This is a genomic window from Rothia sp. HMSC071C12 (assembly GCF_001813895.1).
Lineage (GTDB): Bacteria > Actinomycetota > Actinomycetes > Actinomycetales > Micrococcaceae > Rothia > Rothia mucilaginosa.
On record NZ_KV814368.1, the window covers coordinates 35298 to 92968 of the forward strand.

The window sequence follows — 57671 nt, forward strand, 5'->3', positions numbered from 1 at the left end:
GCCCTGAGCCTTCATCCACTCAATCTCCTTGTAGTAGGGGTGGTTGAGCGGAACATCCGAGAAGCTCGGGGTGGACGGTGCGGTGTACTGCGGCGAGCCGCTCATACGGTAGAAGTACGCAGCCATGGTTGCGCGGTCCATGTTGTTCAGCGGGCGGAAGGTGCCGTCCTGGTAGCCGCGGTCAATCTGACGGGCAGCAATCCACGTGATTTCACGGTAGAACTGGTTATCCGCCGGAACGTCGGTGAAACGTGCATCGTGGATGGTACGCGCCACCTTCACGATCTGCGCACGGTCGCCAGCGGCAACACCGTTAGCGGTCTTACGGCCGCTCAGGTCACCGGTCGCGTTGTGCATGTGCAGGAACAGAGCCTGACGCTCCTTGTTGTTGTTCTTGCGGTGAACGGTCAGCTGACCGCCGTCACGGTCCACGAACAGGCCGGGCACGCCCGACTCCTCACCGGTGAACCAAACACCGGGGTTGAAGGGGGAGTACTCGATAGCCGAGGTGGTGTCCACGTAGGGGTTGCCATCGTTGTACCAGGTGTCGGTCTGCACCGTGTACTTGATGCTCTGAGCCTTCTCAGCGGTCAGGCCCAGGTCCTTCAGCGGTACACCCAGAATCATGGTGTTGGTGTCCATGATGTTGGTGTCGGTGTCGCCCCAGGCGCTGTTCAGCGGGTAGCGAGCCACCACGGTGGATGCGTTACCGGAGATGGACCAGACCTTCACCAGCGGGTAGTCCAGACCCTTCTCGCGGGTCACCTCCAGAACGTAATCTGCGGTGGAGTCGTTGTTCGTATCAATCTGCACCTGTACCTGACGGCCCCAGTGCATGCTATCCCAGGTGCCCCAGGTCGAAATACCGAAGAACAGAGAACCATCGTTCGGGTTCTTGCCGGCAGCTTTCAACGCCGGAGCATCCGAAGCGGCACCCACATACTGCAGGTCAACAGCCTGGTTCGACGGCAGCTTCAGCTGACCGGACGGAATACGGTCACTGACCGCACCCAGCTCAAACGCACCCAGCAGCGAACGGTAACCGCCCTGGTTCAGGGTCGTACCGCGCAGAGTCACCGTGGACTCCTTATCGGCAATGCCCTTGTAATCAATACGGGACGCATCAACGCGCATCTTCGAGACGGGCTTCGGTGCTACGTGAATCGACTGGCGGATCGCCTCGCGACCATTCTCAGAGAAAATCAGGCGACCAGAAGCGCTCGCAATGTACTGGCGCTTACCAGCAGCCAGAGTCTTACCGGTCGTCCAATCCTGAGCAACCTGGTCGGCGCTCATCGCCGGGTCCATGGTCTTCTCCAGCTTGGACGGGTCAATACGCACGGTCACGGTCACGTTCTTACGCTCACCGGCACCCACGCTCACCTGCTGCGGGTAGGAGTACTCCACACCCGGGATGGTCGTGCTTGCCTCGTAGTTCAGAGTGTAGGTGTGAGCCTGCGAATCGGTGTTGTCCAGCACGATTTCACGCTGAACAGTCTGAATACCCGAATCGGGGGTGTACTCCAGCACACCAAACGCAGTCGAAACACGCTCGGGGGTCTTCGCATCGTACGCAATGACCTTCGCGTCCACGGCGGCGCGAGCATTCACCATGCCCGTACCCACACGATCCACCGCGTACTGCGCACCCTGCTCATTCTTGATCGGGGTGGACGCGCCGTTCATCAGCGCAGCCTTAATCATCTGCGGGTTGTAATCCTGATGCGCCTGCATCACCAGAGCGGCAACACCGGCAACATGCGGGGTCGCCATGGAGGTACCGGTGAAGGAAACACCCTTATTACCCGTGCCTACAGCGGCAGAGACAATCTCAGTACCCGGTGCCGCAAGGTCAGGCTTAATGAAGCCATCAGAACCGTGCTGACCGCGAGCGCTCGAGGAATTCAAATCAAAAGCGTGCGAGTGAGGACCGCGGCCCGAAGCCTTGTAGTCCAGGTTCATCTCAACGGTCACCGGACCGGCTGCCAGGGCCTTCTCCAGGTCCTTCGTCGAAGAAGCAGTCAGACGCAGACCCGGAATGGTCGCATTACCACCAATGCCAATCGTGTAGCGCTCAGCCTTACCGGCCATCACCACGCCAACACCGCCGGCAGCCTGAACGTTATCGAAACGAGTCTTCGAACCGCACGGGAACGTCAAATCGTCCTGATCCCACTCGAAGTAAACCCACTTACCCTTCAAAGCCTTCGCCTCTTCAGCAGTGAAAGCCTCGCAAGCGTAACGGTTACGCTTCGGTGCGGCAACAACCTCGCCGCGCAGCTGATCAGCGGATGCCTTCGAATAATCGAAGTTCACCGAATAATCACCCTGCAACCACTCCAAACCAGTCTTCGTGGTCGTGCGGACACGGTCAATCGGCTGAGTCGAACCGTAGGCGTTCGCCACCGACAGCGCCGCAGCCGCATTCGCCGGGCTACCCGAATCGGAGTAGGTGTCACCCACACCGTTGTAGTTATTGGCGTTACCGGCAGCAGCCACAGTGAACACACCCTGGCGCGCCATCGTATTAATCATGTACGACTCAGGGTCGTCAGCCGGGGCGAACTCGCCACCGAGCGACAGGTTCACAATATCGGCGCGGTCAGAGAAATCACCGTCACCATTCGGGTCCATCACGGTATCGAGCGCCTTCATCACAACACTCGAATTGCCGTAGCAACCGAACACACGAATCGCCAAAATCTGAGCGTCAGGAGCAGTACCTGGGCCAATAGACATGCCCTTCAGCTGCTCTTCCGTCAGGTTCTTGTAATCGCCACGGTAAGTCGTACCGTTCGCCGTCACACCATAACCGGCGGCAGTACCCGCCACGTGTGTGCCGTGACCGCCAGAACCGAAACCATCCGGGCGGCAATCCAGCGGGTTATTATCCGGCTGCGGAGTCGACTTCTCAGCCACCGACGCATTGTAGTCATCACCGACCAAGTCAATGCCGCCAATGAACTTATTACGATCAATCAGACCCGAATCAGCGGACGGAAGCTCCGTCATCGCCTTAGCCTTCAGGTACGAATCCACCGTACCGGGGCCACCAAAATCAGCGTGCGTATAGTCAACACCGGAGTCAACAACCGCAATCTTCACGCCCTTACCCGTGTACCCCGTATTCTCACGAGTCCACGTGGCAAGAGTCTTCGTATCAATCTCGCTACCGGAGTTCATACGCTCCTTCGCGATAATCGGCGAAATACGCTCCACATCCGGGCGCTCCGCCAACGCACGAATCTGCGCAGCATCACCAGTAATCGCCGCACCACGCATCGCATTATGCGTGGTGTACATCAGCTTCGCACCAGAAGCAGCCGCCACAGACTGAGCTTGCGACTGCACCTGAGCTGCAATAGCCTGCACCTGCGCCTGACGGTTCGCCGGCGCCTCCTTACGTGCCAGAACAGCCGCGGACTGGGTCTGCTCATACGCGCCCTTGCCCTTGAACTGCACATACACGGTGATTTGGCCTTCAGCCTTCTGCAGGCCCGGGCTGATACGCGAGGCAGCGTCACCGGATGCGCTCGCAGTGCTTCCTTCGACCTGCTGGGGGCTCTGAGCGTGAGCTGCAGAAAAAGTGGCGGGAACGCCGAGAGTAAGGGCAAGAGCCGCACTCAAACCGGTCGCACCGACAGCCTTCATTCTGCGGCGTGGCGCATGAGGCGTTGTCATGGAATCCTCCTTCGGATTTTCTATTTTTCGATGGTGCTGTGTGCTCTGTGGTTGTGTATCGGTGATACGCGGAGGCGGCCCCACCGGCAGACGACGAGTGAGTGCATCCGCCGGTGAAACCGCCACCAAAACTTAGAAAGGTTCCGGGGTTTTCAGGCCCCGAACCGTTTACTACCGGTTAGCTACCGTCTAGCGGCCGGCCTGGTTAGCAACCTTCTCGGTGTAGCGGTAGATGAACGCAGCCATTGCGTCGCGGGCAATGGGGGTCACCGGGCGGTAGGTGCCGTCCGGCCAGCCGGTGCTGATGCCCTTCGAAGCCAGCCACGTGATTTCACGGTAGAACTGGTTATCGGTGGAAACATCGCTGAAGTGGCTGGTTGCGGGCAGATCCACGTGCGGGGAACCCGCTGCACGGTAGAAGAACGCAGCCATGGCGTCACGGTTCACCGGTGCGGAGGGGCGGAACGTGCCGTCCGAGTAGCCGGTGGTGATGCCCTGAGCCTTCATCCACTCAATCTCCTTGTAGAAGGGGTGCGTGGTGGGCACATCCTTGAAGCTCGGAGTGGAGGGGGCAGTGAACTGCGGGGAACCCTGCATGCGGTAGAAGAACGCCGCCATTGCGCCACGTTCCACGGACTCCAGCGGGCGGTAGGTGCCGTCCGGGTAGCCGGTGGTGATGCCGCGCTGAGCCAACCAAGAGATCTCGGTGTAGAACTGGTCGGTGTTCTTCACATCGGTGAAGCGGGACGGAGTGATGTACTCGGTCTGCTGCTCCTTGATGTTCAGCACCTCGGCGCGGTTGCCCTTGGCGCCGTTGGTACCGGAGAGGTCGCCGGTGCCGTTGTGCAGGTGCAGCAGCAGCGCCTTGGCGGGGGTACCGGATTCGCCGAGCGCGGGGATTGCGTCAGCGGAGCGGTGCGCCGTCAGGGTGGTGGTGGAGGCATCCGGGTGAAGGCCAGCCACGGCGGAGGAGTCGCCGCTGAACCACAGCTTGGGGCTGAAGGGGCGGTACTTGATCCAGCCGGTTTCGCTGACGTTACCCCACTCGTACTGGGTGGTTGCGCTGACTCGGTACTGGATGTCCGGGTTGTTTGCGCTGGTCAGGCCCAGGTCCTTGAGGGGTGCACTCATGATGAGGGTGTTGGTGTCCATCATGTTGGTGTCCACATCACCCCAGGCGCCGTTGAGCGGGTAGTAGCCGAGCTCGACGAGGTTGCCGTTCTTGTAGCCGTAGAGGCGAACCAGCGGGTAGTCCAGGCCCTTAGCGCGGTCGGTGACCAGCTTGTAGTCGGCGCGGTTGTTGCCGTCAGTGTCGATTTCTACGGTAAAGGTGTTCTCGTAGGAGACAACATCCCAGTTCGCCCAGGTGGAGATACCGAAGCGCAGGGTGCCGTCATCGGCATTGCCGCCGGCTGCCTTCAGCGCGGGCGCATCCGAGGAAGCACCGACGTACTGCAGGTTCGCCTTAACGTTGCTGTTCAGCGACAGGGAGGTGGGAGCCACACGGTCCACGCTCGCACCGTACTCGAAAGCGCCGAGCAGGGAGCGGTAGCCGCCCTGGTTGACCTCGGTGCCGCGCAGCGAGATCTGGGACTTGGTCCAGCCAGTGTCTGCCTTCTGTGCCTCGTCGCTGGAGGGCTTTTGGGTGAAGGTGACGGTGTCTTCGGCAGCGTGCATGGTGCTCACGGGCTTGGGTGCCACGTGAACGGGCAGGCGCAGTGCCTTGGTGCCGTCTTCGGTGAGGACGAGTCGGCCGGATGCGCTGGCAATGTACTGACGGTACTGTTCGGGAACGGTTTCGTTGCCGGTGTAGTAGTCAGTTGCGTTCTGGGTGGTGTCCATTGCTGCGTCGCGGGTCTTCTCCAGCTTGGACGGGTCGATGCGCACGGTGACTTCGAACTTCTTAGTTTCACCGGGTGCGAGGGTGACCGCGGAGGGGAAGGAGTATTCCACGCCGGGAATATTAGTGCTTTCAGCGTAGGACAGGGCGTAGGTGTGCGCCACGGAGTCGGTGTTCTCAACCGTCACCTCGCGGGTGAGGGTCTGAACGCCAGCATCCGGTGCGTACTCGAGCACACCGAAGCTCAGGGACACGGTACCGCTCTTGTCAGCGTTGTAGACGAGGGACTTCGACTGCACGGCAGCGAGGGTGTCGACTCGTCCGGCGCCCACACGGTCCACCGCGTACGCGGCACCGGATTCGGTGCGCACATCGTGGGTCGCGGTGTTCATGAGGGCGGACTTGACCTGTGCGGGGGTGTAGGTCGGGTGGCTCTGCATGACCAGGGCGGCGGAGCCAGTCACGTAGGGTGCCGCCATGGAGGTGCCGCTGAAGGTCACGGAGTTGTTACCGGTCGCCACCGCCGCGGAGGTGATGTACGAGCCGGGTGCCGCAATGTCGGGCTTGGTGTAGCCGTAGCTGCCGTGGAAGCCGCGGGCACTCATGGGGTTCAGCTGATCCAGCTTATCGGTGTCCACGCGCAGGGAGGACTTCAGCTCGTTGCCGAGGCGCACGGTCAGGGGCTTACCTGCCGCTTCTGCTGCGGTGATCTGTGCACGCAGGTCCTTAGCGGCGGATGCTGCCAGGCGGAAGCCGGGCAGGGTATCGTTACCGGCAATACCCAGGCCGGGTTCTTCGTCGTGGCCTGCAAGCAGTACGCCCTTGGCGCCTGCCGCCTCCAGGTTGTCGAAGCGCACCTTGGAGCCGCAGGCGAGTTCACCGTCATCTTTAGCCCAGTCGATGAGCACCCACTTGCCCTTTACAGCTGCCGCTTCGTCGGCGCTGAGGGCGTTGCAGGCGTAGCGGTTGTTCTCGGAGATTGCGGTGAGTTCGCCGGTGAATTCCTTGCTACCTGCCTGTGCCCAGGGGTAGGAGACGCTGTAATCGCCGCGTACCTTGCGGGTGGTGCCGGTGGCGGGGTCGGTCAGCTCTGCCGCATCGACGGCGCGGGTGGAGCCGTAGGCGTTAGCTACGGTGATTGCGCTGGAGGCGGTGGCGGGGTGACCGGAGTTGGAGTAGGTGTCGCCGCGCAGGCTGTAGTCGTTGGCGTTACCCGCGGAGATCACGGAGAGCACGCCGGCGCGGGTAAGCGCGTCAACGGCGTAGGCTTCGGGGTCGTCCTGCGGGGAGAATTCGCCACCGAGGGACATGTTGACCACGTTCGCGCGGTCGGAGAAGTCGCCGTCACCGTTGGGGTCAAGAGTGCGGTCGAGCGCCTCGATAACGACGTTGGTGCTACCGCTGCAGCCGAAGACGCGGAAGGCGTAGATTTCAGCGTCGGGGGCGACGCCGGGGCCAATCTTCATGGTCTTGAGCTGCTCTGCGGTGAGCTTGCTGTAGTCGCCGGTGAAGGTGGTGCCATCGGCGTTCACGCCGTAGCCTGCCGCGGTGCCCGCCACGTGGGTGCCGTGGCCGCCGGTGGTGCAGTCGAGCGGGTTGCCGTCGGGAACAGCGGTGTTGCTGCCGTCGTAGGCGTCACCAACGAGGTCGTAGCCGCCAGCAACCTTGGTGCGGTTGATGAGCCCGGAGTCTGCGGAGGGCAGCTCGGTGAGTTTGGATGCCTTCTCGTAGTCTTCGAGCTTGCCGCTACCGCCGAAGTCGGTGTGGGTGTAGTCGATACCGGAGTCGATGACGGCGATCTTCACGCCCTTGCCGGTGTATCCGCCCGCGCCGGCGGGGTTGGTGGTGCCGGTCCAGGTGGCGAGAGAGCCTGCGTCAACGGCGGCGCCCGCGTTCTGGCGGTACTTGGGCAGGATGGGCGAGATCTTCTCTACGTCGGAGCGGTTGGCGAGTGCCTTGATGGACTCGGCGTCACCGCGCACTGCCACGCCGCGTACTGCGTTGTGGGTGGTGTAGAGGACCTGCGCGCCGGACTGGCTGCTGACTTGCTGTGCCTGGCTCTGCACCTGGGAGGCGATTGCCTGCACCTGCGAGCTGCGGTTGACGGGTGCCTGCGTGCCAGCGAGTACGCCTGCGGGCTGGGTCTGTTCAAAGGCGCCCTTACCCTTGAAGCGGACGAAGGCGGTGACGGTGCCGCTGGCGTTCTTCATGCTTTCGCTGAGTACCTGCTTGACGGCGTCGGGGTCTTCCGCGGCGTGGGCGGTGGTGCCCAGGGCTGCGAGGGGGCTCAGCGCCATGCTGAGGGTGAGTAGCCCGCTGCCGATTCGGCGTCGATGCGACCGGCCGCGGGGGTTTGGGGAGGCGGTGTGTGTCACGGTGCTCCTTTGCTTGGCTCCCGGGGTGTTTCTGGGAGGCTTGTGGTGTTGTTCTGGTGGGTTCCAGCTGAACTTGAACACACTAGATGTGAACTAGGATACACCTCAAAATGGCTTGTGAAGCGTTTATTACTCCTAAATGCATCAAATTGTGGACATGTTCGACCCTTTTCTTTTGCATGTTTTTCATTTGCATTCGGGTTCAGGTTCTTTTCAGGTTCGATTGTTACTGTAAAACCATCTATTGAACATCTATCAAAAATGATGGGATAGGGAGGGTCGAACCATGGTCAAGCGACGCGTTTCCACTGAGGATTCTGTTCTGCTGATGTCACCCCAGGTTATGCACGGCCGCCCCGGTCCACGGTTGGAACGCATCCATAGGGGAGAGGTGCAGGGTACCCTCACCGAGTACAGCTCATCCGCCTGGCAGATTGGCGATGTGGTAGGCTACGCCCCCATGGAAAAGCCCCGCGAAACCTTCAACGCGAAGGGCTTCTTCACCGATTGGAGCGGCTTCACCTGGTATGTCCTGGGGCCGCTGCTTCGGATGGTGTTCTGGTCATCTTTCTTTATCGTGCTGATGAGCCCGATACTTTTCAGCCTGGGTTTCAGGGGAGTGGGCGAGGAAATGGCGATGATACTTGTCATTTTTTTGATTCCGCTCTTTTATTTCCCTCCACTGATTTTGATTGTGGGCTTTGTCGGCCTCGTCGCAGAAATCTGGTTGCTGCTCCTCTGCGTAGGAAAGTTTCTGAATGCTGTTGGGGATGCCATCGAATCGACGCGCCTGCTCGTTAGACAGCACAAGATTCAGCAGGATTTTCAGTTCCGGCTGGTGTACGAGTGCACCCCGCTTGACGGTGGTTCAGCCACGGCGTTGCTGCACCGCATCCTTGAATCGCACCATCAGGAGGAATCATGACCGACGATAACAACCAGCCCATCGACGACCAACCCGTTTCCCCTCATCAGCGTGTTTTGAAGGTGGCACCCCAGGTGTATTACGGTCGCCCCAATCCGCAGCTGATGCGCATCCACGCGGATGATGTTCAGGGGACTCTCCCCCAAGGAGAATTGCCGGAGGAACACGGCGGCGAGCTGGTTGGTTACTGCCCTCTGCCGGTTCCTAACCGCAAGCCCCACACTGGTAGACGCGTGGTGGAGGTGCTGGTGTACCTAGCGTTGGCTATCGCGGCGAATCCTTTCGTATATTTCTTGTTGCCTTCTTATACCCTGAGCGAAGAAACTCTAGGTTCTCTTTACCTGGCAGGCATAGGATTTTCGGTGCTGAGCATCGGTATTCTTCCGCTAACGCTGTTCTTTTTCTCTCTGTGGGCTCTCATCAATTTCTTAGGTGTGATGGTGCGGCTCATCTGGAGGCGTAAGGCCGGGGAGAAACTTACGTTCCGGCTGGTGTATGACTGCGCCCCGCCCTCTAAAACAAACCAGGAGCGCTACGCTTCGCGGCATCGTAGTGGCATTACTCAGCCGGTGACGAGTTTTGGCGGTTCGTCTGATTCATCTCAGAAGGGGGAGGCGAAGCTTCTGTTCTTTGCCGTTTCCGTACTGAATCCTTATATTGCGGCGGGGATTCTCTCCATTACGGGCCTGTTCGGGGCGGGGCCACTCGTCGCAGCTCTCTTTATGATGGTGAATCAGGTGAGCGCAGGGCTCATGGGGATTCCCGGCATCATCTGGTTTGTGGCGTGGATTCTGAGCATCGTGCGGCTTAACGAAGCGGCCGAGGCTTAAGCAGACTAGCCACTGGCTCAAAGAACAGCTACGGGATTGAGCCCCCGCGCACCGAACACACAATGTAGACAACACAACAGACACTAACAAGCAGACAAGCATTGGAGGAGGTTACCGTGGCGGAGCATAGCGAAGCACCGAAAAACCCTCAGAACCCAACCGAGAAGAGCGATAGCAGGTATCAGCCCCTGTGGGATATGGGGCAGCCCGCCCCCGATTATTCGGCTTTGCTTCTTCACGGAACGCCGGTTGCCGCGCCGACCGGGGAGATTCCCGAGCCGGTGAAGGAGGTCATGGAGATACAGAAGGCTCGTTCTGCATCCGCGTCTGCTCACCCCGTGGTTCCTGCAGCACCTGATTCTGCGGAGCCCAACCCTGCAGCGCCCAATTCTGCGGCGTCTACTTTGTCGGTTTCTGCTCCTGCGCCGTCTGCGCAGGCGGCGAATTTTTTCCCCTCGGCGACGGGTCACCCGGTGCTGAACCGACCGCTGTACGGTCGCCCGGGCCCTACGATGCGCCGCATGTCCCCCATGGGCACGGATGCTGGCGCATCTGCACACCGGCAGGTGCCGACCGCTTTTCCTGCCTGGATGGATGAGAAAGTAGTCGGTACTCCGCGACCTATCGGGTATATCTCAGCAACCCCACTTGCGGGCAAGGTGCGCGGATCAGACCTGTGGAAGAAGGCCTGGCCTGAGCTCATTGCCCTCTTCTTCGTGGGTGTGGTGTTTAATCCCCTGACTTATCTTCTGCTGGCTACCGTTACAGAGGACCCTCGCTTCGGCGGGTTTGTTTACTATTTCTTCCTGATATTTTCTCTGGCGACATTTGGTCTTCCCCTGTTCTTGTGGGCTGGTGCGCTGATTTTTGCGCTACTCCGAGTGAGCCGAAAGTATCGGGCGCTGAAGTGGAAGGCCATGCCTCTCGGGTCGTTCTGGTTCTACCTGGTGTATGACCGCCTGCCTAGGGACTCCGAGGAAATGCAGGGAATCCTGGGTGCAGCGTCTTCGATGTCTTCGGTGGCGTCAGCCCCTCAGCCGCTGAGTGCCCCGAGCCCTACCTCAAGCTCTGATCCAAACTCAGCGGATGTATCGTAGTCGACTTCCCGTGAGCCCCTGGACTCTGGTAGCGCTGAACCCCCGGCAGTGTTAACACGTGTGTGTTGGCGCTTGTCGGGGGCTTTTTCTCAGCTTTTATCAGGCAGGTTTCAAGGGACTATCCAGCGCCTGCTGGTACGGTGGTGCCGCTAGGAGTATGTCTGGTAAGCGAAGGAGACGACCATGGCAGACCGACTCACTGAAAAGAAGGAAGCTGCAAAGAAGGACGAGGCGTACCAGCCCCTCTGGGACACCGACCAGTCCATCCCGGAATACATGGCGCTACTCATGGGCGAGCAGACGCAGAAAAATGAAGACGTTGAGCTGCACGAAGCCTCCGACAGCGAAGACTCCGACGGTAGCAACGAACCGGAAGACACCTCAGAAGACACCCCGGAAGATACTCACGAATCTCGCAAGGACGACGAGGCGAACCACCCGGTAGCGCTCGCCTCCACTGAACAGGCTCAGCAAGAGCAGGCTCAGGCAACGCACGCCTACGGCGAGTACGTTCGGCTGGAACACCTCGGTCTGCAACCGGGCGCTATTCTGCCGGTTATTCCTGAGCCGTTCTTCGGCATCCCCGACTCGGAACTTATCGAAATGCGCCTGCTGGACCGCTCGCTTGAATCCTCCGCACCCATGCAGGCGTGCGCCGCCCACCTGAACCCGGTCAAGGCTGAGGAGAACCCCATATCGCGGGCGGCCGAGCTGCAACCGGTGGGCTACGTTCCCATCAATAATCCGTTGGCTGGCTCCAACATTGAAGAGATCGAGGGTCAGCGCACCTTCTGGAAAGCCGTGCTTATTGTCCTACTGATACTGAACCCGTTTGTGCTGGTTCCTTTGGTGAGCATGTTCGATAATAATGCCGGCATGTCGATGCTGTTCTTCTTCATCATTATCGGTCTGGGATCATTTTTTGTGGTGCCGATCCTGTGGATTGTGGGTATTGTTCAGGCTGTGAAGCATAAGAACCGGCTGAGGGAACTCATCCAGAAAACAAAGACGGTACATGCCGAGTTCTGGTACTACCTGGTGTACAACCGCCTGCCGGACGACTACACGGGCATCAACGGATACACGAAGAAACATGGTTTTTTCGATGAGTATGAGGCGCTGAAAAGGCGGGAACGTGTAAAGCTACGCGAGTCTGCGGCACCGCGCGAGGCCGCCGCACAGCGCGAGCCTGCCGCACTACATAAGCCCGCCGCGCATCCTGGCTCACCCGATGTAGAGATACAAGACTAACCTCAAGCCAATCCACACCGTATAACGACCTGCCCCTCCACGTACGTAACACCGCGTGGAGGGGCAGAGGCGTCTTTTTTATGTCATATTCGGGTTTCTTCGTCTGTTGTCCGGCGAGGGTTAATATTCCATTTACTTTGCCTTGATAGGGTGAAACCATCACGAGCGTTGCGACCAAGCCGAGCGAGGCGGGCACCCGCCGAAAACGGCGAGTTAGCCTGCCGCCGCGCCTCAATGATTAGCCGCGCCTCAACGATTAGCTGTATCCACTCATCGATAGATTAAGGAAAAGAACGATGTCCCAGAACCCGAACCCTGAACAGTACAACCAGTACTCCCAGCAGGCACCCTCCTACTCGCAGGCGCCGGGTCAGCAGCCCAACGGTTACGTAGTCTCCTCCAAGGACGACCAGAACATGGCGATGCTCGCGCACCTGGCTTCTGCAATTCTGTCTCTGCTGTCCTTCGCATCCGCAAGTATTCTCGCGCCGCTGGTCATGTGGTTCATCTACAAGGACAAGCCCGGTTACTCCTTCACTAAGGAAGCATCCCGCCGCGCGTTCAACTTCAACTTCTCCCTGTGGGTCATCAGCATGGCTTCCTGGCTGCTGATTATTCTGACCTTCGGCATCCTGGGCATCATCCTGTGGGTTGTCCCGCTGGTTGTGGCTATCCTGATGGTTATCTTCCACAGCCTGGCTGCTATGGCCGCAAACCGCGGTGAGCAGTACACCTACCCGATGACCTTCATCGAGATCATCAAGTAGTCTTCATAAGCTCATGCCGGTAGCGCCCCCGTCCGAATATCGGATGGGGGCGTTGCCGTGCCCGGTGAGGCTCACCGGCACCGGATCTGGCACGCCTACCGCCCCGTCACACGGGACTTAAAGGGACGGGCACGGTATCATTAGAAGAGGTGTGCCTACCCGGATCATGAGGCGGTAGGTCGCCGCCGCGCCGTGAAATCCGGTGCGTATCTTCAAGGCTTTCAAGGAGCACAAAATGTCAGCTGTCGTGATTGTGGGCGCCCAGTGGGGCGATGAGGGTAAGGGTAAGGCAACCGACCTGCTCGGCCCCCGCGTAGACTACGTGGTCAAGCCCAACGGCGGTAACAACGCCGGTCACACCGTGGTGGTGAACGGCCAGAAGTTTGAGCTGAAGCTGCTGCCCGCGGGTATTCTGAGTGATAACGCCGTCCCCGTGATTGGTAACGGCGTGGTTGTTAACCCCGAGGCTCTTTTCGCTGAGATTGACGGCCTTGAGGCCCGCGGTGCTGACACCTCCCGCCTGAAGATTTCCGCTAACGCACACCTGGTCGCACCCTACCACCAGACCATGGACAAGGTGACCGAGCGTTTCCTCGGCAAGCGCGCTATCGGCACCACCGGCCGCGGTATCGGCCCCGCCTACATGGATAAGGTTGGCCGCCTCGGCGTGCGTGTTCAGGACATCCTGGACGAGTCGATCCTGCGTCAGAAGGTTGAAGGCGCACTGCGTCAGAAGAACGAACTGCTGGTGAAGGTCTACAACCGCCGCCACGTTGAGGTTGACGAGATTGTCGAGTACTTCATGTCTTACGCCGAGCGTCTGAAGCCGATGATTGTGGACACCACCCAGCTGCTGAACAAGGCACTGGACGAGGGTAAGACCCTGCTGATGGAGGGCGGCCAGGCAACCTTCCTGGACGTTGACCACGGCACCTACCCGTTCGTGACCTCTTCCAACCCGACCTCCGGCGGTGCGTGCGTCGGTTCGGGTGTGGGCCCGACCCGCATCTCCCGCGTAATCGGTATTCAGAAGGCGTACACCACCCGCGTGGGTGCTGGCCCCTTCCCGACCGAGCTGTTCGATGAGATGGGCGAGTTCCTGCGCACTACCGGCGGCGAGTTCGGCGTGAACACCGGCCGCCCGCGTCGTTGCGGCTGGTACGACGCCGTGCTGGCGCGTCAGGCTGTGCGCATCAACGGTTTCACCGACCTGTTCATCACCAAGCTGGACGTGCTGACCGGCCTGGATAAGATCCCGGTCTGCGTGGCTTACGATGTTGACGGTGTGCGCCACGACGAGATGCCGATGACTCAGACCGAGTTCCACCACGCTAAGCCGATTTTCGAGTACTACGACGGCTGGACCGAGAACATTTCGGATGCGAAGAGCCTGGATGAGCTGCCCGAGAATGCCCGCAAGTACGTGCTGAAGCTGGAAGAGATTTCTGGCTGCCGTATCTCTGCGATTGGTGTGGGCCCGGACCGTGACCAGACCATCGTGGTCCGCGACCTCATCAACGAAGACTAAGCGCAAAAGCTCAAGACGCGAAAGCCCCCGGAAGGTACCTGCACGGTACCTGCTGGGGGCTTTGTGCAGTCTGTGGTGATGTTTACGACGAGTATCGCAGAGAAAATCCAGAGAATTACCCATGGAAAGTTCACTTTGGCCCGTGGCGTGCAGGGTATATGGATGTCACGATTAATAACTTTGTTATGCGGTATGGAATGTATGACATTGAAGAAGAATCCAAGAAAAACCGGAAATATTTTGACAAAAATTCTAATTACAGTCGCGGTATTTATGAATCTAATTCTGTGGAATTTTAAATAAAAATTTGGGGCTCTATATCAATATCAGTATTGATATAGAGCCCCAAAATATTCTATAAGATTCCCATCAAATCCAATCTGTAGAGGGTATATAGAATATCTGAAAAAGTAACTTCATCATTATCGATATACCCACAGCTCATGTTTGGTGAACCATACCAGCTACGTGCCTTGTGCATGTCGCTATTTTCTTTAACGCAATGTGCGTATTCTTCGGGGATGGGGGTAAGGTTGACCGTCGGCTTACCGTGCATTCGATAAAGGAAAATGAGCGCAGTATCAATGTATGCGGTGGCGTCGTAATGGAACTTTCCGTCTCCCCATCCGCTGCTGATACCTTCACGAGTAGCCCAGATAGCAATAGGGTAGTGCGGGTCATTGACCGAGATATCGCTGTACGGTGAAGTAGCAGGAAGGTCCTTAACCACGGGCCTGCCCTTCACATGGTACAGAAACTCAAGAAGCTGCCCACGAGTCATCGCAGGCTGGGGAGCATTCTTATTCTTCTGAAGATAAAGACGGCGGCCGTGAGTAATAAGTCCAGTGCACTCCGCCCAAGCGATCACCTTATCCTGATAATCACCCGGGGTATTGTACTCAGACTCATTAATGCAGGTGACTTCCAGTTCATCACCCGGAAAAGGAGAAAAAGTCTTAGGGTGTAATTGCGCCGCAGAAGCAGGCGCCACCGCAGACAACAAGAGAGAGGCAGCGGCAAAAGTACACGCCGCCCCCTTCACAAACGGTTTCAACAGCATCGTTGACTCCTCAAAAGAAAATAGTGGTTGGTTCTAAGACAATCACAGTCTTATTAACTAGAAGTTTAGACTTTATTAGTTCTCAAGGGAAGGTTGAAACTCTATAACCCCCAGATATCTTAAAAAGAAAATCCAAGACTCACCACAACACCCCAGCCTCCAGCGCCTCCGAACCTGCACATGTGACCGGACGGGGCGTGTGCCGTATGCTGGAAAGAGCGCCCACACACGTGGCGCCAAAGCGTTCAGAGGAGGAGAACGATGACCTACATTACCGGAGCCATCTACCCCAGCGGCGACCGCATCCGCATAGGCGCACCCGAAGAAGAAACCCTCAACGCCTACCAGCAGCCCAACACCGCCGTAGCCCTCGGATACGCCAACCCCGACATCCACGAACTACACGCCCTGCAAAAAACCTTCAACCTGCACGAACTCGCCATCGAAGACGCCGGACGAGGCCACCAGCGCGCCAAACTAGAACGATACGGCGACTCCCTCTTCACCGTCATCCGCCCCGCCATCTACCTCGACAAAGAAGAAGAAGTGCGCCTCAGCGAACTGCACCTCTTCACCGGCCCCCGCTACACCCTCGCACTCGTTCGCGACGAACAACGCAGCAACCAGCGCATCAACGACCAGTTCAACCTGCTCTACGCCACCCCCGATGCATCCCCCGCCCGACTGCTGCACCGCATCCTCGACAGCACCGTCGACGGGTACGCACCCGTGCTCGATGGCCTCGAAAACGACAGCGACGAAATCGAAGACATCCTCTTCTCCCACAGCGAGCGGCGCGACGCCAACTCCCTCGCACGGCGCATCTACGAACTGCTCAACCAGGTCATCGACTTCCAGCGTGCCTGCCGACCCCTCGAATCCATGATCGGCCGCATCATCGAAGGGATGCGCACCGGCGCGCTCGACCCCTCACCCTACCCGGGCGTATCCGACGAAGAAAAGAACGAAGAAGCGGTCGAGCTCGCCCGGCAGTTCCGCAACGTGCTCGACCACGTAACCCAAACAAAAGAACGCCTCGAAGACCTTCGCAGCTCCCTCGAAAACGCACTGCGCGTGCACGACACCCTGCTCGGTCAGCAGCAGAACGACGACACCAAGAGAATCTCCGCCTACGCGGCGCTACTCATGGTGCCCACCATCGTTGGCTCCGTGTACGGCATGAACTTTGAGGTCATGCCTGAACTCAAATGGGAGTTCGGCTACCCCGCCGCGCTGCTACTCATGGTGGGTTCCTGCCTGCTTCTCTACTGGTTCTTCAAGAAGAACAAATGGCTCTGATATGCGCGTATGCCGCATAAGGCATACACGATATACCTTATGCGGCGCGGTCGTACTGGGCACGCATTGCTCGGCGGCAATCACGACGCTCACGCTTGAACTTCTTACACACAGCCTCCGAATCGGCAAACATGTAGAAGTCCTCCGGCTCAGCCGACAAACCCAAAGTCGACAGCTCAACCAGCGACAGCATCGCGTAGAACATCTCGCGGCGCAGCTCAAAATTGCAGGCACCCGGAGCGGACTCCACCGCAAACACGCCGCCGGTGCACTCCAGCGCACGCATCGCCCAGTGCTGAGTCCACAGGTCACCATTGACCGGGCTCACGCCCAGGCGAGTCAACGCCAGGCCGGTACCCTGCACACGCTCAAAGCGCAGGCACATCTCCAGGTCCTTCTCCAGGGGGAACACGAACAGCAGAGCGTTCTGTGCCGCCGCACGCAGCTCAGCCAGGTTCGCCTCGTAACCGGAAGCACCCTGAGTCAGGTGACGCATCACGCGGCCCATCGTCGAAGACGCCGGCGCGGTGCGGAAGCACGAACCGTCAGCCACCAGCTGCTCCAGAACGCCGCGGAGCTCCTCCACGTTGAAACGCTCCATACGGACGATGGTGCCCGCCTGCATTAGCAGGTTGAACTCTGCATCACGGCACAGCTGCTCATCTGCGGTGCAGGAAATCTCTGCGTTTGCGTACTGGCTCTCGTGAGTGGTGTTGTCCATGACCGTTCCTTCCGTAGATGCTGAATCAACCTAGCGGCAACACCGCAGGAGACGGCGTGCCCGGTCGGAAGGATCGTCCCTTCCAACACCTACACTCTATGAGCGACCCCTGACACGATAAGCAGTTTTTAATCTACCCCGGGGTAAAACTGGGAAAATTCTGAAAAATTCTGAAACCACCCGTGAAACCCAGTGAAACCGCTCATGAAACCTAGCGAAATAGAGAAAACCGGGTGCCCCCACAGTCGGGAACACCCGGTCACTCATACGGAATAGACGGCGCAACTAGCGCTGACGGTACAGCAACCACAGCATATACACGCCACCCAACGCGCCCGTCACCAGGCCCACCGGAATCTGGAACGGCGCCAACGCACGAGCCGACACAAAATCAGCCAGCACCAAAATTACCGAACCCAGCAACGCCGAATGCCACATCGCCATACCCGGAGTGTTCCACAGGCGGCGCGCAATCTGCGGGGCAACCAGCGCCAAGAAACCAATCGGGCCGGCAACAGAAATCGCCACAGCCACCAGGAGCACGGCAGCCGCCACCAGCATGTTTACGGTCCTCTTCACCGGCAAACCCAAACCTGCCGCCAAATCGTCGCCGAGCTCCAAGACGCGCAGGCGATGCGTCAGCATCAGCACCAGCGGAATCGCCACCAGCAGCAGCACCGCCTGCACCGACATCTGGTTCCACGACAGGGCATTTAGCGAACCGTGTTGCCAGGTCTTCGCCGCCTCCGCCTTCTCCAAATCACCGCGCGTAATCAGGTAATCGTTTACGGAACTGAGCATCGCACTCACCGCAATACCAATCAGCACCATCTTCTGACCCATCGTCGCGCCACCGCGCACACCCGCCAGAAGCATCACCACGGCCGCCGTCGCAAAACCGCCAATAATAGCGCCCATGCCCATACCCACGCCGGTAGAACTCAACGACCCAATCAGCACCACAGACAGGGCACCGGTCGCCGAACCCACCGTGAAACCGATAATATCCGGCGAACCCAGAGCATTACGGGAAACCGACTGAAAAATAGCGCCCGATAAGCCCAAAGCCGCACCCACCACCACGGCGGCAAGCATACGCGGCAGACGCTGATTCAACACCAGCTGACGCTCAATCTCCGTGCCCTCACCCTGAAAAATCAGGCGAAACACCTGATCAGGGCTCATCTGATAACTACCAAACACCAGGGAGGCGACCGCCGCCACCACAAGCACCGCCACCACCAGCAGGGTACGCGGAATAGGGGTGCGGTAACGCCCCGGGATACGCACAGACCCGGCTACAGAACGAGACACAACGCTCACAATAAAACCTCTCAGAAACCGGGACCTACGAACCAAACGCGCCAGATGAACCAGACGAACCACGCGCAACAGGGCGCTGAGCACGATGCGGACCGTGCTCCGACACATGAGCTGGACCCGATTCATCGTGCGCCTGCGCCTTCGCACCCATGCGGCCCTTCTTCGCACCGCGCGCACCCGTACTCAATCGCAGCACCAGAACCATTAGCACCGGGGCACCAATAAAGGCGGTCACAATACCCACCTCAAGCTCACTCGGCATCACCAGAACGCGACCCAAAATATCGGAGGCAAGTACCAACACCGGGCCGTACACCAGCGACAGCGGCAGCACACGCGCAATATCGGAACCCACCAGCAGACGCACCACATGCGGCACGACCAGGCCCACAAAACCAATCGGGCCCGCAACCGCAGTCGCCGCACCACACAGTGCCATGATCGCAATAATCGTCGCGCCACGCACCATTGTCACCGGCACACCCAGGCCGGCTGCCGCATCCTCTCCAAGTGCCAGGGCACGCAGAGGACCAATCAGCATGAACGACAGCACCAAACCCAACGCCACAAAGGGCAGCGCAGACAGCACCTGCTCAAAGGTGCGGTTCTCCAGCGAACCCACCACCCAGAAACGGTGCGAATCAAAAGCCTTCGAATTAAACATCGTGATAATGCCGGTAATCGTGCCCAGGCAAGCGTTCACCGCCACACCAGTCAGCACCAGACGCGCCGTCGAATCCAGGTTCGGTTTAGAATCCACCAGGCCCATGACGAACACCAGCGCCGCTGCCAGACCCGAACCCAGTAGAGCCAGCCACAGCTGAACGAACGGGGAGGACACCCCAAAAACGCCCACACCCACCACCACGGAGGCGGCAGCACCCGAGTTCACACCCAGCAGACCCGGCTCAGCCAGCGGGTTACGGCTCAACGCCTGCATGAGCACACCCGACACCGCCAACGCGGCACCCACCAGCAACGCCGCGGCGGTACGCGGGGCACGCTTCGCCCAAATCAGCTTCGACTCAATAGTGTTCGCCTCCGGGTGGAGGAAACCGTCAATGGAGCGATCCAGGGGGAACATGCGCGAACCCACCGCAAACGACAGGGCGCAAAGCAGCACCAGCAGAACGCCGCCAATAATGAGCGCAACCGCCAGACGCGAGATAGACTTGCCGCCCTGACCGCCCGAGGAGGCGCCAGATACGGCGTCCGAAGAAGCGGAGAGGGCACGAATTTTCGCCAGGGAGGCAGCGCTGACGGTGGAGCCTTCGCTGACGGCGGGTCCGGAAGGGGTGGTGGTCTGTGGGGTCATATGCCTTGGAGGTGGTGGGGGAGCGGTGCGCTCCCGTGCGGACGGAGGATGCTTAACGTATCAATAGATGAGTATTAAGTATCGCATATGCATATATGAGGTTATCCTAAAAAAATGGCAAATATGACGAATAAGATCACCCGCCGCTCCTTCGGCGCACTCGCACTCGGTTCCTTCGGTGCCCTCGCCCTGGCGGCATGCGGCTCCTCCAACACTTCCGGCTCTTCCTCCGCGTCTGCTTCTGCGACCGGTAAGAAGGTGGCACCCTCCGCCCTGCCCTCCGGCATGGGCACCACCACCGTTGACGGCGAATTCCCCCGCACCGTCAAGCACTTCCGCGGTGAAACCACCATCAAATCCGCACCCTCCAAGGTCGTGATTCTCTCCACCGGTCAGCTCGACGGCGTGCTCTCCCTGGGCATCGTACCCGTCGGCGCGGCAACTGCCGGTGACGCCGACCTGGTCCCCACCTACCTGAAGACCAAGTTCTCCGATAAGTCCGCAGAGCTCGACAAGATTGCCAAGGTCGGCAAGCGCACCGACCCGGACGTTGAGGCCATCGCAAACCTCAAGCCCGACCTGATCCTCATCAACAACACCAACAAGAAGGACGAGCTGTACGAGTCCCTCGCCAAGATCGCGCCGACCGTGGTCACCGAGGGTACCGGCATTAACTGGAAGCAGGACTTCCTGCTGATTGCCGCCGCGCTGGGTACCACCGAGAAGGCTGAGAAGCTTATGGAGGAGTACACCACCAAGGCGAAGTCGGTCGGTCAGAAGGCCGGCACCGAGAAGACCTTCTCCTTCCTGTACGCTTCCGCTGACCGCACCCGCATCTTCGCGAAGTCCTCGTTCGTGGGCTCCATCTGCCAGGATGCGTCCCTGGCACGCCCCGCAGCTGCGCAGGTTGAGAAGACTTCCATCGACCTGAGCTCCGAGCAGCTTGACCAGGCTGACGGCGATTACCTGTTCTACGGTGTGCAGGGCGGTGACGAGTCTAAGCTGACCGGTGAGGCGCTGTGGAGCACCCTCAAGGCTGTTACCGAGAAGCGCGCGCACAGCGTGGATTCTGATATGTTCTTCCTGAACGCTGGCCCGGCTGCCGCGCTTGGCGTTCTGGAGACCATTGAGAAGGCGCTCTAAAGGCTCTAGCCTCTCGTAGAGATTTGTAGAGAATCACTGAGTTCCACCAAGAATCACTGAAGCCCCGCATTCTTGCCTCTCATGCCCGTGCATGAGGGTGAGGAAGCGGGGCTTTCTGCACGCTGTGCACCTGTTTTTTGCCCGCCGGATGCACTTGTGACCGGATTCGGTGCGCGTCCGCCCGAAATAGGGTCTAATGGGGGTAGAAGGCGTAGCGGTACCGTTGCCCGCGCCTGACACACCGAACCTTCCACACCGATTAATTCACCGACGAAATGAGCACGTAATGCCGAAGAATAAGCCCTCCGAAGAGACCCTGGCGCAGGTACGCCGCGTCATCGACGCACTCAACGAGCGTGGCGCCCGCAAGCAGGCAATCCGCCTGAAGGTGACCCGCCCCGATGCACCGCTGCCGCAGACTGCTTCCAAGTTTGGTGGCCGCCCCTACCTGCCCGCCGGGGAGTCTGCGCCGACCAATGAGAAAGGTGAGCCGCTGGGCATGATCGCGCAGATTAACTGTGCCGACCTGCCCGAAAATGATATCTACCCAGCAACCGGTCTGCTGCAGTTCTGGATTAACCCCAACGACGAAAAGTGCTTGTGGGGTTACGACTACAAGAACCCGCTTTCGCAGAAAAACCACCGCGTGGTCTACTACGAGACGTTGGATGAGCCGAACCCGGATGCCCCCTTCCCGACCGTGAATTGGGATAAATACGATTGGCCTCTGGGCCCCGAGGGCGAGGACGTTTCTGAGGCGACCACCGAGTACGCACTTGCCTTCGAGACCTGGGAACAGAGCTTCCTGGACGGTGGCCTCGAAATCTACGACCAGTTCGCTGATGCCTGGGATGAAATGTACCCGGACCAGAAGCTTCCCGAGAACCCGAACGCACGCGATAACGCCTCCTACAACCTGCTGGAGCCCTTCGAATCGGAGGAGAGGGATTACTCGTATATTGGCGGCTACCCTTCGTTCGCGCAGGGTGACCCGCGCGATGAGTTTGAGGAGCTGCGCGGCCACTCGGTGAACCTGCTGACTATCGAGTCGGAGTGGGGCGAGGATGCTGAGGAGGACGTGTACGTGATATGGAGTGATGCCGGTGCAGCGAACTGGCTGATTACCCCGGAGGCACTTGCCGCCCGCGACTTCTCGCAGGTCGTCTTTGAGTGGGCTTGCAGCTAGACACCGTATTACTTTCACATCATCAATGAGGAGACTCTAAAATGCTCGACAACAAGCCGTTCAAGGACATCGAGAAGCAGGCGAAGCACGTTATCGACCTGCTCAACCAGGAGGGTGCCCGCAAGAAGGCTATCGCGCTGAAGCCCTTCGTTCCCGCCGATCCCTTGCCGCAGACTGCCTCCAAGTTTGGTGGCCGCCCCTACCTGCCCGCTGGCGAGTCCGCACCGACCAATGAGAAGGGTGAGCCGCTGGGTATGATTGCGCAGATTAACTGCGCTGACCTGCCCGAAAACGACCTGTACCCCGCCACCGGTCTGCTGCAGTTCTGGATGGACCCGAACGACGAAGAATGCCTGTGGGGTTACGACTACGAGAACCCGCTCTCTCAGAAGAATCACCGCGTCGTCTACTACGAGACGTTGGGCGAACCGAACCCGGACGCCCCGTTCCCGAACGTGGACTGGGACGAAGGCGGTTGGCCCATTGGCGGTTTCGACTGTGAGAGCGGCCCGCTCGAAATTGAGTACGGCATGACCTTTGAGGTGCGTGAGCAGGGTGTGACCGCATCCGGCTACGACTACTATGACCTCTTTGGCAAGAAATGGGATGAAACCTACCCGGATGAGTTGCTGCCCGAGGCGCACAAAAACCCGTATAAGAACCAGCCTCGCCGCGAAGCTATCTACGAGCTGACGGACCCCTTCGAGTCGGATGAAGAGTACTCCCACGTGGGCGGATACCCGTACTTCGTGCAGAATGACCCGCGTGACGAGTTCAAGGAGCTGCGCGGCCACACGGTGAACCTGCTGACTATCGTCTCCGAGTCGGAGAACGAGGAGAACGAAGACGAAGAAATCGAGATCATGTGGGGTGATGCCGGTGCGGCGAACTGGCTGATTACTCCGGAGACGCTTGCCGCCCGCGATTTCTCGCAGGTCGTCTTTGAGTGGGCCTGCGGCTAAGTAAGGTCTTGGCTGAGTAGCCGCAGGGGAGGGAAATAGAGAATAACCGCTCTATTTCCCTCCCCTTTTTGTGTACCTTTTATCGGGCACTTCTAAGCAGCGCGATACTTACGGTTCTTACTACGCGGCGGAGCCGTCGGGACAATCAGCTTCGCCTCCACAAGACTGCGCAGGTCATTCGTAATGGAGGTACGTGAAGCGCCCCGACCCCAATGTTCTTGGATATACGCCGTGGAAACAGCCTCGCCCTGTGCGCGCAGGCCGCGCACAATACCAGCCTGGCGTTCGCTGAGACCATCAAGCGACACGTCGACTCCCGTCGGTTCGACGGCGTCGGCTGAATCTTTGCCCGTGGAATGGGTTGCTTGCTGAGTCTTATCCTCAGGTGTGGTCTTCTGTTCCGTAGAAGACACATCCTGTGGGGGTTGCATCAGAGTGACCTGCACATAGAGTAGACGGTCAGCAAACTGGGGAGCGGGCAGACCCGCCTCCTTCAGCGCGCGCAGAACCGTGGGAATACCCGAAGCCCTGTTCTCCGCAATCAAACGCCCCGTCGCCGGGTCGGGCAGGTCAGTCAGAATGCTCGCCAGGTAGCTATTGCGGGTTGAAGAAACACCGGGCTGACCAAAATCTCGGATAGTCACGGCACCGTAAATACCACCCGGGCTACGCACCACCAGGCGGTTGGTGTAGAGCTCAACCTGCACCTGCGAGCCGCGCGCACCCGGCGAGTAGTCGCGGTGCATGAGGGCGTTAACCAGGAGCTCACGGATAGCCTCCAGCGGATACTCGTAGCGCTCAACCCGCCCGATACCGCTGCTGTTGAGACCCTCCATCGTGGACGTTTTGCGCATATTGCGAACCAAAACGCCCATCGCTTCATCCAGCATGGAGGGGATAGGCCCGGTACAGCTGTGATTGTCTAGGAAACGTCGACCGTCCTCGGTGACCTCACCGAGTTCTTCACCGGGAAGAACAACGACGCTCATCATCAGCTGCGGGAAGAACGCCTGCGGGTAGGAGCCCATGGCGAGAAGCGCCCCAAGAGTGGGCACTTCTCGACCCTCAGAATCGATGCGCAGAATGCGTGCCTGCAGAAGAACCTCACGGTCAGAAAGCGCCGCAAAAACGCGAGGCTGTTCTTCGCGGAGGCGGGCAACGTAGGCGCTGACGAGGGTGGGTGAGAGGTCCTTGAAGCTTGCCTCGCTGACGAGTTCCTCGTCGTAGCGGGGCTGACTGCGGTTCTCTAGGAGGCGGTCAATCTCGTACTTGGTGAGGCGAATATCGGCCTCGCCGACGCGCTGGTAGGAGCCGTTGTACATGCCGTGTGTTTCGATGTAGTAGGGCTTCTGCGTCGGGTCGCCGGGGAGTACGTCGATGCGCACGATACGGTGCTGCTCATCTGCCGCCTCAATTTGAATATCTACCGGGGGTCGAGGCGTGATCTTGGAACGGATTGCCTCAACGGATGCGTCGTGGACTGCCTGTGCATTGAAACCTTCAACCGGTTGCAGACCCTCTGCCGGGTCGGTCAGGCCAAGAAGGATGGTGCCACCGTCGCCGTTAGCGAAGGCGCTAACGGTTTCAAGAACGGACTTAGGGAACCCGCCAGCGGCAGCTTTGACTTCTACCCGCCCGTTTTCAGCCCGGTTATGGCGTAGGTTTTTGATGAGTTCGGCGGTGTTTGTTTCCATGCATGCTCCCGATGGCTACTTCTTGATGAACGTCATAGCAACGTCATAACAGCATCATAACAATTTCTGTTATGAAGTTGTTATGATCCTGCGATAATGTTGTTATGATGCGATATTTTCCTCGCGCCTTGAACCTTGAAAACCCCGGATTTGCAAGCTAAAACCGGGTATTTTGCCGGCGCTGATTGAGCGCGCATCATAACAGCCGTCATAACAACTTCTGTTATGACAGCTGATATGATGCCCCGTCATAATCCGCAATAAACGACATATAGGTACCCGCACTTGGTGCACCCCGCCGCCGGTGGCACAGTATAAAGTCGAGCCACTATCGACTCCCCGCACACAGGCGGGCAGATACACCAGGAGCAAACCAATGGCTGAACACACTTTCGGCTTCCGCACCCGCGCACTGCACGCGGGCGGTACCCCCGACGCCGAGCACGGATCCCGCGCGGTCCCCATCTACCAGACCACCTCCTTCGTCTTCAAAGACGCTGACGACGCGGCGAACCTCTTCTCCCTGCAGAAGTACGGCAACATCTACTCGCGCCTGTCCAACCCCACCGTCGCCGCACTGGAGGAGCGCATCGCCTCCCTCGAAGGCGGTATCGGCGCGGTGGCCACCGCCTCCGGCATGGCCGCCGAGTTCATCACCTTCGCGGCGCTCTGCCAGCAGGGCGACCACATTGTTGCCTCCTCGCAGCTGTACGGCGGCACCGTCACCCAGCTGGACGTGTCCCTGCGCCGCTTCGGCATCAACACCACCTTCGTGGCCGGCACCGACCCCGCCGACTACAAGGCGGCCCTGACCGAGAACACCAAGGCAATCTACACCGAGGTTGTCGCCAACCCCTCCGGTGAGGTTGCCGACCTGGAGGGCCTCGCAGAGGTTGCCCACGAGGCCGGCATCCCGCTGGTCGTGGACGCCACCATCTCCACCCCCTACCTGATTCGCCCCCTCGAGCACGGCGCGGACATCGTTATCCACTCGGTCACCAAGTTCCTGGGTGGCCACGGCACCACCCTCGGCGGCATTGTCGTCGAGTCCGGCCGCTTCAACTGGGGCAACGGCAACTTCCCGTCCATGACCGAGCCCGTGCCCTCCTACAACGGCGTGTCCTGGTGGGGTAACTTCGGCGAGTACGGCTTCCTCACCAAGCTGCGTTCCGAGCAGCTGCGTGACTTCGGCCCGTCGCTGAGCCCGCAGGCCGCGTTCAACCTGTTGCAGGGCGTCGAGACTCTGCCGCAGCGCATGGACGCTCACCTGGCCAACGCCAAGCAGATCGTCAACTGGCTGGTTGAGGATGAGCGCATCGCCTACGTGAACTATGCCGGCCTGGAAGACCACCCGCACCACGAGCGCGCGAAGAAGCTGCTGCCGCTGGGCGTCGGTTCCGTGTTCTCCTTCGGTGTGAAGGCGACCGAGAAGGCTTCCGGCCGCCTGGTCGGCGGCGAGTTCATCGGTGCCCTGCAGCTGGCAAGCCACCTGGCGAACATCGGTGACTCCCGCACCCTGGTTCTGCACCCGGGTTCGACCACGCACCAGCAGCTTTCGAGCGAGCAGCTTGAGGCCGCCGGCGTGGGCGAGGACCTGATCCGTATTTCGGTGGGTCTGGAAGACGTGGAAGACATCGTCTGGGACCTGGACCAGGCGCTGACCTACGCGACCGGCCTGAACCACGCCGGTGAGCGTGTGGGCGAGTCCAGCGCGGACAAGCTCGTGGAGGCCGAGGAGGCGGTTGCCGCCGCCAAGGCCCCCGAGGACGCTGCCGCCGCTAAGGCCGCCGAGGACGCTGCCGCCGCTGAGGCTGCTGCTGGCGCATCCTGCTCCCTGCCTACTACCACTCAGGAGGAGAAGTAATGACTGAGAAGCGTACCTGGGTGGGTCCTTCCGCCCCTGAGCGTCTGAACATTCTGCGTAATACCCGCACGATTGCGATTGTGGGTATGAGCGATAAGATTTCGCGTGCCTCGTACTTTGTGGCAACGTACCTGCAGTCGGCGTCGCCGTACAAGCTGTATTTTGTGAACCCGATTCTGGCGGCAAAGGGCAAGCTTGTGCTGGGCCAGCCGGTGTACCCGTCGCTGCAGGACCTGCCGGAGGTCCCGGATCTGGTAGAGATTTTCCGCCGTAATGAGGACCTGCCGGGCGTGGTTCAGGAGGCTGTGGACCTGGGCGCTAAGACCGTGTGGATGCAGCTGGGCTCCTGGAGCGAGGAGGCCGCCGCGATTGGTGAGGCTGCCGGCCTGAACGTGGTGATGGATAAGTGCGTGAAGATTGAGCATGCGCGTTTCCACGGTGGCCTGCACCTGGCTGGTTTCAACACGGGCGTGATTTCTTCGAAGCGTCAGGTGCTGTCGAAGTAAGCAGCCGGTGCTGTATAAGCCGCTGTAGCTTGTAATTACAAAAAATCAGGCGCTCGTTAGCGTTTGAACGGAAGGGGCGTACCCGGGGTGATTCCCGGGTGCGCCCCTCCTTCTTTGATGCTGACGCAGTGATATAAGCAACCATAAGATGACCAGGGAAAACGCCCAGATTCCTTGAGCGCGTGTAGCTCCAATGTTATTGTTGTAGTAACAGTCCCCCCTCCGCCTCTGATTCAAGCGCATCTCGAGGGGGTCCTTTTTTATGTTCGGTTCTACGGCGAACCGAGTAAGGAGAGCAGTGGCTTTGCCCAAGGAAGCATGCGTATTTCTGCCTTCACTGGACGACCAGAGGAAATACCTTATTGCCAAGAGGTACTTTCCTCAGGGAACGACCCTGAGCGATGATGACCGAGACATGCTTGCATGCTCTAATTTCCACTACCTTCTGGGATACTTTCGTAATTACAACAAATACAAGAGCGAAGGGCTTCTACCCGAAAACCCAGGCATCTCGGATGTTTTAGATATTGTGCGTATGGATGTGAAGGTCTCTTCCCTTCTGTACGGGTACATGAGGCAGAGCGAACAAGCGATTCGAGCTGCATGGGTGGATGTATTTTGCACTTATCGTAGTCCCCATGAGTATCTCAACCCGGATGCATATATCTGTATGGACCAGGACAGGCCAGTAGATGCCCTCATCAAAGATATGATGCGGCATATCCTGCGATACCGTGAACCGTATGTTCGTGAGCGCGTTGAGGAGTGGTGGAAATCCTGCGCTAAAAGTTCCTCTAAAACCCCCTCTGAAAACTTGGATGACTGGGAAGACGTTGAGGAGCTTCGAGAGATGATGCAAAAAGAGCTTCCCCTGTGGTCTGTTGTTGATTCGTTTTCTTTGGGACTTCTCTCCCATGCAGTGGTCCAAAGTTATGCATCAGAAACCTCCGCTGAGACTGGAGATCCTGAAAAGATGTTGCTCTACAAAAAGACCGCAGAATGTATGGGCGTAAGCCATAAGCACTTTGAGGGCCGTCTTAAGTCTCTGACTACTCTGAGAAACCGTGTAGCTCATGGTTCTCGCCTCTGGATGATGCCGACGACTGATACCTCTGCAAAGCCTAAAATTTTTGCTAAGGACCTCCGCGAGGCAGACCCGAAAGGTATGTTGGTCAGCTTCGCTAACGTTGCTCTTTTGCAAGGAAATATCCGTCGTCAGAGGGCGGCGTGGAAAGCGATAAAAGCTCTAGTGGAGCAGGATGAAAGCTACTGCGTTGGCGTAGGTTCGCAGAAAATCTTCTAAAACAGCGACAGTCCCGCAGCTACCTCGCATTATGATGCTGGCGTTCTCATGGGGCTAAGAGAGGGGCGTACCCGGGGTGATTCCCGGGTGCGCCCCTCCTTCTATACCCGGTGTAATGCCGGGTGTAGTACCCGGCAGGGCATCCGGCGTGTTTGGGCGAGATTGAGGGCGCAGCATCGCCCCTAGTGGAGGGCAGTTCAGCTTTAAGGTAAACCTACCCTTATGTTCTGGGGTGCTGAGCCGGTATCCTAGTGTGGAGCCCGGCGGCCGGTACTCAGCACACACGCGTACCGACCGCCGGGTCTTTTCACGCGCGAAATATGACGAAATATATGTCTAAAATGTCGAAATATAACGCCGTTTTTTAGTCATAAAAAGTCACTCGGTCACAGAAAAGAAAAAACTAGTCAGCTCCCAAAAAGAGTTCTAAGCTAGCAATATATTTATCCCCCGCATTTTATGCATAACCTTAGCCGAGGACAGCATGACCGGATTTACGACGAAGGCAATTCACACTACGGACCGCGACAACCCGTACGGCTCCATCCTGCCTCCGATCTACACGACCACCACCTACGCCCAGCCCTGTGACGGCACCGAAGGCCCCTACGACTACCAGCGCGGCGGCAACCCCACCCGCGCGGCCCTCGAAACCACGCTCGCAACCCTCGAAGGCGCCAAGCACGCCTTCGCCTACCCCTCCGGAATGGGTGCCACCGCTGCCGCCCTCGGTATCCTCAAGGAAGGCGAGACCCTGCTGCTGGGCATGCCCTCCTACGGCGGCACCTACCGCTTCGCGACCATCGAGCTGCCCGCCCGCGGCGTCAAGACCCGCTTCATCGGCGACTTCACGGCCCTCACCGACGAGGACTTCGCCGACAACGTGACCATGGTGTTCCTGGAGAGCCCCTCCAACCCGCTATTGCGCGTGAGTGACATCGCCGCCATCGCCGAGATAGCGCACCGCAACGGCGCAATCGTGGTCGTCGACAACACCTTCATGACCCCGCTACTGCAGAAGCCCCTCGACCTGGGTGCAGACATCAGCGTGCAGTCCGCCACCAAGTACCTGGGCGGCCACGCCGACCTACTCGGAGGCGTCGCCGCAACCAACGATGACGCGCTCGCCGAGCGCCTCTGGCACCTGCAGATGATTACCGGCGCAATGCTTTCGCCCACCGACTCCTACCGCCTGCTGCAGGAGGTCAAGACCCTCAAGTTGCGCCTGACCCAGCAGCAGAAGAACACCATCGAGGTCATCAACTACCTGGAGGCACACCCCGCCGTGAAGCGTGTGCTCTACGCGGGTTCGCACAGCGAGTATGAGGCGCAGGTGCACGCCCGCCAGGCGAACGGCCTGGGCGCGCTCATCTCCATGGAGCTGGTGGACGGCGCAGACCTGCCCGCCTTCCTCGAAGCCCTGAAGATTTTCACCCACGCGGTGAGCCTGGGTGGTATCGAGTCGTTGGTGGTTCGTCCCGCGCTCATGGTGCAGGCCGCCTACACGCAGGCGCACCGCGATGAATACGGCGTGAGCGACAACCTCATCCGCCTGGCCATTGGCATCGAGGAGATTGAGGACATTATCGAGGATTTGGAGCGCGGCCTGACCGCGGCCCTGGCGCATCAGGCATAGTCCCTGAACATGAGGCACCGCACGACCGTATCGCGTGATTCGAGGTGCCCCAAATACGCGGTGTAATGTCACCCATAATAATTACTCAAAATACCCGGATTAACGTATTTCTTTCAACGTAAAAGAATGTTTTTAATGCGGGTATTTTGTGTACCCTCACCGCATTTTTATATGACGTTGCGTGAACATATTAACCCCCGTGAAGTTTAGCTAGAACGGCATAAAAAATGCGGGTAGGGTAAATCTCAGATACACGACGACACACACAGCTACACCCGCGTTCGGGGTAGCCCGGACGAAAGAGAACCACCATGAGCCAGCAGAACCAGCTCGAACCGACCGGTTTCACGACCCGCACCATCCACGCCGTGCACGATGCCCGCTACGATGCGTCCGTGCCGCCGGTCTACCTGGCTAGCACCTTCGGTACCGCAGGTGAGGACACCACCTACATGTACCAGCGCGGCGCGAACCCCACCCGCGATAACCTGCAGGCGACCCTCGCCGCGCTCGAAGGGGCCGAGCACGCTTACGCGTACCCCTCCGGCATGGCGGCCACCGCGGCGGCCCTCGGCGTTCTGGAGGCGGGCGACACCCTGCTGCTGGGCATGCCGGCCTACGGCGGCACCTACCGCTTCGCGACCACTGAGCTGACTAAACGCGCCGTGAAGACCCGCTTCATCAGCGACTTCACGACCCTGAGCGATGAGGACTTCACCCCGGACGTGAAGGTCGTCTTCCTTGAGACCCCCACGAACCCTACCTTGCAGGTCACCGACATTGCCGCGGTTGCGGAGCTGGCGCACCGCCACGGCGCCCTGCTGATCGTGGACAATACCTTCATGACGCCTTACCTGCAACGTCCCCTGGAACTCGGTGCTGACATCACCGTGCAATCTGCCACCAAGTTCCTGGCCGGCCACGCCGACCTGCTCGCCGGTGTCGCGGCCACGAACGACCCTGACCTGGCCGTTCTGCTGCACCGCGGTCAGCTCGTCAGCGGCGCGCTGCTGCCCCCGATTGACTCCTACCGTCTGCTGCAGGACGTGAAGACCCTGGCCCTGCGCCTGGAACGCCAGCAGCAGAACGCCCGCGAGCTCATCGAGTTCCTCTCTGAGCGTCCCGAGGTCGAGAAGATTTTCTACGCCGGCAGCTCCTCCGAGGAACAGGCGGAGGTGCAGTCCCGCCAGGCCCGCGGCATCGGCTCCGTCTTTTCGCTGCTGCTCAAGGACGGCGGCGACGCGCAGGCCTTCGCCCGCTCCCTGCCCATCTTCGTGAACGCCGTGAGCCTGGGTGGCATCGAATCGCTCGTGAGCCTGCCCGCGCACACCACGCACGGCGCATACGCCCAGGAGCACCGCGACGAGTTCGGCGTGGATGACCGCCTCGTGCGCCTGGCAATCGGCATTGAGGATGTTCAGGACCTCATCGCGGCCCTGGAGATTGGTCTGAAGGCCGCCTTCGCCGGCTAGGTTCGTGCCGCCGGTTCATACCGCTGGCGAACGTCGCCGATCCATACCGCAGATTTCAACTTTCACACCACACATCAACGTAGATTAAGGAACCAAGAATGACCGTTCTCAACACCTCCGCCGTGCTGAACCGACGCTCCCTGCTACTGGGCGCGGCCCTCGCCGGAACCACCGGCCTGCTCGCCGCCTGCTCCGGCGGTAACAGCTCCAGCTCGGGCTCCGCACAGAGCTCCTCCAACCTGCTGGAGTCCATCAAGTCCGCGGGCAAAATCCGCATCGGTGTGGAGGGTACCTACCGCCCCTACACCTACCACGACGCCTCCGGTAAGCTCGCCGGCTTCGAGTACGACATCGCCGAGACCCTCGCCAAGGACCTGGGCGTGACTGCCGAGTACATCGAAACCCCCTGGGACTCGCTTATCGCCGGCGTGGACGCGGGCCGCTACGACATCGTGCTCAATAACGTGGCACCCACCGAGGAACGTAAGAAGAAGTACGATTTCTCCGTGCCCTACGCGCACTCCCGTGCCCGCGTGGGCGTGAAGAAGGACTCGAGCCTGAAGAACGCCTCCGAAATCTCCGGCCATAGCGCCGCCCAGAGCGCCACCAGCAACTACCGCAAGCTCGTGGAGGAACGCGGCGCCACCATCATCGAAGTCACCGGCTTTGACGAGGCTATCGAGCAGGTGCTCACCGGCCGCGCTGAGCTGACCGCCAACGACTCCGTGTCCTTTGCCGAGTACTTCAAGGAGCACCCGGACGCCAACCTGCGCCTGCTGGATGGTGAGGTCGGCCCCGGCACCAACGTCGCCGTTCTGCTGCCCAAGAACCAGACCGCGCTGAAGGATGCGATTGACGCCTCCATCAAGAAGCACCTGGGCAACGGTGACTTCAAAGCAATTTTCGAGAAGCATGTGAGCGAGGACTTGAGCCCCGCCTCCTAAGCTTTCGTGAAAGGCTCGGAAGGGGCCCGGAAAGGGCTCACCCGCCAGGACTTCTGAAATTGTGTCGTGGTTGATGTCTCTGTGGCTTATCCTGCACCGATGAGAGAATATGACGGAATGTTACGTTGAATTCTTTCCCACCGGGAATAGCTGTAGGATAGCCAGCGTTGCACCCGCAGAGAGGGGCACACCGCATGATGCCCCCGGGTTACCGCAGGGTGACAACCCGCAACTACAAGAGCATCAACCACCACACGAAAGAAGAACACTATGTCCGCAATGATTAACCGCCGCACCGTCCTCGCAGGCTCCGCTTTCACCGGCCTGGCTGCACTGCTCGCAGCGTGCGGTTCGTCCAGCAGTAGCACCGCATCCAGCACCAACAAGCTGGAGGCTATCAAGTCTGCCGGCAAGATCCGTGTGGGCCTGGAGGGCACCTACCGCCCCTTCTCCTTCCACGACTCGAACGGCACCCTGGTCGGTTTCGAGAAGGAAATCATCGACCTGGTCGCTAAGGACCTGGGCGTCACCGCAGAGTTCACCGAAACCCCCTGGGATTCGCTGATCGCCGGTGTGGACGCTGACCGCTACGACATCGTCATCAACAACGTTTCTGCAACCGACGAGCGTAAGCAGAAGTACGACTTCTCCGTACCCTACCTGTACTCCGAGCCGAAGGTCGCCGTGAAGAAGGATTCTTCCCTGCAGAACGTGAGCGAGATTTCCGGCCACTCCTCGGCGCAGTCCGAAACCTCGAACTTCCGCAAGATGGTGGAGGCGAAGGGCGCCTCGATCGTGGTCGTTTCCGGTTTCGATGAGGCTATCGAGCAGGTCCTCTCGGGCCGTGCAGAGATGACCGCGAACGACTCCGTGTCCTTCGCTGAGTACTTCAAAGAGCACCCGGACGCTAACCTGCGCCTGCTCTCCGGTGACCTGGGCACCGGTAGCAACTCCTCCATCCTGCTGCCTAAGGGCCAGGACGCCCTGCGTAACGCTATCGACGAGTCGCTGAAGAAGCACCTGGAGAACGGTGACATCAAGGCGATTTACGAGAAGTACGTGGGCGAAGACCTCTCCCCGAAGAACTAACACTCTCATAAGGAGCTGAGTTCCGCGCATGGAACGCTACCTCAACCTCTGGGCAGAATCACTGCCGCAGCTGCTGACCTCGACGGTGGCAGTGACCATTCCGCTATCGCTCATCTCCTTCGCGCTAGCGCTGCTGGTGGGCATCATCTCCGCCGGCGCGCGCACGAGCCGCTTTGCACCGGTGAACTGGCTGGCCTGGCTGTATATCTGGGTCTTCCGCGGCACCCCGCTGCTGGTGCAGCTGTTCATCGTCTTTTACGGCCTGCCGAAGGTCGGTATTGCCCTGGACGTGTGGAGCGCCGCGATCATCACGATGAGCCTGCACACCGGTGCGTACGTGGCGGAGACGTTCCGCTCCGCGGTGGCTGCTATTCCGCGCGGCCAGTTTGAGGCGGCGGCAACTCTGAACTTCACCCGCATGCAGACCCTGCGCCACGTGGTCATTCCGCAGGCGGTGCGTATCGCGCTGCCGAACCTGGGCAACAACTTCATTGACCTGATTAAGGGCACTTCGCTGGTGTCGGTCATTTCAATGGTTGACCTGTTCCAGACCGGTAAGCAGATCGCGTCGCGTACTTTCGAGCCGCTGGCAATGTACTCCGAGGTCGCCATCATTTACCTGGTAATTTTCACTCTGCTGACCGCCGCACAGTCGGCGCTGGAGAAGTACAGCAACCGTTACGTGAGGAGCAACAATGCTTAGCGTTGAATCCCTGTCGAAGAGCTTCGGCGATACGCAGGTGCTCAAGAACATTAGCCTGGACATCCCCGACGGTGAGACCACGGTGATTCTGGGCCCGTCCGGTAGCGGTAAGTCGACTCTGCTGCGTTGCCTGAACCTGCTGGAAACCCCGCAGTCCGGCACGCTCACCATTGACGACGCGCAGGTGGATTACAGCCAGAAGCTCACCGACGCGCAGGTGCGTGATATTCGTTCCCGTTCGGCGATGGTGTTCCAGCAGTTCAACCTGTTCCCGAACTACACGGCGTTGAAGAACGTGGCGCTCGCCCCGACCCTCAACGGCACCCTGAGCGCTCAGCAGGCGCAGGAGCGTGCCCGCGAGCTGCTGGCGAAGGTGGGTCTTGCCGACAAGGTAGATTCCTACCCGGACGCTCTCTCTGGTGGCCAGCAGCAGCGTGTGGCGATTGCCCGCGCCTTGGCGTTGGAACCCTCCTACCTGCTCTTTGATGAGCCGACGAGTGCGCTGGATCCCGAGCTGGAGGCGGAGGTGATCCGCGTGCTGATGCAGCTGGCGAAGGAGGGGCGCTCCCTGGTCATCGTGACGCACAATATGGCGTTTGCGAAGAAGGTTGCGGATCGTATCGTGTTCCTGGAGAACGGTACCCTGCGTTATAACGGTGAGCCGGCCGGTTTCTTTGCTTCGGATGATGAGCGTATCCGTAAGTTCTTGACCGTGTACGACAGCACCGAGTACACGATTTAGGCATATTGCACATAGTAAATATGGGCTGGTTTCTGCCGGTCAGATAATCATCTGACGTGCGGAAACCAGCCCATATTCTATATTCAGCATATATTCGTTCTACTCTGAAGGCCTCTTCGAGCGGCGGTACTCCTCCAGCTGCTCAGGACTGACCACCTGTAGCTGGTCGGTGAGCGGATTACCCGGCGACCAGCCCTCATCCTGAACCGAGTTCTCTTCACGGTTGAAGAAGGTGAGCAGGCGGGGGCGGTGCACCTGCAGGCCGCCCGGGGTGGTCGGTAGCTGCCAATTCTTCATATGGGAGAGCACACCAAACACCAGGCACAAGATGATAGACAGCGCCATCGCCAGGTTAGGGCGGTGGAACAAGCCGGTTACCAGAGCGGTTTCAGAAGCACCCATAAACGCGACCGTTGCGTACAGGGAGTTACCACCAAAGATTGCCGGGATGCGGTTGACCATAATGTCACGGATAACGCCGCCACCGACCGCGGTGGTGATGCCCAACGCGATAGCGGGCAGCCAGTGCAGACCCAAGTTCAGGGACTTAATGGTGCCGGTTGCAGCCCAGCATCCCATGCCCACGAAGTCGACAACGAGCATGGTTCGGGTCGCCCAGCGGGCACTCAAATCGATGCTGTACGCAAGGATGGAAGAAACGATAGCACCCACCCAGTAGCCGCCGTCAGTGAGTGCCACGGGCAGTCCGGAGTTCAGTAGGATGTCGCGAATCATACCGCCGCCCATGCCGCAGGCGACCGCAAGCAGTAGGAAGCCCACAATGTCGAATCGGAAGGCGCGCGCCACAGCACCGCCGAGCAGGCCGTTAGCGACAACGGCGGCAATGTCGACGATGCGGAATACCTGATCCGGGTCAAAGAGCTCGTGCATGGGCGTTCTCCTGCGTACGTGATGCGTGTGCTGTGGGTACCGGTAGGGGAAGTGCGCGCAACGGGGGGGTCGGGTGACGACGTTATCACCGCATCCGGCTCTGTCTGCCTGTGCGCGTACCTGAACTGGCACCGATTTATTGTAGACCCGCCGCCGCTCCTGCTCCTAGTTGAAAGGTGCTCATGACGAGCTCTGAGACGTAACGGAGAAGCGTGTGGGCGCGCTAAAAGATGGGCGTAGAATGAGTGAATCTCCACCCCCAATGCTCTGTCATGATTGTTTCTGCGCTGGGTTCTTTCCAGGACGGTAGTGGCATCATTTCTTCGCTACTGTTGGCATTGAGCCCCCTGAATGCGGTGGAGTCTATGGCGATCATGATGTTTGCCGGTGCGGCGCTGTCGGCGCTCATGGTGTGGCTACCCTCCCATAAGCTGAGCGCTCGCTAAGCTGGGTCTAGACGAATACTGAAGGCATGTGGCCCGGTCGTTTGATAGACCGGGCCACATCGCAAATCGTTATCTGCGTAAGGTGAAAGGAGCCGCCGTGACGGTATCGCGTGACGAAGTTTTCGAAATCCTGCGGGGCGTGGTGCCCCGCCTGGAGGAGGTGCTTCCCGGCTGGTCGGTGCGCCCCAATATCACGGGTACCGGCGCGGTGGGGCTCTATCTGGACGGCCCCGCAATCTACCGGGACGGCGAGCCCCTGACCGGCGTGAACGCCGAGGGTGAGCCGGTCGTTCGGCACCTGTGCGGCACGATTCAGACCGCTGACCGCGGCCTGCCGCAGGAGCTCGGGCAGGTGCGCTACCAGTACATCCTGGGCGTGAGCGTGGCGGAGCACGAGAGCGAGTATCCCGAACTGGCCGACCTGGCGAGCGTGGGGGAGCCGAGCTGGGTTCCTGCGCTGAGGGCCCTGGAGGCGCTGGTGGAGTTCGAGGGCCGCGAGACGCTGTTCATCAGCCGCGGCGGGTACGTGCCCGGTCGCCGCGCCCTGGGTAAGCGCCGCGTGGCGCTGCGGCGCGAGTTCTTCCCCGGTAAGCCCTGGCTGGGTTTGGGCACGATTGACTGGTGTGCGGGCGTGCGCTCGACCCCGGTGTACGCCGAGGATCTGGTGGCTCTGGTGGCCGCGGCGACGCGCCTGGCGAGTAGCTGGGATGCAGCCCTGCGCATTGGCGCTGCGGACAGCCAAAAGTAGTTAAAACAAAGCGGCGCATCCGACCCGTGATGGGGTGGATGCGCCGCTTCTGTGTGTGCTCTAACGCTGAGTGGGTTTAGTCCAGTGCCTCAGCCAGTTTGAACGAGTCGAGCCGTATGAGATATTGCCTCATCGATAGCATGCAAGGGTGATGCATCCTGCTACCTCTACGGGGGCGTAACCGTAGCATTTGTAGAGCGCAACGGCGTGTTCACTAGCGACGTCGGTAGTAATGAGTCGCTGTCGAATGTCTTCTCGGTCAAAGTCATCAATGACACGCTTTAGAAGCGCAGAGCCAACGCCCTGACGCTGGGCGTGTGGATGCACTAGGAGGTCCTGAATGTAGGCGATAGATTGTCCGTCCCCGACGGCGCGGACTAGCCCGACGAGTCGTCCCGTTCCGTCCGTGGTTGCCTCTCGTGCGGTGTATAGATACCGCGACCCTTCCAACATCGGGATGAGACGTTCGGGCGTTTTGGTATAGGCGCTCCAGCCCACAGAATCGTAAAGCTCAGTAAGTTCTTCTACGCTGGGAAGAGGGCTGGTGGAGTCCAAAATACAGTACCGCATACAGGCATTGTATAGCGCCAAATCGAGGGAGCTAGGAAAGCCGTCCAACGCGTTTTTAGCTACTGCAGGGCATAATCTGTGCATAAAGGAAGCGGCGCATCCGACCCGTAAAGGGGTGGATGCGCCGCTTCTGTGTGTGCTCTAACGCTGAGTGGGTTTAGCCCAGTGCCTCAGCCAGCTGAATGCCCTGTGCCACGCCACCGAGGGTTGCAGCAATACGAATCAGGTCGTTGACCTGCTCCTTGGTTGCGCCCTCTTCGCGCAGGGTGTGCTCGTGAGCCTCAACGCAGTGGGAGCAGCCGTTGACTGCGGACACTGCCAGTGCGAACATCTCGAAGTCCAGCTTCTCAATGCCACCGTTCTTACCGATGATCTGCATGCGCAGGTTTGCGCGCTGGTCATCGTAGGCGCCGTTCAGGAAGCCACGGGTGCGGTAGAAGATGTTGTTCATGCCCATGATGGTTGCAGCGCCCAGAGCAGCCTCGTAAGCGGTGTCGCTCAGGTGCTCCTTAGCCTCTGCAGCAATCTCAACAACAACAGAGTCAACCTTGGTTGCTGCTGCGGTTGCGAGGATTGCGCCCCAGAGCTGCTGCTCGGTGAGGGAGGTGATGCGGGGCAGGGAGGACAGGTTGAGGTTCATGTCCTTCGCGTAGGAAGGCAGAGCCGAACGCAGGTTATCGATGCTCATGGATTACTTCATCTCCTTGAATGCGTCGATGGTTGCTGCACCCTTCTTCCAGTTGCATGCGCACAGCTCGTCGGACTGCAGCGCGTCCAGCTGGCGGAGTACCTCGTCGGTGTTACGGCCGACGGAGTCAGCGGTAATGGAGACCGACTGGATGGTGTTGTGGGGGTCGATGATGAAGGTTGCGCGGTCTGCAACGCCGTCCTTGTTCAGGATGCCCAGCGCTGCGGTCAGTTCGCGCTTGAGGTCGGATGCCATGACGATGGGCAGGTCCAGGAGCTCTTCGTGGGAGCGGCGCCATGCGTAGTGGGTGTACTCGTTGTCAACGGAAACACCGATCACCTGGGTGTCGCGTGCCTCGAACTCGTCAGCGAGCTTGCCGAATGCAGCAATCTCGGTGGGGCAAACGAAGGTGAAGTCCTTCGGCCAGAAGAAGACGACGCGCCAGGTGTCTTCGTCCAGACCCTCGGAGGAGACGGTGGTGAAGTAGTCTTCGGGCTTGGTTGCTTCGATGTCAGCCAGCTTACCGGGGACAACGCCGGTGAGCTCGTATGCGGGGAACTGGTCGCCGATGGTCAGAACTGCCATAGTGTTCTTCTTTCTGCTTTGTGCCGCGCGGATTCGTTGCGCGGCGCTTGTTCTAAGTGGTGCCCATTGGGCGGGCTCGATAACTATTTTATTATGAATAATTCATAATAATCAAGTGATGTTGGATTAAAACCCGAAGGTTTAACTATGATATGCATCACTGAACATTCCGAGGTGTTCAAAAAGCTCTTCCCCGCACAAATCTCCACGTGCAAATTTCCATGCGCAAATCCCACCTACAAACCCCAGGGGTTAAGCTCGAATCATGACCCCCGAACACAGCGACTTCTCAGAACGCAGTGACTTCTCAGAACACAGCGAATATGTAGAGCCCAACCAGCCCGAACTCATTACCGAACGCCTCACCCTGCGCCACCTGCGCGAGGCGGATATCCCCGACATCGTAGAATCCTGCCGTGACGAAGAAATCCTCCGCTACACCCGTATTCCGCTGAACTACACGCGCGCGGACGCCGAGGACTACCTGCTCACCACCGCCCGCCAGATTGCCGCCGGGCAGATTCAGCGCTGGGCGATTGACGCCTCCGGCGTGTTTGCCGGGACCATTGAATTGCGCCTGGCTGATGGCACCCCCGAAAGCCCCGGAACTCGCGCCGAATTGGGCTATTACGCCGCCCCGAAGGCGCGCGGAAAGGGCTACATGACCGAGGCGCTACGAGCCGTCCTCGGCTACGCTTTCGACCCGCTCGGGCTGGGTCTTGATACCGTCCGCTGGACCGCCCTGGCGGGTAACGAACCCTCCGAACGAGTCGCGGTTAAAGCGGGTTTCACCGGCATCTATGACGATATTGACCCGAACTCCGGCCGCCCCGATGAGAACGGTCACCCGGTCCAGCATCGGGTGCGCCGCGCCGATATGACCCGCGCGCAATTTGCGGCGCTCTGGGCAAACTAGGCTCTGGAGCTCACTAGGCTCGGAGCCTATCTAGCTACCGAATGCCGAAGCCGCGGAACGAGCCGCTCGGCTCCTCCCACTCGACGAGCACCTCATCAACCCGCCCGGCGGTGTCGTCACCGCGCAGCACATCCACCAGGCGAGCGCAGGAGGCGGCAGTACCTTCCGCAACGACTTTCACACGCCCGTCGTCGAGGTTTTCGGCGTAGCCGGTCAGGCCCATGGGCTTGGCGGTTCCGGCGCACCACCAGCGGAAACCCACACCCTGCACTTTGCCGCTGACGAAAGCGACGAGGCGGATTTCGGCGGGTTCTGCTGGGGTGCGGTCGGTGAAGAAATCAAAGAAACCCATGGGTCCTCCCGGGGTCATCTCATTGAGGGTGGTCTGATGGGGGTGAGCGCCGGAGGTGGCGCTCTAATACCTTCTATAGCTTCAGTCTAGAGGGTTCGGCGTTCCTGTCGCCTGGTTGCCGCGCGCACACGCCGTGAAGAGCTGAATAAGGGTAAAGCAACCGAAGCCGCGGCCTGAAAAGGAGTAACATTAGGGGCATTCACTCAGCGGCAATGCTGAACGCACAGACAATCTATCCGCATACAACCTATCCCCTGGAGGATCATTGAGTTCACGCCCTAAAAAAGTGCCTCTCGTCGGTAACCCGGCGAAGACACCCTACAAGCCCTGGCCTGCTCTCTGGTCCCTGGTCGTTGGCTTTTTCATGATCCTGGTGGACGGCAATATTGTTACCATCGCCCTGCCGCACATGCTGCAGGATTTGGAGGCGTCCCTGTCGGAGGGCATGTGGGTGACGAGCGCCTACCTGCTGGCGTATGCGGTGCCGCTGCTCATTACCGGCCGTATGGGTGACCGCTTCGGTCAGAAGAACCTGTACATGATCGGTATGGCTATTTTTACGCTTGCCTCCCTGTGGTGTGGTCTGGCACCGAATGTTGAGTCGCTGATTACCGCCCGCGTGGTGCAGGGCCTGGGCGCGTCGCTGATGACCCCGCAGACCATGTCTCTGATTACGCTGATGTTCCCGCCGAATGCGCGCGGTGTTGCGATGAGTATTTGGGGTGCGACTGCGGGTGTCGCCTCGCTGGTCGGCCCGATTCTGGGCGGCGTGCTCGTGGATGCCCTGAATTGGAGCTGGATTTTCTTCGTGAACATTCCGGTGGGTTTGGTCGGTCTGTTCTTGGCGTGGCGTAACGTGCCGGTGTTTGAGCAGAAGAAGCACAGCTTCGACTGGTTGGGCGTGGTGCTTTCGGCGGTCGGTCTGTTCCTGCTAGTTTTCGGTATTCAGGAAGGTGCCACCTACGACTGGGGCACCATGACCGATTCGTTCCTGGGCACCGGTATTGCGGTGAGCGTGTGGGGTCTGATTATTGCCGGCATTCTGGTGCTGGGTCTGTTCATTGGTTGGCAGGCTATTAACCCGCGTGAGCCGCTGGTTCCGCTGAGCCTGTTCAGTGACCGTAACTTCTCCGTGTCGAATGTGGCTATCTCCGCTATGGGTGTGGTCGCTATCAGCATGGCATTCCCGCTGACCCTGTACCTGCAGCAGGTGGAGGGCCTGGACCCGACCCAGGCTGCGCTGATGACCGCCCCGATGGCGTTGTTCTCGGGCGCGTTGGCGCCGGTGGTGGGTGCGCGTCTGAACCGTAACGACCCGAAGTGGATTGCCGTGATTGGCTTTACGCTGATGGTTGTTGGTTTTGCTCTGCTCCGCCCGACGATGGTTGCGGAAGGCAACCTGTGGCTGATGGTTGGTCCGATGATTATTCTGGGTGCGGCGAACTCCTGCATTTGGGGTCCGCTGTCGGTGTCTGCGACCCGTAACCTGCCGCCGCAGCGTGCCGGTGCCGGTTCGGGCGTGTACAACGAGACCCGCCAGATGGCGTCGGTGCTGGGTTCGGCTGCGATTACGACGATTATGGCTTCTGCGATTACCTCGCACCTGTCCGCGTTGGGTCCGGCTGCCGCAGCGGGCGGTAGCTCTCACGGCAGCGCTGCTGGAGGCGTGCTTCCGCAGGTCCTGCGTGAACCCTACGCGGCGGCAATGGCTGATTCCATGATGCTGCCCCTGGTTGCCGCGGCGGTGGGCGCGGTCGTGTGCCTGTTCTATGCCTCCAAGAAGACCTCCGAGGCGAAGGCTGCCGCGCAGAACGCTGGGGTGGAGACCACCAAGTAGAAGGCTTATCAGAGCGCTTTTACGGCATAAGCGGTGCATAACCTGAGATATGGTGCTATACCGGAGAAAATCTATATGCACTCTGTGTATGATGAAGCGGGTTATTGTTGCCCTGAGGTGTTGAAACCTCGTGAGAGCGCAATAACCCGCTGTAGAAGGACATCTTCGTGGAGATGGATTACATGCCCGGCCTGCTCGCTAGCGAGGATGAGCTCGACCGCATCACCGAATCCTTCGCCCAGCTTCCCCTGCGCAACCCCAACAGCACCACCGGCATCAACATCCACCTGGAGAAAGAGAGATGGCTAAAATCCCCACCTTGAGTTTGGTATTTTTGCCATTGTCTTCCTTGATTTGTTCAAGATCTTGAGCCAAAATCCTCACTTCCTCTTTCTAAAATCTAGTTTTTAAAAAAAATAGGCTATCTACCAGAAGTAGATAGCCTATTTTTTATGAGATGCTTGGGTGCTTACGCTTTCAATTTGTCAAACTTTGCTTTGACATTCGCCTTGAATTCTTCAAGCTTAGCCTTGCGTTCGGCTTTACGTTCAGCCTTCATCTGTGCACGCGCCTGGTTGTAGAGGTCTTCTTGGACTTGCAGAGCTGCTTCGATTTCGGCTACGACGGTTGCTACATCCCAACGCACGATTTGGGTGTCGTACTTGGTGAAGTAAGCATCGATGACTGCTTCGTTGTCTTCTTGCACCAAGGCAACAACGGCTGTTTCACCGTTAGTCAATTTTTGAGAAACAACGTCAATCAGGCCAGCTTCTGCCGTATCAACGGTAGCACCAGCAACCAAACCATTGAGGCTACCAATACCATAACCAAACAAGACGCCGATAGGACCACCCAAAAGCCCGATAACTGCACCGAGCAAGCCACCTTTTAGGGTTGCATCCGTCGTTGAATCTTCAAAATCATAGCGTTCTTTTTCAACGATATGACCGTTTTCATTTTTGACCAGGGCGATTTGAGCAACCTTGGTCGTCTGAGTTTGGCGGAAAGCCTTCAAATCTGCAAAGGACTGATAAGCTTCGCTTTCGGTGTTAAAGACTGAAATTACTAGGTTTTCCATAGTTGGTACCTCGTTCCTAAAGACTATATATACATTGTAATACAGTTCTCTTTTTTTGGGAACTACTTTTTGCGACAATTTACCTCGGCGGCAGCCGATAGGCTGAGCCCGAAAGCAAAGGGGCCCGGCATCCAATATGGATGCCGGGCCCCTGGTGTTTTAAATTCGCTGTCTTAGCGGCTCATGCCCCTTAGCGGGTAATGGTCGCCGAAGCAGTCAGACCAGAAATGTCCTGGTAAGCTACGCCTCGGCGGGCTCGTCCGGGGTTTTGTCGGCGAAGAGATCGAAGAATCCCACGGGAACCTCTTGCAGTTGCTCTAAAAATACATGGTACTTTAGGATACTGAGCGATGCGGCACCAACCTTGCGTGAGAGAAAAACACGCCCCAAACCCGTGAAGAGGCTCGGGACGCGTCCGCACTCAGCCGGGGCGGGTGCATCCGGCAAACCCTAGCGCAGCTTATTGCTGTTAGGCGCCGATGCGAGAGCCTGAGCTATCGGGGTGGGCCCGCCAATAAACGGGAGCGCCTTCCCAACCGTGGACGGGTCCTCAAGAACCGCCGCCAGCACCTGGGCAACGGTGGCCCGCGGAGTATTAGATTCGGCGCCGGGCGTGTGGGCGGGCTCAATCCCCAGAGTAATGCCGCCTGCCTCCTCAAGGGTGAGCGTCCCCGGCCCCAGAATCGTGTAATCCAGCCCCGAGCCGCGCAGGTGCTCATCGGCGATCGTCTTCGACTCGGCGTAGGCGTAAAAACTGTCATCAGGGTCGATGCCGTGCCCGGAACCCGCGCCCAGGTACGATACCATCACGTACCGTTTAATACCGGCCAGCCGCGCCGCATCCATCGACCGGATCGCAGCGTCACGGTCAATCGCATAGGTGCGTTCGGGGCCACCTACACCGCCCGCACCCGCGGACCACACCAGCACTTCTGTATGTAAATCCTTGAAGAGCTTCGCCATCTCCTCGGTGCTCAACGCGGTAATGTCAGCGACCACAGGGTTCGCCCCGCGCGTGACAATATCCTCTGACTGCTCCGGCCTGCGAATAAGCGCATTGACCGCATGCCCGCGCTCCACCAGCAGCGGCTCGGCCAGAAGAGCAACCTTGCCGTGCCCGCCAATGATCGTAACGTTAGCCATCGTATCCTCCTGTATGTTGAAAAATACTTGTATATCCAGAATAGGCTTGCTGTGCCGCAACGTCTATGGTTTTTCTTATGCTTCCCGAGAACGACAGATACCCGCATTCCCTGTGCTGATGCGCTCAAACAGCACCGCATGATGAGAATTCTCGTGCGGGGCTCAAGACGGCGTTATGATGAAGTGCTAGGTTTTTATTGCCCGGCGGCACCGATGACGTGAACGACAAGCCGAACTACCTGAGCGTCATGAACTATTGCTACCAGCTGAGGGTCTGGTTCCCGCGAAGGACTAGCCTCTAGCAGCTACCGGCGGTGCCCGATAGTCCAAGCCTTAAACACGGCGAGGGGCCCGGCATCCGTTATGGATGCCGGGCCCCCTTGTTTATGCTCGGTACTTTAGCGGGTGATGGTCGCCGAAGCGCGCAAACCAGCCAGATCCTTGAAGGTGTACTCGCCACCCTCGGTCAGCTGCATTGCGACGCTACCGCTGGTGATCTGAGCGGTGGTGGTCAGGGTGTAGCTGGAGGTCACCTTGGTAAAGTACACCGGAACCAGCGAAGCCAGCACCTGCGCGTAGCTCACGCCGTCCTTCGCGGTGGCTTCCAGGTAGTCGGAGGTGCGGATATCCAGCACGCCGGTCCAGACGTTGTCCTCGATGACCGGCTCGTAGAACTTCGCAGTGTATGCGATGCCGTTGAACGCCGCCACGGCGGGGTTGTTGGTCTTTGCGCCGCCCGCACTCTTGGCGAGTGCCGGGATCTCAACGTCGTTATCGACATCCCACAGCAGCGGGTCGGTGACATCCTCGGCGGTGGGGAAAGTGAACTCGAAGGTCACCTGCAGATGCGCCTGAGGGTACAGCCAGGAGCTGCCCTGGAACTCGCCCTTGGAGTTGATGGGTGCGGAAATCCACAGACCCGCGCCACCGTACAGGCCGGCACCGACGCTACCTCCGGGGGTGAAGGTGCCGCCGCCGCGGCTCTGCGGGGTGGTGGAGGTTGCGCTGATGTTGGGAACCTGCACGGTGTAGGAGTCCAGACCGTAGCGGGTATCAAAGTCGTTGGAGGGGTTCGAGTTGAACGCCTGGGTGAAGACACCGAACTTCAGGGTCGGGGTTTCCTGCGCGTCGGTGGATGCCGCGTAGGCGGGTACCGCTGCGGCGGTTGCGATGACGGGGGTGCTCCATGCGGCACCCTTGATGAGTGCGCGGCGGTTCAGACCGTTAGTGGTGTTCGAGGAAGAAGTCATGGGATCTCTCTTGTTGTGAAAAATGTGGTGATGCATGTGATTTGAATTACTGATACTCTAATGTAATTCAGCTCATCTTCAAAATTATCTCAACTTTTACTTCAATGTATGAACATTGCGGCACCCAGCTCACCTAATACGTGAAACGGGAGCATCATGGAAACCGTGGAGAACGCCCTCCCGGAAAACTCCACAGAAACACCACCGGTCACCACACACTGAAGGAACACAACATGGCATTTATGAAGAGCGCACGCGTCACGCTTGCCTCCCTCGCAGTGCTCTGCCTGGGCACTATCGCAGCCCCCGCAGCAAACGCCTACAGCCCCGATATTGACGGCGACGGCATCCCCAACACCTGGGAAATGAAGGGCTACGACGCTGACGGCGACGGCAAAATCGACGTCGACTTCCCCGCAATGGGCGCAGACCCCAACCACAAGGACATCTTCGTTGAGATGGACTACATGGCAGGTCTGCTGCCCAGCGAAGACGAACTGGACCGCATCACCAAGATTTATGCCGACCTGCCCCTGCGCAACCCCGACGGCACTACCGGCGTGAACATCCACCTGGACGCCGGTAGCGCCCGCAGCGCCAAGTACAACCTGGGCGGCGGCAACGAAATCAGCTACCAGGCACTCGACAGCGAATTCAAGGCGCTCCACCGAATCAAGGCAACCGAAGGTAAGTTCAACCCCGCCCGCGAAGGCACCTTCCACTACATGATCTGGGGCGACTACTACGACAACAGCTACTCCTCCGGTATCGCTAACTTTGGCGGTCGTAACTTTATGGTCACCGTCGGCCCGACCTTCTGGGGCGAGGCAAGCAGCAACATCCGCGTGGCAGTGTTCGTGCACGAGCTCGGCCACAACCTCGCACTGAGCCACGGCGGCTGGGACGAAATCAACTACAAGCCCAACTACTACAGCGTCATGAACTACCAGTACACCCTCACCGGCGTGCCCATGGCTGACGGTAGCCGCTACTTCGGCTACTCCACCGCCGAATACCGCATGCTCAACGAGGCGAAGCTGTACGAGGCGCGTGGCTTCGGTCCCCGCGCGGCTGGCTTCCTGTACAAGGGCAAGCCCGCCAACCAGCCGATTGACTTCAACGGCAACGGCAAAATCGACACCGAGCCGGTGTCCGTGGACCTGAACGGTGACGGCATGATCACGAACCTGGGTGCCGCAAACGATGTGAAGATGATCCGCTTCCAGGCGACCGAGCACCCCGAGAAGGACAAGGGCCCCGAGCACATTGAGCCGAGCGGTATTACCGCCGAACACGCTCGTTCGCTGGGCCTGATTAAGTAGGCTGAATAGGTGGCGCAACGCCAACAGAGAGCCTTGTCAGCTCAGTAAAATGGCATAGCAAAAGGTGCGGATACCGAATCATCATTCGGTATCCGCACCTTTACTCTATGTAGCTTTCAGCTCAGCGCAGCGTGCAGCTCGGCACAGTGCTCAGCTCAGCAACAGAGCCTAGACAGCCTCGCTCACGCGGCCGGTATCCACCAGCACCTGCGCAATGTGGCCCAGCGCCTCCTCATTCTGCAGCGAAGAAACATCACCCAAAGAACGGCCCTGGTACAGCTCACCGAGCAGACGGCGAGTAATCTTACCCGAACGGGTCTTCGGGATATCGGCAACCGCCACAACGTCCTTCGGCTTAGCAATCGGGCCAATGTGCTCACGCACGTGTGCGGTCAGCGCCGCCTTCAGCTCATCCTCAGTCAGGCCCTTACCCTCATCGGTGAGCGTCACGTAAGCGACCGCCTGGTGACCGGTCAGCTCATCCTCCACGGGGCAGACACCAGCCTCAACCACAGCCGGGTGAGTCACCAGAGCCGACTCAATCTCAATCGTGGACAGGCGGTGACCCGAAATGTTAATCACGTCATCAATACGGCCGAGGATGTACACGTTACCCTCTTCGTCTTCCTTCGCGCCGTCGCCAGCGAGGAACCAGCCGCGCTCGCCGTAGTGACGCCAGTAGGAATCCAGGTAACGCTGCGGGTTCTGCCACACGGTACGAGCCATCGAGGGGCCAATCTTATCGACCACGATGAAGCCCTGCTTACCGGGTTCGACCGGGTCGCCGTGCTCATCCACCACGCGGGTGGACACGCCGGGAACGGCACGGGTAGCGCAACCGGGCAGGGGAGTGCAGTGCGGGGTACCCTCCGGGTAGGTGCCCTCGGGTGCGAACGCCGGGTCGTGCGGGCGCGGCGAGCACACGGTCGAACCGGTCTCCGACTGCCACCAGGTGTCAATGAATGCCGCGGTGCCGCCGCCCACGTGCTGACGCAACCAACGCCACGCCTCCGGGTTGATGGATTCGCCCACCGAACCGAGCAGACGCACGGTCGAGAAGTCGTACTTGCCGGGCTCCGGGCCATTCGGGAACGCACCCATGAGCGAACGAATCAGGGTCGGGGCGGTGTAGTAGTTGGTCACACCGTAGCGTTCAATAACCTCAAAGTGGCGGCCGTAATGCGGAGTGTTCGGGGTACCCTCGTAGATCACTTCGGACACGCCGTTAACCAGCGGGCCGTAAATTTCGTAGGTGTGTGCGGTCACCCACGCCAGGTCGGCGGTGCACCAGTGAACGGTGGACTCAACCTTCTGCGGGTCGTTGACCGCGGACAGCTCGTCGGGGCGCAACACGCCGTTCTCGTCCACGTAATCCGGCAGCAGATCGTACAGCAGCGCGTGAGTGTACGCGGTCTGCACCAGGTATCCAGCCATGGTGTGCACCAGGCCCTTGGGCTTACCGGTGGTGCCGGAGGTGTAAATAATGAACAGCGGATCCTCGGCATCATGCAGTTCGTAGGCGTGAGTATCCGGCTGGTCGTCCACCAGATCGTGGTACCAGACGTCGCGGCCCTCAGTCCACGGCACAGCGGCGTGCGCTACCGGGTCGGAGGCGCTGGTGCGGTCCACCACGATAACGTGCTCGATATTGTTCTCACCGGAGCATGCCTCGTCGGCGTTGACCTTCACGGGAACGACCTTGCCGCGGCGGTTCTGGCCGTCGGTGGTGATGAGAACCTTCGCGCCGGTGTCTTCCACACGGAACTTCAGCGCCTCGGCGGAGAAACCACCGAAGACGAGGGAGTGGATCGCGCCAATACGCGCGCAGGCGAGGGTGAAAATAATGGTTTCGGGGATGACAGGCAGATAGATGACCACACGGTCACCCTTGCGCACGCCCAGGGACAGCAGGCCGTTTGCTGCTTTCGCGATGCGGCGCTGCAGTTCGGAGTAGGTGATGGCCTCACGGTCGCCGGGCTCACCCTCGAAGTAGAGGGCTACCTTGTCGCCGCGGCCTGCCTCCACGTGGCGGTCCACGCAGTTGTAGGCGACGTTGAGCTTACCGCCCTCGAACCACTTAATTTTGGGGATGCTGAACTGTTCGATGCCGTCCTCGTCGAAGCCGAGGGACTTCGGTTTCTCGAAACGGTGCGCGGTGTGCCAGGGCTCAGCCCAGGTGAGTCGCTGCGCCTGCTTCTCCCAGAACGCAACGCGCGCCTCGTCAGATTCGAGGGCGGGGTTCGGGGTGGGGTTTAGCGGGTCGGTGAACGAGTAGGGGGTGGGCAGTCCCATTATTCTCCCATCGGTTGCTGGCATTAGCACCCTTGCTTGCCGTGCCGCTGTCTGTGTGACCGTGGGGTCTGTGTGTGCGTTGGCGAGGGGGTTGCTGCGACGTCACGGAGCCAGGTCTCTCGGTCGCTCTGGATGGTTTGCCTTCTTAGTAAAGCGCGCCGGAGGGGGTGGACGCAAAGGGGACCGTCATATTCGGTGTGCTGTGTATCGGTTCGTAATATAACGACATATTTAAAGACCCCGCCCCGCGCTCACTGCTGTGGGGCGCGGGGCGGGGCACATCATCATCATTCAGTAGGCGACAGGTTTCCCCGCCGACTTCTTTCTCCGGCGCGTAGCGATGATTAGCTCACCTTCGGGGAGCAGCCACGCGGCGGACATCTCTCCTAAAACTCAGCGCGTGCTGAGCGTTGCGTTTAGCTGTGGTGCTAATTGCTGGTGGCGTTAGTTGCTGGGGTACTTCGCCTTCACCCAGCGCTCGAAAACACCCACCAGGGCGTCGGTAATCTTACCGAGCACCGCCAGCGCCACAATAGCCAGCAGCAGGCGGTCGGTGCGGCCGTTGTTCTGCGAGTCGGTCAGCAGGTAACCCAGACCCATGGATGCACCCAGCAGCTCAGCGGCGACCAGGAACAGCCACGCCTGAGCCAGCGCCAGACGCAGACCCGAAACAACCGACGGCAGAACCGCGGGAAGCTGAACCGTGGTGAACAGGCGCAGACCCTTCAGGCCGAAGGCGCGTGCCGCCTCCACAAGCTTGGGGTCAACGTGCGCCAGAGCCGCAGAAACCGTGGTGTATACCGGGAAGAACGCACCAATAGCAACCAGGGTCACCTTGGAATTCTCGCCGATACCGATCCACAGCAGAAGCAGCGGAACCCACGCCAGGGACGGCACGGCACGCAGCGCACCAATGGTCGGTGCGGCAATCAGACGCACCGGCGCAGACAGGCCAATCAGCGCACCCAGCACCAGGCCGAGCACGGCACCAATACCGAAACCAATCAGCACACGCTGAGTAGAAATCGCCACGTGGCGGCCCAACTCGCCGCGCTGCGCCAGCTCAACACCGGCGCTGACCACACGGTCGGGGGAGGGCAGCTGAACCTGGGTGAACACGCCGTTCGTGCTCAGAATGTACCAGAGGGCAATCAGCGCCAGGGGAAGAATCAGGCCCAGGTACTGCTTACCGGCGAACGGGTTCGACGGCAGCTTCACGGAAGAGACACGCTTCTCGGCACGCTCAGCGCGAGCGCTGGAGGCGGCGGTGATCGTTGCGGCGGTCATTACTTCTCAACCACCTTTGCGATCTTCTCAACGGCTGCGCTGTCAGCCTTCTTTGCGAACTGGTCGTCCACAATGCTGTTTAGTGCCTTGTCCACGTCGGACTGGGAGGGAACGTCGCCGGACTCGACCAGAATCGGGCCGACACCCTTGAGAACCTCAACCTGCTTAGCGCCCGGAACCGGGTCGATATCCAGGTGGGTGCGCTCCATGACGACCTGAGCAGTCTCGTGCTTAATGCCGGACTCCTCCTCGACAATCTTCACTGCCTCTTCGGGGTTCTTCTTAGCCCAGGCGCGAGCGTACTCGTACACGTCCACGATGGTCTGTGCGGCGGTCGGGTTGGACTGAATGAACTTCTCGGTCGCGTTCAGGAAGCCGTAGGTGTTGAAGTTCAGGTTGCGGTAGAAGAGCACGTCGCCGCTTTCCACCTCGGCGGCAGCCATAATCGGGTCCAGGCCGCTCCACGCGTTGACCTGACCGTTATCCAGGGCGGTGCGGCCGTCGGCGTGCTGCAGGTTCTGAATGGTCAGATCCGAAGCGGAAATACCCTCCTGCTTGAGTGCCTGCAGCAGCAGGAAGTACGGGTCGGTACCCTTGGTCACGGCAACAGTCTTACCCTTCAGGTCCGCAACCTTGGTGATGCCCGAATCCTTGCGGGTCACCAGTGCCGACCATTCCGGCTGCGAGTAGAGGCTAATGACCTTGATGGGGGAGCCATTAGCGCGTGCCAGCAGCGCCGCCGAACCGGCGGTCGAGCCAACATCAATATTGCCGCTACGCAGCGCCTCATTCGCCTTGTTCGAACCGGCCGACTTGACCCACTCAACCTTCTTACCCTCGGCGGCGAGGGCGGTCTCAAGCCAACCCTTCTTGCGGATAATCAGGGACAGCGGGTTGTAGGTCGCGTAGTCAATGGTCACGGTGTTCTGATTGCCACCACCGGCAGCACCGGAGGCGTTAGCGGAACCGGAACCTTCACCGGCGCAGGCGCTGAGCAGAGTAGCAAAAGCGGCGGCTGCGGCAAGGGACTTGAGGGCGGTACGACGAGACGGGGAGTAAGTCATGATGAAATCTTTTCGCTTCTGAAGATGATGATGTGATGTGTAAGAAATGTGTTGCGTGGCGGCTTTAGGCGTTATCTTCCACGCCGAGCTCAGCCAACAGTTCGCTACGCAGCGCCGTGATCTCAGCATCGGCGCGGTCACGCGGGTGAGAACGGTCAACGGTCACAATGCGCTGGATGGTGGCGGGCGCCTCCGGGGTGTCCTTACCGAGGACAATCACCCGGTCAGAGAGGTACAGCGCCTCTTCCACATCGTGGGTGACCAGCAGAATCGTGGTCGGGTCTTGACGGTGCACGTCCAACAGCAAATCCTGCATGTTGATGCGGGTCAGCGCATCCAGAGCACCGAAGGGCTCGTCGAGCAGCAGCACGCCGGGGTTGCGTGCGAGCGCTCGTGCCAGGGACACGCGCTGAGCCATACCGCCTGAAATTTCCTTGGGACGGTGGGTTGCGTATTCGCCCAGGCCGACCAGGTCGAGCAGGCGCGCTACGGATGCTGCGCCTTCAGATTTTTTGGTGCCCTGCGGTAGTCCGAGAGCCACGTTGTCGGCGACGGTGCGCCAGGGGAGCAGGCGCGGTTCCTGAAAGCCGATAGCTACGCGGGGGTCGAGGCCGGTCACTGCCTTCTCGCCGATACGCACGGTACCTGCGGTGATGCGGTTCAGGCCTGCTGCTGCACGCAGGAGAGTGGATTTGCCGCATCCGGAGGAGCCGATGACGGAGATAATCTCGCCGGGGGCTGCGGTGAAGGAGACTCCGCGAAGAACTTCGTGGGTTCCGCCGGGCACGGGGAAAGATTGTCCGACGCCTTCAAAGCTCAAGGGGACGGCGGCGGTGGATACGGCACGGCGGCCGTTCTTTTCACTGGTGGGTACGTCAGTTACTGCACTGTTGAGTGTCATGTCACTTCCATCGTTCCTGGCGTTAGCACCGGGGGCGGAAGAATCCGTGCCGGTTGCTGCGACGTCGTGGAGCCAGGTCTCTCAGTCGCTCTGGATGGTTTGCTTCTCCCACCCTATGGGCTGTGGCGTGCCTCAATCAACCCTGCGGGCGCGTATGAATTTCTATGACCGTATATTTCGCATTTATCACGAAATATTTCGGTTCCACGTCACAAAAAGATTTTTTCGTCACAAACGTGACCTCCCTCCCGTGCGCCCCGTACACTCAAACCACGAGATCATGAGTCCCGGCGCTAAGCTCTGGCTAGCCGGGCGGCAACCCTCTCCCGTAGCGGGGTGCCCCAGATGATGATCTGGCCTCAACGTTACGAGGCAAGTACGGCGCGAACGCGCCACCTGCACGAAGGCCACCACCGAACGCAGAAGGCAAGAAGGAGGCGGCGCGCGGGGTGCAGGGCACTAACCCGATCGTCCCCGATCATTCGCGAAAGGAAAATCGATGGCTGAGCAGAAGAAGCGCATCGTAGTTAACGCATTCGAAATGACCTGCATTGGTCACCAGAGCTTCGACCTCTGGCGTCACCCGCGCTCCCGCGCAACCGAGTACAACACCATCAAGTACTGGACTGACCTGGCTAAGACCCTTGAGCGCGGCCTGTTTGACGCCGTGTTCATCGCTGACGTGGTCGGCATCTACGACGTGTACAAGAACTCTGCCGCTCCCGCCATTGAGGGTGCCGCTCAGGTTCCCGTGAATGACCCCGCAACCCAGATTTCTGCAATGGCTGCAGTGACCGAGCACCTCGGCTTCGGCGTGACTGCTGCCGCTACTTTCGAGCAGCCCTACACCCTGGCTCGCCGCTACGCCTCCCTCGACCACCTCACTGAGGGCCGCGTCGGCTTCAACGTTGTGACCTCTTACCTGCCTTCGGCTGCTGAGAACCAGGGCCTGCCCACCCAGATCCCGCACGACGAGCGCTACGAAATCGCCGACGAGTTCCTGGACGTCTGCTACAAGCTGTGGGAAGGCTCCTGGGAAGACGGCGCAGTCATCAAGGACCGCGAGCGCGGCATCTACGCTGACCCCTCCAAGGTCCACCCGATTGGCCACAAGGGCAAGTACTTCTCCGTACCCGGCATCTCCCTGACCGAGCCGAGCCCGCAGCGCACCCCCGTGATTTTCCAGGCTGGCGCATCCAGCCGTGGCCAGCAGTTCTCCGGTAAGCACGCTGAGGCTGTGTTCATCAGCGCTCTGCGTCCCGACCTGACCCGCGTTGTGACCGACCGTATTCGCGCCGCTGCCGAGGAGCAGGGCCGTAGCCGCGACGACGTGAAGATCCTTGCAATGCTCTCGGTCATCGTGGATGAGACCGAAGAGAAGGCAAAGGCAAAGTACGAGGAGTACAAGAAGTACATCAACCTCGACTCTGCACAGGCTATCATCGGCGGCTGGTCCGGTGTTGACCTGTCCCAGTTCGACGAGGACGAGGTCCTGAACTACGTGCAGACCGAGTCGATTCAGTCCTTCCTGACCCCCTTCACCCTGCAGGCGAAGGACAAGAAGTGGACCCGCAAGGCCATCGCTGAGCACACCACCCTCGGCGGCATGGGCGATGTCATTGTTGGTGACCCGGTTCAGGTTGCTGACGAGCTTGAGCGCTGGATCGACGAGGGTGGCCTGGACGGCATCAACCTGGCATACCACGTCTCCCCGGGCTCCTTCGAGGACTTCATCGAGTACGTTGTTCCCGAGCTGCAGAAGCGCGGCCGCTACCGCACCGAGTACGAGGGCAACACCCTGCGTGAGAACATCTTCGGTAAGGGCCACACCAAGGTTGCTAACAGCCACCCGGCTGCTAAGTACCGCGGCGCATACGTGGGCAAGCCTTCGGCTGCTGACACCCCGGCTCGCGCAATCGCTGAATAAGCGTTGCCGCTGAAGCGTACCGTGTAGGTTCGCTCAAACTTAACGATTGAAAACAAGAACGCCCGTTCTGCTGGAGGATTTGTATCCTCGGCGGAGCGGGCGTTTCTTTGCGCTGTGCTTTCTTGATGCGATGCCTTCTTGACGTGGCGCGTTCTTTATACTGGGTGGCATGACTGAACTGAACCAGGTTGAACTTAACCATGAAGACCGCTGCCCCTGCTCGAGCGGCGAGGTGTACGGCGCCTGCTGCGGCAGGTTCCTGGGCGAGTTTGCCGCCTCCGGCACGCTGACTGCTCCTGCGCCGGAGCAGCTGATGCGCTCGCGTTTTACCGCGTTTGCGACCGGGGATGCGGCGTATCTGCTGGCGAGCTGGCATCCGAGTACTCGCCCGGCCGCCTTGGAGTTGGAGGATGATATCCGCTGGTATCGCCTGGATATTCTGGGTGCTTCGGGTGGCCCGTTTGATGCGTCCGGTACGGTGGAGTTCGTTGCGTATTACCGTTCGGTGCCGGGTGTTCCTGCGGAGGAGCGGGTGAAGGGCAGCATGCATGAGCTGTCGCGCTTTGAGAAGGTGGGCGGCGCCTGGTTCTACGTGGATGGAGACGTCCGCTAAGTCTCGTCACTTTCCTTGCCTCTCGTACATGCTGAGTGCGGGTGGGCAGATAAAGAAATGGCAGAATCATTCCGAAACCGGAACGATTCTGCCATTCTTTGTTGACGCCTCTCAATGAGGCTAACTATCGGGGCTAGCGGACTTAGCTAGTCCAGCCGTTAATGATGCCCATACCGAAGTAGATCACGAACACCGCGGAGACCAGGTACATCAGCCAGTGCACGTCCTTGCCGCGGCCCTGCACCAGGCGAATGAAAGTGTACGCCACGAAGCCGGCACCAATACCGTTCGCAATCGAGTACGACAGCGGCATGAAAATAATGGTCAGGAACGCCGGAATACCCAGACCCCAGTCGGTCCAGTCAATATTCACAGCCTGGCGGATCATCAGGAAGCCGACCACGACCAGCGCCGGAGCAACCGCCTCGAAAGGAACGATGGTGACCAGCGGCGAAATGAAAATCGCCAGCAGGAACAGCACACCGGTCACAATGTTCGCAAAGCCGGTGCGTGCACCCGCACCAATACCGGTAGCGGATTCCACGAAAATTTGGTTCGCCGAACCGGACGCGCCACCACCGATAACGGAACCGAAAGCGTCCACGAGCAGGACCTTGTCGATGTCCTCAACCTTGCCGTCCTTCATGGTGCCAGCCTCGGCGGCAAGACCCACCGAAACGCCCATCGCGTCGAAGAACACGGACAGCAGAATGGTGAACACCAGCAGCGAAGCAGCCAGCGGACCGATGTGGGTGAATGCGCCGAACAGGTCAGCGGAACCGATGAGGGAGAAGTTCGGGGTGGTGAACTTCATGTCCGCCAGGGAAGGCACGTTCAGGGACCAACCGGTTGCCGCCTCCTTCACGGAACCGGAGGGGACAACCGCCTCCAGAATCAGGGACAGTGCGGTGGAGGCGAGCACGCCCCACAGGATCGCCCCCTTCACGTTACGGATGAACAGGGCGATGGTGAAGAACAAGCCGAAGAGGAAGACGAGGGTGGGCCAGCCGAGCAGGTGACCGCCCGCGCCGAGGCTCACCGGAACGGTGGTGCCAGCTGCGTCAGGCATGCGGCGGATAATGCCGGAGTCGACCAGACCGATAAAGGAAATAAAGAAGCCGATACCGACCACAATCGCGGTCTTGAGCGACTCGGGGACCGCCTCAAACACCGCGGTACGGAAGCCGGTGAGCACCAGAACGGTCATGATCAGACCGGCAAGAACGACCAGGCCCATGATGTCTGCCCAGGTCAGGTTCGGGGTGGTGGCAATGGTGGAGGCGAGCAGCGCGTTCACGCCCAGGCCAGCCGCCATGGCGAAGGGCTGCTTGGCGATAACACCCATGAGGATGGTCATCACGCCGGCAACCAGCGCGGTCACAGCCGCGACGGGTGCGATACCGAGGGTGCGTTCGGATGCGTCCTTGCCGAGGCCGATGACGAGGGGGTTCAGCACCACGATGTAGCTCATGGCGAAGAATGCGGCGAGGCCGCCGCGGAATTCTGCGGCGATGGAGGAGCCGCGTTCGGAAATCTTGAAGTAGCGGTCGAGTGCGCTGGTGGGCGCTGCCGCCTTCTGGGGTTCAGACATGTGAGGATCCGTTGATGTTGTTCGGTGTGTACTGTTGCGCCGCCGGTTTCGAGGGTAAAGCTCGCGGGTAAGTCCCGGGTTGGGCGCCACAATGGTTCAACTATTGTAGGCGCCGCCGCTTAGCTTGTGCCGTTGAAACGCGTTGTGTGCGGCGGTTCAGTCGGTGATGTGGTGTTTCCCCGACCCCTGCAACCCAGAATTGGGTAGTTGGGGTAGAGGGAAGAATAGCGCAGGGCGGGGTACCGGCAACCCGAAGGTGCCGATACCCCGCCCTGATGGTGCCCGCGCCTCCACGTGTGGAGGGTGAGGCACCTGATGTATTTAGTGCATCCAGCCGGTAATCAGGCCGTTAGCGAAGAAGATGAGGAACACTGCGGAAACCACGTACATGAGCCAGTGAACTTCCTTGCCGCGACCCTGCACCAAGCGGATGAAGACGTAGGACAGGAAGCCTGCGCCGATACCGTCCGCGATGGAGTATGCCAGCGGCATGAAGATGATGGTCATGAACGCGGGGATACCCAGACCCCAGTCGTTCCAGTCGATGTTCACTGCTTGGCGGATCATCAGGAAGCCAACGAACACCATTGCGGGTGCAACAGCTTCGAAGGGCACGATGGTGACCAGCGGGGACAGGAAGATTGCGACGAGGAACAGTGCGCCGGTGACGATGTTCGCGAAGCCGGTGCGTGCGCCCGCGCCGATACCGGTTGCGGACTCCACGAAGATCTGGCTTGCGGAGGAGGAGGTGCCACCGCCGGCTACGGAGCCGAGGGCGTCCACGAGCAGGACCTTGTCGACGTTCTCGATCTGGCCGTCCTTGATGGTGCCTGCTTCGGTTGCGAGACCGACGGAGGTGCCCATTGCGTCGAAGAACGCGGAGATGAGGATGGTGAAGATCAGCAGAACTGCAG

47 protein-coding genes, 1 pseudogene and 2 riboswitches (1 of these 50 only partly in view) are annotated in these 57671 nt (G+C 59.6%); of the genes and pseudogenes, 27 read left to right on the forward strand and 21 right to left on the reverse strand.

Going from position 1 to position 57671, the window contains the following annotated elements; all coding sequences use genetic code 11:
• Window positions 1-3681, reverse strand: a 3681-nt coding sequence (locus HMPREF2942_RS01285) for a S8 family serine peptidase (RefSeq protein ID WP_070688042.1), incomplete at its 3' end; no start/stop codon positions are given.
• A 189-nt stretch (window positions 3682-3870) separates the two neighbouring features.
• Window positions 3871-7818, reverse strand: a complete 3948-nt coding sequence (locus HMPREF2942_RS01290) for a S8 family serine peptidase (RefSeq protein WP_371440615.1) — start codon at window positions 7816-7818, stop codon at window positions 3871-3873.
• Window positions 7819-8182: 364 nt separating this feature from the next.
• Here HMPREF2942_RS01290 and HMPREF2942_RS01295 point away from each other — a divergent pair, with 364 nt between their 5' ends.
• From HMPREF2942_RS01295 to HMPREF2942_RS01320, 6 genes are all read left to right on the forward strand, one after another.
• On the forward strand, window positions 8183-8821 hold the full coding sequence (locus HMPREF2942_RS01295) for a hypothetical protein (protein ID WP_070688046.1): 639 nt from the start codon (window positions 8183-8185) through the stop codon (window positions 8819-8821).
• A complete protein-coding gene (locus HMPREF2942_RS01300) occupies window positions 8818-9651 on the forward strand; it encodes a type VI secretion protein (RefSeq protein ID WP_070688048.1) in 834 nt (277 codons plus the stop codon). The genes HMPREF2942_RS01295 and HMPREF2942_RS01300 overlap by 4 nt, the downstream gene beginning before the upstream one ends.
• Before the next feature lie 116 nt (window positions 9652-9767).
• Window positions 9768-10748: a hypothetical protein gene (locus HMPREF2942_RS01305; protein ID WP_070688050.1), complete on the forward strand. Its 981-nt coding sequence runs from the start codon at window positions 9768-9770 to the stop codon at window positions 10746-10748.
• A gap of 183 nt (window positions 10749-10931) precedes the next feature.
• Window positions 10932-11999, forward strand: coding sequence for a pyruvate ferredoxin oxidoreductase (locus HMPREF2942_RS01310; protein WP_049353466.1), 1068 nt, complete (start codon window positions 10932-10934; stop codon window positions 11997-11999).
• 296 nt (window positions 12000-12295) lie between these two features.
• Window positions 12296-12766, forward strand: a complete 471-nt coding sequence (locus tag HMPREF2942_RS01315; protein WP_070688052.1) for a DUF4870 domain-containing protein — start codon at window positions 12296-12298, stop codon at window positions 12764-12766.
• A gap of 235 nt (window positions 12767-13001) precedes the next feature.
• Window positions 13002-14294, forward strand: a complete 1293-nt coding sequence (locus tag HMPREF2942_RS01320; RefSeq protein WP_049338292.1) for an adenylosuccinate synthase — start codon at window positions 13002-13004, stop codon at window positions 14292-14294.
• A gap of 355 nt (window positions 14295-14649) precedes the next feature.
• Here the strand turns inward: HMPREF2942_RS01320 and HMPREF2942_RS01325 are convergent, their stop codons facing one another.
• Complete coding sequence (locus HMPREF2942_RS01325; protein ID WP_070675301.1) at window positions 14650-15354, reverse strand: S-layer homology domain-containing protein; 705 nt, start codon at window positions 15352-15354, stop codon at window positions 14650-14652.
• A 261-nt stretch (window positions 15355-15615) separates the two neighbouring features.
• Between HMPREF2942_RS01325 and HMPREF2942_RS01330 the strand changes: the two genes are divergently transcribed.
• Window positions 15616-16653 carry a magnesium and cobalt transport protein CorA gene (locus tag HMPREF2942_RS01330; protein WP_005507281.1) on the forward strand — a complete coding sequence of 346 codons (1038 nt, stop codon included), beginning with the start codon at window positions 15616-15618 and terminating at the stop codon, window positions 16651-16653.
• Between the two features lie 37 nt (window positions 16654-16690).
• On the opposite strand, the gene HMPREF2942_RS01335 is transcribed toward HMPREF2942_RS01330, so the two are convergent.
• The 3 genes from HMPREF2942_RS01335 to HMPREF2942_RS01345 all read right to left on the reverse strand — a co-directional run bounded on the left by HMPREF2942_RS01335 (window position 16691) and on the right by HMPREF2942_RS01345 (window position 20012).
• Complete coding sequence (locus HMPREF2942_RS01335; protein WP_012904284.1) at window positions 16691-17374, reverse strand: hypothetical protein; 684 nt, start codon at window positions 17372-17374, stop codon at window positions 16691-16693.
• A gap of 285 nt (window positions 17375-17659) precedes the next feature.
• Window positions 17660-18697 (reverse strand): FecCD family ABC transporter permease, encoded by a 1038-nt coding sequence (locus HMPREF2942_RS01340; RefSeq protein WP_083313450.1) that lies wholly within the window; start codon window positions 18695-18697, stop codon window positions 17660-17662.
• 25 nt (window positions 18698-18722) lie between these two features.
• On the reverse strand, window positions 18723-20012 hold the full coding sequence (locus HMPREF2942_RS01345) for a FecCD family ABC transporter permease (protein ID WP_070688053.1): 1290 nt from the start codon (window positions 20010-20012) through the stop codon (window positions 18723-18725).
• A 123-nt stretch (window positions 20013-20135) separates the two neighbouring features.
• On the opposite strand from HMPREF2942_RS01345, the gene HMPREF2942_RS01350 reads away from it, so the two are divergent.
• From HMPREF2942_RS01350 to HMPREF2942_RS01360, 3 genes are all read left to right on the forward strand, one after another.
• The gene (locus HMPREF2942_RS01350) at window positions 20136-21155 is read left to right on the forward strand and encodes an ABC transporter substrate-binding protein (protein WP_070605202.1); all 1020 of its coding nucleotides are present in this window, start codon (window positions 20136-20138) and stop codon (window positions 21153-21155) included.
• Window positions 21156-21441: 286 nt separating this feature from the next.
• Complete coding sequence (locus tag HMPREF2942_RS01355) at window positions 21442-22341, forward strand: YwqG family protein (RefSeq protein ID WP_070605136.1); 900 nt, start codon at window positions 21442-21444, stop codon at window positions 22339-22341.
• A 41-nt stretch (window positions 22342-22382) separates the two neighbouring features.
• Window positions 22383-23303 carry a YwqG family protein gene (locus HMPREF2942_RS01360; protein ID WP_070605134.1) on the forward strand — a complete coding sequence of 307 codons (921 nt, stop codon included), beginning with the start codon at window positions 22383-22385 and terminating at the stop codon, window positions 23301-23303.
• Between the two features lie 92 nt (window positions 23304-23395).
• Here HMPREF2942_RS01360 and HMPREF2942_RS01365 read toward each other — a convergent pair whose 3' ends face one another.
• The gene (locus HMPREF2942_RS01365) at window positions 23396-24997 is read right to left on the reverse strand and encodes an ATP-binding protein (RefSeq protein ID WP_070605131.1); all 1602 of its coding nucleotides are present in this window, start codon (window positions 24995-24997) and stop codon (window positions 23396-23398) included.
• 376 nt (window positions 24998-25373) lie between these two features.
• Between HMPREF2942_RS01365 and HMPREF2942_RS01370 the strand changes: the two genes are divergently transcribed.
• The 9 genes from HMPREF2942_RS01370 to HMPREF2942_RS01410 all read left to right on the forward strand — a co-directional run bounded on the left by HMPREF2942_RS01370 (window position 25374) and on the right by HMPREF2942_RS01410 (window position 35256).
• A complete protein-coding gene (locus tag HMPREF2942_RS01370) occupies window positions 25374-26861 on the forward strand; it encodes an O-acetylhomoserine aminocarboxypropyltransferase/cysteine synthase family protein (RefSeq protein ID WP_070688055.1) in 1488 nt (495 codons plus the stop codon).
• Window positions 26861-27367 carry a CoA-binding protein gene (locus tag HMPREF2942_RS01375; RefSeq protein ID WP_005509183.1) on the forward strand — a complete coding sequence of 169 codons (507 nt, stop codon included), beginning with the start codon at window positions 26861-26863 and terminating at the stop codon, window positions 27365-27367. Before HMPREF2942_RS01370 ends, HMPREF2942_RS01375 begins: the two co-directional genes overlap by 1 nt.
• A gap of 304 nt (window positions 27368-27671) precedes the next feature.
• Window positions 27672-28670 (forward strand): Abi family protein, encoded by a 999-nt coding sequence (locus tag HMPREF2942_RS01380; protein ID WP_168165841.1) that lies wholly within the window; start codon window positions 27672-27674, stop codon window positions 28668-28670.
• 484 nt (window positions 28671-29154) lie between these two features.
• Complete coding sequence (locus HMPREF2942_RS01385; RefSeq protein ID WP_049346545.1) at window positions 29155-30306, forward strand: trans-sulfuration enzyme family protein; 1152 nt, start codon at window positions 29155-29157, stop codon at window positions 30304-30306.
• Window positions 30307-30617: 311 nt separating this feature from the next.
• Entirely contained in the window at window positions 30618-31778 is a 1161-nt protein-coding gene (locus tag HMPREF2942_RS01390; protein WP_049346546.1) for a trans-sulfuration enzyme family protein, read from the forward strand.
• Window positions 31779-31876: 98 nt separating this feature from the next.
• Complete coding sequence (locus HMPREF2942_RS01395) at window positions 31877-32722, forward strand: transporter substrate-binding domain-containing protein (RefSeq protein WP_070688060.1); 846 nt, start codon at window positions 31877-31879, stop codon at window positions 32720-32722.
• A gap of 270 nt (window positions 32723-32992) precedes the next feature.
• Window positions 32993-33811, forward strand: coding sequence for a transporter substrate-binding domain-containing protein (locus tag HMPREF2942_RS01400; protein WP_070688062.1), 819 nt, complete (start codon window positions 32993-32995; stop codon window positions 33809-33811).
• Window positions 33812-33839: 28 nt separating this feature from the next.
• Window positions 33840-34514: an amino acid ABC transporter permease gene (locus HMPREF2942_RS01405; RefSeq protein ID WP_049346553.1), complete on the forward strand. Its 675-nt coding sequence runs from the start codon at window positions 33840-33842 to the stop codon at window positions 34512-34514.
• Window positions 34507-35256, forward strand: a complete 750-nt coding sequence (locus HMPREF2942_RS01410) for an amino acid ABC transporter ATP-binding protein (RefSeq protein ID WP_070688064.1) — start codon at window positions 34507-34509, stop codon at window positions 35254-35256. Before HMPREF2942_RS01405 ends, HMPREF2942_RS01410 begins: the two co-directional genes overlap by 8 nt.
• A 99-nt stretch (window positions 35257-35355) precedes the next feature.
• On the opposite strand, the gene HMPREF2942_RS01415 is transcribed toward HMPREF2942_RS01410, so the two are convergent.
• A complete protein-coding gene (locus tag HMPREF2942_RS01415; RefSeq protein ID WP_070688066.1) occupies window positions 35356-36147 on the reverse strand; it encodes a trimeric intracellular cation channel family protein in 792 nt (263 codons plus the stop codon).
• A 272-nt stretch (window positions 36148-36419) separates the two neighbouring features.
• On the opposite strand from HMPREF2942_RS01415, the gene HMPREF2942_RS09425 reads away from it, so the two are divergent.
• Window positions 36420-36593 (forward strand): hypothetical protein, encoded by a 174-nt coding sequence (locus HMPREF2942_RS09425; RefSeq protein ID WP_162837467.1) that lies wholly within the window; start codon window positions 36420-36422, stop codon window positions 36591-36593.
• 97 nt (window positions 36594-36690) lie between these two features.
• Complete coding sequence (locus HMPREF2942_RS01420; protein ID WP_070688068.1) at window positions 36691-37341, forward strand: L-alanine-DL-glutamate epimerase; 651 nt, start codon at window positions 36691-36693, stop codon at window positions 37339-37341.
• Window positions 37342-37470: 129 nt separating this feature from the next.
• Here the strand turns inward: HMPREF2942_RS01420 and HMPREF2942_RS09610 are convergent, their stop codons facing one another.
• The 3 genes from HMPREF2942_RS09610 to HMPREF2942_RS01435 form a co-directional block, all read right to left on the reverse strand.
• Window positions 37471-37995, reverse strand: a complete 525-nt coding sequence (locus HMPREF2942_RS09610; RefSeq protein ID WP_314938644.1) for a GNAT family N-acetyltransferase — start codon at window positions 37993-37995, stop codon at window positions 37471-37473.
• Window positions 37996-38068: 73 nt separating this feature from the next.
• The gene (locus HMPREF2942_RS01430; RefSeq protein WP_070688070.1) at window positions 38069-38599 is read right to left on the reverse strand and encodes an alkylhydroperoxidase, AhpD family; all 531 of its coding nucleotides are present in this window, start codon (window positions 38597-38599) and stop codon (window positions 38069-38071) included.
• Between the two features lie 3 nt (window positions 38600-38602).
• Window positions 38603-39184: a peroxiredoxin gene (locus HMPREF2942_RS01435; protein WP_049346562.1), complete on the reverse strand. Its 582-nt coding sequence runs from the start codon at window positions 39182-39184 to the stop codon at window positions 38603-38605.
• A 265-nt stretch (window positions 39185-39449) separates the two neighbouring features.
• On the opposite strand from HMPREF2942_RS01435, the gene HMPREF2942_RS01440 reads away from it, so the two are divergent.
• Entirely contained in the window at window positions 39450-40100 is a 651-nt protein-coding gene (locus HMPREF2942_RS01440) for a GNAT family N-acetyltransferase (protein ID WP_049346563.1), read from the forward strand.
• Between the two features lie 34 nt (window positions 40101-40134).
• On the opposite strand, the gene HMPREF2942_RS01445 is transcribed toward HMPREF2942_RS01440, so the two are convergent.
• The gene (locus HMPREF2942_RS01445; protein WP_049327397.1) at window positions 40135-40452 is read right to left on the reverse strand and encodes an acylphosphatase; all 318 of its coding nucleotides are present in this window, start codon (window positions 40450-40452) and stop codon (window positions 40135-40137) included.
• Window positions 40453-40717: 265 nt separating this feature from the next.
• Here HMPREF2942_RS01445 and HMPREF2942_RS01450 point away from each other — a divergent pair, with 265 nt between their 5' ends.
• Entirely contained in the window at window positions 40718-42289 is a 1572-nt protein-coding gene (locus HMPREF2942_RS01450; RefSeq protein WP_070688072.1) for a DHA2 family efflux MFS transporter permease subunit, read from the forward strand.
• A gap of 155 nt (window positions 42290-42444) precedes the next feature.
• Window positions 42445-42582: pseudogene (locus HMPREF2942_RS01455) on the forward strand (C4-dicarboxylate ABC transporter substrate-binding protein); the annotation flags it as partial.
• Window positions 42583-42758: 176 nt separating this feature from the next.
• On the opposite strand, the gene HMPREF2942_RS01460 reads toward HMPREF2942_RS01455, so the two are convergent.
• From HMPREF2942_RS01460 to HMPREF2942_RS01470, 3 genes are all read right to left on the reverse strand, one after another.
• Window positions 42759-43367: a DUF1269 domain-containing protein gene (locus HMPREF2942_RS01460; protein ID WP_044150839.1), complete on the reverse strand. Its 609-nt coding sequence runs from the start codon at window positions 43365-43367 to the stop codon at window positions 42759-42761.
• Between the two features lie 450 nt (window positions 43368-43817).
• Window positions 43818-44510 (reverse strand): SDR family oxidoreductase, encoded by a 693-nt coding sequence (locus tag HMPREF2942_RS01465; protein ID WP_044151027.1) that lies wholly within the window; start codon window positions 44508-44510, stop codon window positions 43818-43820.
• Window positions 44511-44908: 398 nt separating this feature from the next.
• Window positions 44909-45760 carry a transcriptional initiation protein Tat gene (locus HMPREF2942_RS01470; RefSeq protein ID WP_070599198.1) on the reverse strand — a complete coding sequence of 284 codons (852 nt, stop codon included), beginning with the start codon at window positions 45758-45760 and terminating at the stop codon, window positions 44909-44911.
• 233 nt (window positions 45761-45993) lie between these two features.
• Between HMPREF2942_RS01470 and HMPREF2942_RS01475 the strand changes: the two genes are divergently transcribed.
• Entirely contained in the window at window positions 45994-47082 is a 1089-nt protein-coding gene (locus HMPREF2942_RS01475; protein WP_070593578.1) for a C4-dicarboxylate ABC transporter substrate-binding protein, read from the forward strand.
• Between the two features lie 168 nt (window positions 47083-47250).
• Here HMPREF2942_RS01475 and HMPREF2942_RS01480 read toward each other — a convergent pair whose 3' ends face one another.
• The 4 genes from HMPREF2942_RS01480 to HMPREF2942_RS01495 form a co-directional block, all read right to left on the reverse strand.
• Window positions 47251-49374, reverse strand: coding sequence for an AMP-binding protein (locus HMPREF2942_RS01480; protein ID WP_070688074.1), 2124 nt, complete (start codon window positions 49372-49374; stop codon window positions 47251-47253).
• 444 nt (window positions 49375-49818) lie between these two features.
• Window positions 49819-50661 (reverse strand): ABC transporter permease, encoded by an 843-nt coding sequence (locus HMPREF2942_RS01485; RefSeq protein WP_049350468.1) that lies wholly within the window; start codon window positions 50659-50661, stop codon window positions 49819-49821.
• Window positions 50661-51725: an aliphatic sulfonate ABC transporter substrate-binding protein gene (locus HMPREF2942_RS01490; RefSeq protein ID WP_044150835.1), complete on the reverse strand. Its 1065-nt coding sequence runs from the start codon at window positions 51723-51725 to the stop codon at window positions 50661-50663. Before HMPREF2942_RS01490 ends, HMPREF2942_RS01485 begins: the two co-directional genes overlap by 1 nt.
• A 64-nt stretch (window positions 51726-51789) precedes the next feature.
• A complete protein-coding gene (locus tag HMPREF2942_RS01495) occupies window positions 51790-52626 on the reverse strand; it encodes an ABC transporter ATP-binding protein (RefSeq protein ID WP_012904246.1) in 837 nt (278 codons plus the stop codon).
• A 4-nt stretch (window positions 52627-52630) separates the two neighbouring features.
• Window positions 52631-52727: riboswitch (SAM riboswitch) on the reverse strand.
• A 175-nt stretch (window positions 52728-52902) separates the two neighbouring features.
• A riboswitch (SAM riboswitch) is annotated at window positions 52903-53011 on the forward strand.
• 114 nt (window positions 53012-53125) lie between these two features.
• Between HMPREF2942_RS01495 and HMPREF2942_RS01500 the strand changes: the two genes are divergently transcribed.
• Together HMPREF2942_RS01500 and HMPREF2942_RS01505 are read left to right on the forward strand one after the other, a co-directional pair.
• A complete protein-coding gene (locus HMPREF2942_RS01500; RefSeq protein WP_070688076.1) occupies window positions 53126-54553 on the forward strand; it encodes an LLM class flavin-dependent oxidoreductase in 1428 nt (475 codons plus the stop codon).
• Between the two features lie 169 nt (window positions 54554-54722).
• On the forward strand, window positions 54723-55166 hold the full coding sequence (locus tag HMPREF2942_RS01505) for a YchJ family protein (protein WP_070688078.1): 444 nt from the start codon (window positions 54723-54725) through the stop codon (window positions 55164-55166).
• Window positions 55167-55308: 142 nt separating this feature from the next.
• Here the strand turns inward: HMPREF2942_RS01505 and HMPREF2942_RS01510 are convergent, their stop codons facing one another.
• Both HMPREF2942_RS01510 and HMPREF2942_RS01515 read right to left on the reverse strand, forming a co-directional pair.
• Window positions 55309-56757, reverse strand: coding sequence for an NCS2 family permease (locus tag HMPREF2942_RS01510; RefSeq protein ID WP_070688080.1), 1449 nt, complete (start codon window positions 56755-56757; stop codon window positions 55309-55311).
• Between the two features lie 321 nt (window positions 56758-57078).
• On the reverse strand, window positions 57079-57671 hold the 3' end of the coding sequence (locus HMPREF2942_RS01515; RefSeq protein ID WP_070685216.1) for an NCS2 family permease. Its footprint extends 874 nt past the window's final position; only the last 593 of its 1467 coding nucleotides appear in the window; its start codon lies off the right edge, out of view — the gene reads right to left on this strand; it ends in the stop codon at window positions 57079-57081.

Excerpts from the sequence above, each read along its gene's own strand:
- HMPREF2942_RS01290 (WP_371440615.1), bottom strand. The coding sequence starts at position 7,818 with ATGGCGCTGAGCCCCCTCGCAGCCCTGGGCACCACCGCCCACGCCGCG.
- HMPREF2942_RS01295 (WP_070688046.1), top strand. The coding sequence starts at position 8,183 with ATGGTCAAGCGACGCGTTTCCACTGAGGATTCTGTTCTGCTGATGTCA.
- HMPREF2942_RS01300 (WP_070688048.1), top strand. The coding sequence starts at position 8,818 with ATGACCGACGATAACAACCAGCCCATCGACGACCAACCCGTTTCCCCT.
- HMPREF2942_RS01310 (WP_049353466.1), top strand. The coding sequence starts at position 10,932 with ATGGCAGACCGACTCACTGAAAAGAAGGAAGCTGCAAAGAAGGACGAG.
- HMPREF2942_RS01315 (WP_070688052.1), top strand. The coding sequence starts at position 12,296 with ATGTCCCAGAACCCGAACCCTGAACAGTACAACCAGTACTCCCAGCAG.
- HMPREF2942_RS01320 (WP_049338292.1), top strand. The coding sequence starts at position 13,002 with ATGTCAGCTGTCGTGATTGTGGGCGCCCAGTGGGGCGATGAGGGTAAG.
- HMPREF2942_RS01325 (WP_070675301.1), bottom strand. The coding sequence starts at position 15,354 with ATGCTGTTGAAACCGTTTGTGAAGGGGGCGGCGTGTACTTTTGCCGCT.
- HMPREF2942_RS01330 (WP_005507281.1), top strand. The coding sequence starts at position 15,616 with ATGACCTACATTACCGGAGCCATCTACCCCAGCGGCGACCGCATCCGC.
- HMPREF2942_RS01335 (WP_012904284.1), bottom strand. The coding sequence starts at position 17,374 with ATGGACAACACCACTCACGAGAGCCAGTACGCAAACGCAGAGATTTCC.
- HMPREF2942_RS01345 (WP_070688053.1), bottom strand. The coding sequence starts at position 20,012 with ATGACCCCACAGACCACCACCCCTTCCGGACCCGCCGTCAGCGAAGGC.
- HMPREF2942_RS01350 (WP_070605202.1), top strand. The coding sequence starts at position 20,136 with ATGACGAATAAGATCACCCGCCGCTCCTTCGGCGCACTCGCACTCGGT.
- HMPREF2942_RS01355 (WP_070605136.1), top strand. The coding sequence starts at position 21,442 with ATGCCGAAGAATAAGCCCTCCGAAGAGACCCTGGCGCAGGTACGCCGC.
- HMPREF2942_RS01360 (WP_070605134.1), top strand. The coding sequence starts at position 22,383 with ATGCTCGACAACAAGCCGTTCAAGGACATCGAGAAGCAGGCGAAGCAC.
- HMPREF2942_RS01365 (WP_070605131.1), bottom strand. The coding sequence starts at position 24,997 with ATGGAAACAAACACCGCCGAACTCATCAAAAACCTACGCCATAACCGG.
- HMPREF2942_RS01370 (WP_070688055.1), top strand. The coding sequence starts at position 25,374 with ATGGCTGAACACACTTTCGGCTTCCGCACCCGCGCACTGCACGCGGGC.
- HMPREF2942_RS01375 (WP_005509183.1), top strand. The coding sequence starts at position 26,861 with ATGACTGAGAAGCGTACCTGGGTGGGTCCTTCCGCCCCTGAGCGTCTG.
- HMPREF2942_RS01385 (WP_049346545.1), top strand. The coding sequence starts at position 29,155 with ATGACCGGATTTACGACGAAGGCAATTCACACTACGGACCGCGACAAC.
- HMPREF2942_RS01390 (WP_049346546.1), top strand. The coding sequence starts at position 30,618 with ATGAGCCAGCAGAACCAGCTCGAACCGACCGGTTTCACGACCCGCACC.
- HMPREF2942_RS01395 (WP_070688060.1), top strand. The coding sequence starts at position 31,877 with ATGACCGTTCTCAACACCTCCGCCGTGCTGAACCGACGCTCCCTGCTA.
- HMPREF2942_RS01400 (WP_070688062.1), top strand. The coding sequence starts at position 32,993 with ATGTCCGCAATGATTAACCGCCGCACCGTCCTCGCAGGCTCCGCTTTC.
- HMPREF2942_RS01405 (WP_049346553.1), top strand. The coding sequence starts at position 33,840 with ATGGAACGCTACCTCAACCTCTGGGCAGAATCACTGCCGCAGCTGCTG.
- HMPREF2942_RS01410 (WP_070688064.1), top strand. The coding sequence starts at position 34,507 with ATGCTTAGCGTTGAATCCCTGTCGAAGAGCTTCGGCGATACGCAGGTG.
- HMPREF2942_RS01415 (WP_070688066.1), bottom strand. The coding sequence starts at position 36,147 with ATGCACGAGCTCTTTGACCCGGATCAGGTATTCCGCATCGTCGACATT.
- HMPREF2942_RS09425 (WP_162837467.1), top strand. The coding sequence starts at position 36,420 with ATGATTGTTTCTGCGCTGGGTTCTTTCCAGGACGGTAGTGGCATCATT.
- HMPREF2942_RS09610 (WP_314938644.1), bottom strand. The coding sequence starts at position 37,995 with ATGCACAGATTATGCCCTGCAGTAGCTAAAAACGCGTTGGACGGCTTT.
- HMPREF2942_RS01430 (WP_070688070.1), bottom strand. The coding sequence starts at position 38,599 with ATGAGCATCGATAACCTGCGTTCGGCTCTGCCTTCCTACGCGAAGGAC.
- HMPREF2942_RS01435 (WP_049346562.1), bottom strand. The coding sequence starts at position 39,184 with ATGGCAGTTCTGACCATCGGCGACCAGTTCCCCGCATACGAGCTCACC.
- HMPREF2942_RS01440 (WP_049346563.1), top strand. The coding sequence starts at position 39,450 with ATGACCCCCGAACACAGCGACTTCTCAGAACGCAGTGACTTCTCAGAA.
- HMPREF2942_RS01445 (WP_049327397.1), bottom strand. The coding sequence starts at position 40,452 with ATGGGTTTCTTTGATTTCTTCACCGACCGCACCCCAGCAGAACCCGCC.
- HMPREF2942_RS01460 (WP_044150839.1), bottom strand. The coding sequence starts at position 43,367 with ATGGAAAACCTAGTAATTTCAGTCTTTAACACCGAAAGCGAAGCTTAT.
- HMPREF2942_RS01465 (WP_044151027.1), bottom strand. The coding sequence starts at position 44,510 with ATGGCTAACGTTACGATCATTGGCGGGCACGGCAAGGTTGCTCTTCTG.
- HMPREF2942_RS01470 (WP_070599198.1), bottom strand. The coding sequence starts at position 45,760 with ATGACTTCTTCCTCGAACACCACTAACGGTCTGAACCGCCGCGCACTC.
- HMPREF2942_RS01475 (WP_070593578.1), top strand. The coding sequence starts at position 45,994 with ATGGCATTTATGAAGAGCGCACGCGTCACGCTTGCCTCCCTCGCAGTG.
- HMPREF2942_RS01480 (WP_070688074.1), bottom strand. The coding sequence starts at position 49,374 with ATGGGACTGCCCACCCCCTACTCGTTCACCGACCCGCTAAACCCCACC.
- HMPREF2942_RS01485 (WP_049350468.1), bottom strand. The coding sequence starts at position 50,661 with ATGACCGCCGCAACGATCACCGCCGCCTCCAGCGCTCGCGCTGAGCGT.
- HMPREF2942_RS01490 (WP_044150835.1), bottom strand. The coding sequence starts at position 51,725 with ATGACTTACTCCCCGTCTCGTCGTACCGCCCTCAAGTCCCTTGCCGCA.
- HMPREF2942_RS01495 (WP_012904246.1), bottom strand. The coding sequence starts at position 52,626 with ATGACACTCAACAGTGCAGTAACTGACGTACCCACCAGTGAAAAGAAC.
- HMPREF2942_RS01500 (WP_070688076.1), top strand. The coding sequence starts at position 53,126 with ATGGCTGAGCAGAAGAAGCGCATCGTAGTTAACGCATTCGAAATGACC.
- HMPREF2942_RS01505 (WP_070688078.1), top strand. The coding sequence starts at position 54,723 with ATGACTGAACTGAACCAGGTTGAACTTAACCATGAAGACCGCTGCCCC.
- HMPREF2942_RS01510 (WP_070688080.1), bottom strand. The coding sequence starts at position 56,757 with ATGTCTGAACCCCAGAAGGCGGCAGCGCCCACCAGCGCACTCGACCGC.